General features: G+C 65.0%; 53 protein-coding genes (1 of these 53 cut by a window edge). 17 read left to right on the top strand and 36 right to left on the bottom strand.

What is annotated here, in order from left to right:
- Positions 1-29 precede the first annotated feature (29 nt).
- The 3 genes from CEJ42_RS09370 to CEJ42_RS09380 all read right to left on the bottom strand — a co-directional run bounded on the left by CEJ42_RS09370 (position 30) and on the right by CEJ42_RS09380 (position 3,010).
- Positions 30-959 (bottom strand): branched-chain amino acid ABC transporter permease, encoded by a 930-nt coding sequence (locus tag CEJ42_RS09370; RefSeq protein ID WP_079216177.1) that lies wholly within the window; start codon positions 957-959, stop codon positions 30-32.
- A 572-nt stretch (positions 960-1,531) separates the two neighbouring features.
- Positions 1,532-2,497, bottom strand: coding sequence for a 4-hydroxy-3-methylbut-2-enyl diphosphate reductase (gene ispH / locus CEJ42_RS09375; protein ID WP_079216178.1), 966 nt, complete (start codon positions 2,495-2,497; stop codon positions 1,532-1,534).
- Between the two features lie 57 nt (positions 2,498-2,554).
- On the bottom strand, positions 2,555-3,010 hold the full coding sequence (locus tag CEJ42_RS09380) for an FKBP-type peptidyl-prolyl cis-trans isomerase (protein WP_079216179.1): 456 nt from the start codon (positions 3,008-3,010) through the stop codon (positions 2,555-2,557).
- Between the two features lie 165 nt (positions 3,011-3,175).
- Here CEJ42_RS09380 and radC point away from each other — a divergent pair, with 165 nt between their 5' ends.
- The 3 genes from radC to rpmG all read left to right on the top strand — a co-directional run bounded on the left by radC (position 3,176) and on the right by rpmG (position 4,486).
- Complete coding sequence (gene radC / locus CEJ42_RS09385) at positions 3,176-3,850, top strand: RadC family protein (RefSeq protein WP_079216180.1); 675 nt, start codon at positions 3,176-3,178, stop codon at positions 3,848-3,850.
- 207 nt (positions 3,851-4,057) lie between these two features.
- Positions 4,058-4,294 (top strand): 50S ribosomal protein L28, encoded by a 237-nt coding sequence (gene rpmB, locus CEJ42_RS09390; protein WP_006463730.1) that lies wholly within the window; start codon positions 4,058-4,060, stop codon positions 4,292-4,294.
- 24 nt (positions 4,295-4,318) lie between these two features.
- Positions 4,319-4,486: a 50S ribosomal protein L33 gene (gene rpmG, locus CEJ42_RS09395; RefSeq protein ID WP_006463731.1), complete on the top strand. Its 168-nt coding sequence runs from the start codon at positions 4,319-4,321 to the stop codon at positions 4,484-4,486.
- 360 nt (positions 4,487-4,846) lie between these two features.
- Here rpmG and CEJ42_RS09400 read toward each other — a convergent pair whose 3' ends face one another.
- The 16 genes from CEJ42_RS09400 to CEJ42_RS09475 all read right to left on the bottom strand — a co-directional run bounded on the left by CEJ42_RS09400 (position 4,847) and on the right by CEJ42_RS09475 (position 19,956).
- Positions 4,847-6,043, bottom strand: a complete 1,197-nt coding sequence (locus CEJ42_RS09400) for a DesA family fatty acid desaturase (protein ID WP_079216181.1) — start codon at positions 6,041-6,043, stop codon at positions 4,847-4,849.
- Positions 6,044-6,111: 68 nt separating this feature from the next.
- A complete protein-coding gene (locus tag CEJ42_RS09405) occupies positions 6,112-7,464 on the bottom strand; it encodes a mechanosensitive ion channel family protein (RefSeq protein ID WP_079216182.1) in 1,353 nt (450 codons plus the stop codon).
- Positions 7,465-7,507: 43 nt separating this feature from the next.
- A complete protein-coding gene (locus CEJ42_RS09410) occupies positions 7,508-8,083 on the bottom strand; it encodes a phospholipase D family nuclease (RefSeq protein WP_088750773.1) in 576 nt (191 codons plus the stop codon).
- On the bottom strand, positions 8,083-9,339 hold the full coding sequence (locus CEJ42_RS09415) for an RsmB/NOP family class I SAM-dependent RNA methyltransferase (RefSeq protein WP_079216184.1): 1,257 nt from the start codon (positions 9,337-9,339) through the stop codon (positions 8,083-8,085). Before CEJ42_RS09415 ends, CEJ42_RS09410 begins: the two co-directional genes overlap by 1 nt.
- A gap of 42 nt (positions 9,340-9,381) precedes the next feature.
- On the bottom strand, positions 9,382-10,041 hold the full coding sequence (purN, locus tag CEJ42_RS09420) for a phosphoribosylglycinamide formyltransferase (RefSeq protein WP_175354838.1): 660 nt from the start codon (positions 10,039-10,041) through the stop codon (positions 9,382-9,384).
- A gap of 88 nt (positions 10,042-10,129) precedes the next feature.
- Positions 10,130-10,609 carry a barstar family protein gene (locus CEJ42_RS09425; RefSeq protein ID WP_420840753.1) on the bottom strand — a complete coding sequence of 160 codons (480 nt, stop codon included), beginning with the start codon at positions 10,607-10,609 and terminating at the stop codon, positions 10,130-10,132.
- A 17-nt stretch (positions 10,610-10,626) separates the two neighbouring features.
- Positions 10,627-11,022, bottom strand: a complete 396-nt coding sequence (locus CEJ42_RS09430) for a guanyl-specific ribonuclease (RefSeq protein WP_079216190.1) — start codon at positions 11,020-11,022, stop codon at positions 10,627-10,629.
- Positions 11,023-11,174: 152 nt separating this feature from the next.
- A complete protein-coding gene (locus CEJ42_RS09435) occupies positions 11,175-12,374 on the bottom strand; it encodes a patatin-like phospholipase family protein (protein ID WP_088750777.1) in 1,200 nt (399 codons plus the stop codon).
- Positions 12,375-12,474: 100 nt separating this feature from the next.
- Positions 12,475-13,233 (bottom strand): SDR family NAD(P)-dependent oxidoreductase, encoded by a 759-nt coding sequence (locus CEJ42_RS09440; protein WP_088750778.1) that lies wholly within the window; start codon positions 13,231-13,233, stop codon positions 12,475-12,477.
- Between the two features lie 227 nt (positions 13,234-13,460).
- Positions 13,461-15,503, bottom strand: coding sequence for a sodium-translocating pyrophosphatase (locus CEJ42_RS09445; RefSeq protein WP_079216197.1), 2,043 nt, complete (start codon positions 15,501-15,503; stop codon positions 13,461-13,463).
- A 278-nt stretch (positions 15,504-15,781) separates the two neighbouring features.
- Positions 15,782-16,438 (bottom strand): adenylate kinase, encoded by a 657-nt coding sequence (gene adk / locus CEJ42_RS09450; protein WP_079216199.1) that lies wholly within the window; start codon positions 16,436-16,438, stop codon positions 15,782-15,784.
- A gap of 290 nt (positions 16,439-16,728) precedes the next feature.
- Positions 16,729-17,544 (bottom strand): 3-deoxy-manno-octulosonate cytidylyltransferase, encoded by an 816-nt coding sequence (gene kdsB / locus CEJ42_RS09455; RefSeq protein WP_079216201.1) that lies wholly within the window; start codon positions 17,542-17,544, stop codon positions 16,729-16,731.
- Between the two features lie 68 nt (positions 17,545-17,612).
- Positions 17,613-17,819: a Trm112 family protein gene (locus CEJ42_RS09460; RefSeq protein ID WP_088750780.1), complete on the bottom strand. Its 207-nt coding sequence runs from the start codon at positions 17,817-17,819 to the stop codon at positions 17,613-17,615.
- Positions 17,800-18,825, bottom strand: coding sequence for a tetraacyldisaccharide 4'-kinase (lpxK, locus tag CEJ42_RS09465; protein WP_088750782.1), 1,026 nt, complete (start codon positions 18,823-18,825; stop codon positions 17,800-17,802). The genes CEJ42_RS09460 and lpxK overlap by 20 nt, the downstream gene beginning before the upstream one ends.
- Before the next feature lie 81 nt (positions 18,826-18,906).
- A complete protein-coding gene (locus tag CEJ42_RS09470; RefSeq protein WP_079216206.1) occupies positions 18,907-19,338 on the bottom strand; it encodes an ExbD/TolR family protein in 432 nt (143 codons plus the stop codon).
- A gap of 12 nt (positions 19,339-19,350) precedes the next feature.
- A complete protein-coding gene (locus CEJ42_RS09475) occupies positions 19,351-19,956 on the bottom strand; it encodes a MotA/TolQ/ExbB proton channel family protein (RefSeq protein ID WP_088750784.1) in 606 nt (201 codons plus the stop codon).
- 167 nt (positions 19,957-20,123) lie between these two features.
- Between CEJ42_RS09475 and xseA the strand changes: the two genes are divergently transcribed.
- Both xseA and sodB read left to right on the top strand, forming a co-directional pair.
- Complete coding sequence (xseA, locus tag CEJ42_RS09480) at positions 20,124-21,518, top strand: exodeoxyribonuclease VII large subunit (protein WP_088750786.1); 1,395 nt, start codon at positions 20,124-20,126, stop codon at positions 21,516-21,518.
- A gap of 313 nt (positions 21,519-21,831) precedes the next feature.
- Positions 21,832-22,410 (top strand): superoxide dismutase [Fe], encoded by a 579-nt coding sequence (gene sodB / locus CEJ42_RS09485; RefSeq protein ID WP_079216213.1) that lies wholly within the window; start codon positions 21,832-21,834, stop codon positions 22,408-22,410.
- A 70-nt stretch (positions 22,411-22,480) separates the two neighbouring features.
- Here sodB and CEJ42_RS09490 read toward each other — a convergent pair whose 3' ends face one another.
- The 3 genes from CEJ42_RS09490 to CEJ42_RS09500 all read right to left on the bottom strand — a co-directional run bounded on the left by CEJ42_RS09490 (position 22,481) and on the right by CEJ42_RS09500 (position 25,419).
- On the bottom strand, positions 22,481-23,293 hold the full coding sequence (locus CEJ42_RS09490) for an SDR family NAD(P)-dependent oxidoreductase (protein ID WP_088750788.1): 813 nt from the start codon (positions 23,291-23,293) through the stop codon (positions 22,481-22,483).
- A 29-nt stretch (positions 23,294-23,322) separates the two neighbouring features.
- A complete protein-coding gene (locus CEJ42_RS09495; protein WP_088750790.1) occupies positions 23,323-24,936 on the bottom strand; it encodes an L-lactate permease in 1,614 nt (537 codons plus the stop codon).
- A gap of 156 nt (positions 24,937-25,092) precedes the next feature.
- A complete protein-coding gene (locus CEJ42_RS09500; RefSeq protein ID WP_088750792.1) occupies positions 25,093-25,419 on the bottom strand; it encodes an NIPSNAP family protein in 327 nt (108 codons plus the stop codon).
- Between the two features lie 398 nt (positions 25,420-25,817).
- Here CEJ42_RS09500 and CEJ42_RS09505 point away from each other — a divergent pair, with 398 nt between their 5' ends.
- The 3 genes from CEJ42_RS09505 to CEJ42_RS09515 all read left to right on the top strand — a co-directional run bounded on the left by CEJ42_RS09505 (position 25,818) and on the right by CEJ42_RS09515 (position 29,646).
- Positions 25,818-26,711: a helix-turn-helix domain-containing protein gene (locus CEJ42_RS09505; RefSeq protein WP_079219174.1), complete on the top strand. Its 894-nt coding sequence runs from the start codon at positions 25,818-25,820 to the stop codon at positions 26,709-26,711.
- A gap of 161 nt (positions 26,712-26,872) precedes the next feature.
- Positions 26,873-28,570: a thiamine pyrophosphate-binding protein gene (locus CEJ42_RS09510; protein WP_079219175.1), complete on the top strand. Its 1,698-nt coding sequence runs from the start codon at positions 26,873-26,875 to the stop codon at positions 28,568-28,570.
- 164 nt (positions 28,571-28,734) lie between these two features.
- Positions 28,735-29,646, top strand: coding sequence for a LysR family transcriptional regulator (locus CEJ42_RS09515; protein WP_079216221.1), 912 nt, complete (start codon positions 28,735-28,737; stop codon positions 29,644-29,646).
- Positions 29,647-29,734: 88 nt separating this feature from the next.
- Here CEJ42_RS09515 and CEJ42_RS09520 read toward each other — a convergent pair whose 3' ends face one another.
- The 6 genes from CEJ42_RS09520 to CEJ42_RS09545 form a co-directional block, all read right to left on the bottom strand.
- Positions 29,735-31,036 (bottom strand): MFS transporter, encoded by a 1,302-nt coding sequence (locus CEJ42_RS09520; RefSeq protein WP_088750794.1) that lies wholly within the window; start codon positions 31,034-31,036, stop codon positions 29,735-29,737.
- Positions 31,037-31,196: 160 nt separating this feature from the next.
- Entirely contained in the window at positions 31,197-32,039 is an 843-nt protein-coding gene (locus CEJ42_RS09525) for a class II aldolase/adducin family protein (protein WP_088750796.1), read from the bottom strand.
- Positions 32,040-32,290: 251 nt separating this feature from the next.
- Positions 32,291-33,580, bottom strand: a complete 1,290-nt coding sequence (locus CEJ42_RS09530) for an NAD(P)/FAD-dependent oxidoreductase (protein ID WP_088750798.1) — start codon at positions 33,578-33,580, stop codon at positions 32,291-32,293.
- Positions 33,581-33,589: 9 nt separating this feature from the next.
- Positions 33,590-34,318 carry an amino acid ABC transporter ATP-binding protein gene (locus tag CEJ42_RS09535; protein ID WP_079216229.1) on the bottom strand — a complete coding sequence of 243 codons (729 nt, stop codon included), beginning with the start codon at positions 34,316-34,318 and terminating at the stop codon, positions 33,590-33,592.
- A complete protein-coding gene (locus tag CEJ42_RS09540) occupies positions 34,315-34,971 on the bottom strand; it encodes an amino acid ABC transporter permease (RefSeq protein ID WP_088751147.1) in 657 nt (218 codons plus the stop codon). The genes CEJ42_RS09535 and CEJ42_RS09540 overlap by 4 nt, the downstream gene beginning before the upstream one ends.
- Positions 34,972-35,125: 154 nt before the next feature.
- The gene (locus CEJ42_RS09545) at positions 35,126-35,896 is read right to left on the bottom strand and encodes an ABC transporter substrate-binding protein (RefSeq protein WP_079216231.1); all 771 of its coding nucleotides are present in this window, start codon (positions 35,894-35,896) and stop codon (positions 35,126-35,128) included.
- Between the two features lie 375 nt (positions 35,897-36,271).
- Here CEJ42_RS09545 and CEJ42_RS09550 point away from each other — a divergent pair, with 375 nt between their 5' ends.
- Positions 36,272-37,066 (top strand): IclR family transcriptional regulator, encoded by a 795-nt coding sequence (locus CEJ42_RS09550; RefSeq protein ID WP_079216233.1) that lies wholly within the window; start codon positions 36,272-36,274, stop codon positions 37,064-37,066.
- Positions 37,067-37,242: 176 nt separating this feature from the next.
- Positions 37,243-37,641 carry an OsmC family protein gene (locus CEJ42_RS09555; RefSeq protein WP_088750799.1) on the top strand — a complete coding sequence of 133 codons (399 nt, stop codon included), beginning with the start codon at positions 37,243-37,245 and terminating at the stop codon, positions 37,639-37,641.
- On the opposite strand, the gene CEJ42_RS09560 is transcribed toward CEJ42_RS09555, so the two are convergent.
- The 5 genes from CEJ42_RS09560 to CEJ42_RS09580 form a co-directional block, all read right to left on the bottom strand.
- The gene (locus CEJ42_RS09560; protein ID WP_088751148.1) at positions 37,623-38,546 is read right to left on the bottom strand and encodes a DedA family protein/thiosulfate sulfurtransferase GlpE; all 924 of its coding nucleotides are present in this window, start codon (positions 38,544-38,546) and stop codon (positions 37,623-37,625) included. The two genes, CEJ42_RS09555 and CEJ42_RS09560, sit on opposite strands and share 19 nt — an antisense overlap.
- A 238-nt stretch (positions 38,547-38,784) precedes the next feature.
- Complete coding sequence (locus tag CEJ42_RS09565) at positions 38,785-40,125, bottom strand: MFS transporter (protein ID WP_088750801.1); 1,341 nt, start codon at positions 40,123-40,125, stop codon at positions 38,785-38,787.
- A 279-nt stretch (positions 40,126-40,404) separates the two neighbouring features.
- Complete coding sequence (gene gudD / locus CEJ42_RS09570; RefSeq protein ID WP_088750803.1) at positions 40,405-41,769, bottom strand: glucarate dehydratase; 1,365 nt, start codon at positions 41,767-41,769, stop codon at positions 40,405-40,407.
- Positions 41,770-41,997: 228 nt separating this feature from the next.
- Complete coding sequence (locus CEJ42_RS09575; protein ID WP_088750805.1) at positions 41,998-43,116, bottom strand: sterol desaturase family protein; 1,119 nt, start codon at positions 43,114-43,116, stop codon at positions 41,998-42,000.
- Between the two features lie 130 nt (positions 43,117-43,246).
- Entirely contained in the window at positions 43,247-44,338 is a 1,092-nt protein-coding gene (locus CEJ42_RS09580; RefSeq protein WP_088750807.1) for a LacI family DNA-binding transcriptional regulator, read from the bottom strand.
- A 250-nt stretch (positions 44,339-44,588) separates the two neighbouring features.
- Between CEJ42_RS09580 and dkgB the strand changes: the two genes are divergently transcribed.
- Positions 44,589-45,398, top strand: a complete 810-nt coding sequence (gene dkgB, locus CEJ42_RS09585; protein WP_079216247.1) for a 2,5-didehydrogluconate reductase DkgB — start codon at positions 44,589-44,591, stop codon at positions 45,396-45,398.
- A 226-nt stretch (positions 45,399-45,624) separates the two neighbouring features.
- Here the strand turns inward: dkgB and CEJ42_RS09590 are convergent, their stop codons facing one another.
- The 3 genes from CEJ42_RS09590 to CEJ42_RS09600 all read right to left on the bottom strand — a co-directional run bounded on the left by CEJ42_RS09590 (position 45,625) and on the right by CEJ42_RS09600 (position 48,835).
- Positions 45,625-46,812 (bottom strand): glycerophosphodiester phosphodiesterase family protein, encoded by a 1,188-nt coding sequence (locus CEJ42_RS09590; RefSeq protein WP_088750809.1) that lies wholly within the window; start codon positions 46,810-46,812, stop codon positions 45,625-45,627.
- A gap of 213 nt (positions 46,813-47,025) precedes the next feature.
- On the bottom strand, positions 47,026-48,318 hold the full coding sequence (locus CEJ42_RS09595) for an MFS transporter (protein WP_088750811.1): 1,293 nt from the start codon (positions 48,316-48,318) through the stop codon (positions 47,026-47,028).
- A gap of 79 nt (positions 48,319-48,397) precedes the next feature.
- Positions 48,398-48,835: a MarR family winged helix-turn-helix transcriptional regulator gene (locus tag CEJ42_RS09600; RefSeq protein ID WP_088750812.1), complete on the bottom strand. Its 438-nt coding sequence runs from the start codon at positions 48,833-48,835 to the stop codon at positions 48,398-48,400.
- A gap of 350 nt (positions 48,836-49,185) precedes the next feature.
- On the opposite strand from CEJ42_RS09600, the gene CEJ42_RS09605 reads away from it, so the two are divergent.
- From CEJ42_RS09605 to CEJ42_RS09630, 6 genes are all read left to right on the top strand, one after another.
- On the top strand, positions 49,186-49,695 hold the full coding sequence (locus CEJ42_RS09605; protein ID WP_088750814.1) for a sigma-70 family RNA polymerase sigma factor: 510 nt from the start codon (positions 49,186-49,188) through the stop codon (positions 49,693-49,695).
- Complete coding sequence (locus CEJ42_RS09610) at positions 49,695-50,678, top strand: FecR domain-containing protein (RefSeq protein WP_243397835.1); 984 nt, start codon at positions 49,695-49,697, stop codon at positions 50,676-50,678. The genes CEJ42_RS09605 and CEJ42_RS09610 overlap by 1 nt, the downstream gene beginning before the upstream one ends.
- Before the next feature lie 177 nt (positions 50,679-50,855).
- Positions 50,856-53,282 (top strand): TonB-dependent receptor, encoded by a 2,427-nt coding sequence (locus CEJ42_RS09615; RefSeq protein WP_420840754.1) that lies wholly within the window; start codon positions 50,856-50,858, stop codon positions 53,280-53,282.
- A gap of 219 nt (positions 53,283-53,501) precedes the next feature.
- Positions 53,502-54,518, top strand: coding sequence for a 2,3-diaminopropionate biosynthesis protein SbnA (sbnA, locus tag CEJ42_RS09620; protein WP_088750818.1), 1,017 nt, complete (start codon positions 53,502-53,504; stop codon positions 54,516-54,518).
- Between the two features lie 4 nt (positions 54,519-54,522).
- Complete coding sequence (gene sbnB, locus CEJ42_RS09625) at positions 54,523-55,542, top strand: 2,3-diaminopropionate biosynthesis protein SbnB (protein WP_088750820.1); 1,020 nt, start codon at positions 54,523-54,525, stop codon at positions 55,540-55,542.
- A gap of 11 nt (positions 55,543-55,553) precedes the next feature.
- Positions 55,554-56,458, top strand: partial view of an IucA/IucC family protein gene (locus CEJ42_RS09630; RefSeq protein WP_088751150.1) — the start only. Its footprint extends 940 nt past the window's final position; 905 of the gene's 1,845 nt are visible here — the first part of the coding sequence; its start codon is at positions 55,554-55,556; its stop codon lies beyond the right edge, outside the window.

Consider the following 56,458-nt stretch of genomic DNA (forward strand, 5'->3'; position numbering starts at 1 on the left):
CTTCTCTTCTGTGTAATGTTGATTGAGGCTTAAGCGCGGTCGGCTACTCGTTCACCCATGATGCCGGACGGGCGCAACGTGAGGACGATGATCAGCACGATGAAGGCGAAGATGTCCTGATAGTTGCTGCCCAGGAAATCGCCCGTCAGGTCGCCGATGTAACCGGCGCCCAGGCTCTCGATCAGGCCCAGCAGGATACCGCCCAGCATGGCCCCGTAGATGTTGCCGATGCCGCCCAGCACCGCCGCCGAGAAGGCCTTCAGGCCCGGCACGAAGCCCATCGCGAACTGCGCGGTCGAGTAGTTCGCCGCCCACATCACGCCGGCAATGGCCGCCAGGCCCGCGCCGATGGCGAACGTCACCACGATCACCTTGTTCGAATCCACCCCCATCAAACCCGCAATGCGCGGGTTCTCGGCGGTGGCGCGCATGGCGCGGCCCATCTTGGTCTTCTCCACGATCAGCACCAGGCCCAGCATGGCCAGCACCGCCAGCACCAGCAGCATGATCTGCGTGGGCGAGATCAAAGCGCCGGCGATATGCACCGGGTTGGACGGCATCACCTGCGGGAACGGCAGCGGGCTGCGGCCCCAGATCATCATGGCGATGGTCTGCAACAGGATCGACACGCCGATGGCCGTGATCAGCGGCGCCAGGCGCGGCGCGTTGCGCAGCGGCCGGTACGCCACCCGCTCGATCACCAGGCTGACCACGATGCACACCGGGATCGCGCCCACGATGGCGATGATCAGCTGCACGATGCCGGGCAACTGCGGCGCCACGTTCTGCACCAGTTTGAGCAGCGACAAACCCACCATCGCACCCACCATCAAAATGTCCCCGTGCGCGAAGTTGATCAGGTTCAGCACCCCGTACACCATCGTGTAACCCAACGCGATCAGCGCATACATGCTGCCTAGCACCAATCCGTTGATGATCTGCTGGATGAAAATGTCCATGAATAACTCTTCAATCTGAAATGACGAAAAACGCGATCGCCGGCCGGTTTGCCGGCGCTTCGCAAAAGCATGCGGATGAGCAAAATTCGTTCCCGCCGGCCGGGATGGCTGTCCCGGCCTTCATAAAAAGACGGCGCCGGCCATTGCCCGCGGTCCGGGATCGTTGATGCATGAGGGGGAAGCGGTTCAACCGCTGTCGCCGCGGATGCGGCAGAGGCGTTTCAGGCTGGCATGCCGGATGTGCCGGCGCATGCCGGCGGGCATATGGATATGCATGGTGGGGTCTCCCTGTCTCCTGTTACGCCGTGTCTGCGGCGCCGCGCCCCGCTTGAAGAGGGCTTGTGCGCGCCTGCCTTTTGGGTGGCGCGTCAATATTGGTGCGGAATTATACGCAGAACGCGAACACAATCCACCCAAAAATCGGTGCTGTTACATAAGAAATTGCGGTAAGACCAGTCAATTACATCGATTTTATGCAGGAAACTTTGCCAAAATGAAAAAGGCTTGCATCAGCAAGCCTTTTTCCGTGCCTCCCGACCAGCGGCGGGTCGGTCGATGATGCCCTTGCGCGCTCAGGCGCCTTCCACGGCGGGCGCGATACGCGCGCCCAGGCCCTTGGGCAGCGGGAAGGTGACGTTTTCCTCGATGCCGTCGAGCACGCGCACGCTGCGCGAACCGATTTCCTTCAGGCGGTCGATCACGGCCTGCACCAGCACCTCGGGCGCCGATGCGCCGGCGGTGACGCCGATGCGCTGCCGGCCGGCCACCCACTCCGGCTGGATCAGCGCGGCGTTGTCGACCATGAAGGCGGGCACGCCCTTCTTCTCGGCCAGCTCGCGCAGGCGATTGGAGTTGGAGCTGTTGGGGCTGCCGACCACGATCACGACGTCGACCTGCGGCGCCATGAACTTGACCGCTTCCTGGCGGTTGGTGGTGGCGTAGCAGATGTCGCCCTTCTTGGGCTCGGAGATCGCCGGGAAGCGCTCGCGCAGCGCGGCGATGATCTCTGCGGTGTCGTCCACCGACAGCGTGGTCTGCGAGACGTAGGCCAGCAGTTCGGGATCGGCGACCTGCAGCTTCTGCACGTCGTCCACCGTTTCCACCAGGTGCATGCCCGCTTCGGTCTGGCCCATGGTGCCTTCCACCTCGGGGTGGCCGGCGTGGCCGATCATGATGATCTCGCGACCCTCGCGGCGCATCTTGGCCACTTCCATGTGGACCTTGGTGACCAGCGGGCAGGTGGCGTCGAACACGGTCAGGCCGCGCTCGGCGGCTTCCGCCTGGATCGCCTTGGAGACGCCGTGGGCGGAGAAGATCACGGTGTTGCCGGCCGGGACGTCGGCCAGCTCTTCGATGAAGATGGCGCCCTTGGCGCGCAGGTCGCTGACCACGTAGGCGTTGTGCACGATCTCATGGCGCACATAGATGGGCGCGCCGAACTGCTGCAGCGCGCGCTCGACGATTTCGATGGCGCGGTCGACGCCGGCGCAAAAACCGCGCGGCTGGGCGAGCAGGATTTCGGATTCTGCTTTATCCATGGTGGCTATTCCTTAGCTCAAAACTGTCTAGCGACTCTTAGCCGATGTTTGGTCGGCTCACAGAATTCCAATGATTTTCACTTCAAACTTCAGCGTCTGGCCGGCCAAAGGATGATTGAAATCGAAGATGGCCCCATCATCGTCGATCGCACGCAGGATACCGGCAAAACGGCCGCCGCCCGGCGCGGCGAAATCGACCAGGTCGCCCACGCGGTAATCCTCGTCCATGGACGAGTTTTCTTCCAGCGTGGCGCGCGAGATGCGCTGGACCAGCTCATCGCTGCGCTCGCCGAAGGCTTTTTCCGGCGACAGCTCGAAGGTCTGGTGGGCGCCCTCCGGCAGGCCCAGCAGGCAGGCTTCCAGGAACGGCGCCAGCTGGCCCTGGCCAAACTGCAGCGTGGCCGGGTTCTCGTTGAAGGTGCTGACGATGTCTTCCCCGTCCAGCGAGGCCAGGCGGTAATGCAGGGTGAGGTAGGCGTTGTCGGTGACGACGGGGACGGATGGGCTGGACATGAAAGGAAATCAGAGATGCACAAGAACCCGCTATTGTAAGGCATAAGCCACGTTTGGCCGCCGCGCCGCCCCGCCGGATTGGCGCGGGGCTTTCGCCCGGCGGCTCCGGCGGGATTTTCCGGTCCGGCCCAAGCTCCCCTCTTCTTTTTCCATCCCGATGACGACATGGCAATAACAGATTGGCCGGAAGACCAGCGCCCGCGCGAGCGCCTGATACGCCAGGGGGCGGCGGCGCTGTCCGACGCCGAGTTGCTGGCGGTATTCCTGCGCGTGGGCGTGGCGGGCAAAAGCGCGGTGGACCTGGCGCGCGAGATGCTGCTGCGTTTCGGCTCGCTGGGCGCGCTGTTTGCCGCCGGGCTGCGCGAATTCTCGCTGATCAACGGCCTGGGGCCGGCCAAGTACGCCCAGCTGCAGGCCGTGCTGGAGCTGGCTAAGCGCGCGCTGGGCGAGGAACTGGAAGACGGCGCCCTGCTGAACTCGACGCAGGCGGTCGGCCAGTACCTGAAGCTGCTGTTCAAGAACAAGGCGCATGAATGCTTCGTGGTGCTGTTCCTGGACGTGCGCAACCACCTGATAGCCACCGAGGAGCTGTCGCGCGGCACGCTGTCCCAGGCCAGCGTCTACCCGCGCGAGGTGGTGAAGGCGGCGCTGGGCCACAACGCGGCGGCGGTGATCCTGGCCCATAATCACCCGTCCGGCGATCCCCGTCCCAGCCAGGCTGACGTGGAACTCACCAGGATACTGATACAGGCGCTGGGACTGGTCGAAGTGCGGGTGCTGGACCATTTCGTGGTGGCCGGGACACGCACGCACTCCTTCGCCGAACACGGTCAGATGTGAATTGCGCCAACCATTCATGCCCGCAAACCCGCATGGCTGCGGGATCCGGGGCTGGTTCGGAGATATCGGATGCGGGGACGGAATCAAATTGTTAAATAAAGAAACAATTAAACGACACGATTGTTTTTCGCAAGTCATTGAAAAATCAATGTTTTTTCCCTATACTCTCGTTTTTCCCAAATTCGGAAATTTTTAAGGAGTACTAACATGGCACGTGTCTGCCAAGTCACCGGGAAGGGGCCGATGGTCGGCAACAACGTTTCCCATGCAAACAACAAGACCAAGCGTCGCTTCCTGCCCAACCTGCAGAACCGCCGCATTTTCGTCGAGTCCGAGAACCGCTGGGTTTCGCTGCGTTTGTCCAACGCCGGCCTGCGCGTGATCGACAAGATCGGCATCGATGCCGTTCTGGCCGATCTGCGTGCTCGTGGCGAAAAAGTCTAATTAGCAGAGTAAAGGAAATCTATCATGGCGAAATCCGGCCGCGACAAAATCAAACTGGAGTCGACTGCAGGTACCGGTCACTTCTACACCACCACCAAGAACAAGCGTACTACGCCCGAAAAGATCAGCATCATGAAGTTCGATCCCAAGGCACGTAAGCACGTCGAATACAAAGAGACCAAGATCAAGTAATTGATCCTCTCTTGGTGGTGATGAAGAACCCCGCTCAAGCGGGGTTTTTTATTGCCTGAAAAAAGGCAAACCAATAAAGAGAGGCCTATTGCGCGGGGCAGCGGGCTGCGGCCTGCGCCGAAGCGATGGGCAACGCAATGCATGGACTGGACCAGCTCAGGGGCTGAGACACCCGCTTCGCGTGGTTCTGGCGCGAACTGCGGGGCGCGCCGACGCGAACCGGCGCCATCGAGACGGGACGAAAAAGCTCGCCCCGTCCCCACCTCCAAAGCCGGCGAGCGCATCAGGAACCCAGAAACACAAAACCCCCGCAGATTTCCATCTGCGGGGGTTTTGCATTTAGGACTGACGCGGCCGGTATCAGGCGTAGCTGCGCAGGCGCTGTGCGAACTCACGCAGGGCCTTGATGCCCGACGCCTCGGCGCGCGCGCACCAGTCTTGCAGCTGGTGCAGCAGCTGTTCGCGGGTCGAGTGCGAACGCTCCCAGATGGCGCCCAGTTCGACGCGCATCTCGTGCATGGTCTGCAGCGCCTTGCTGTGGGCGAACAGCTCGGAGAGTTGCTGCTTCTGGCCGTCTTCCAGCTTGGCCGGCTCACGTTGCAGCAGCTTCTTGGAAGACTTCAGGAAGCGCGACTCCAGCTTGGCCTTTTCGATCAGATGATCCAGTTCGTCCTTCCAGGCGGCCTTGACCGAGCGCGCATACTTGGCGGTCACGTCGTAGCGGTTGGAAATCACGGACTGCAGGGTGTCCAGGTCGATGACGGCCTTCTTGCTGTCGAACTTGGGCACCGGGGCAACCTTCTTCACCTTGGCCAGGCCGACGGTTTCCAGGATGCGGATATACATCCAGCCGATGTCGAACTCGTACCACTTGGACGAGAACTTGGCCGACGTGCCGAAGGTGTGGTGGTTGTTGTGCATCTCTTCGCCGCCGATGATGATGCCGATCGGGAACAGGTTGGTCGCGGCGTCGTTGCAGTCGTAGTTGCGATAGCCCCAGAAGTGGCCCAGGCCATTGACCACGCCGGCGGCCCAGAACGGGATCCATGCCATCTGCACCGCCCACACGGCCAGGCCGATGGCGCCGAACAGCAGCACGTCGATGATCAGCATGATGCCCACGCCCTGCCAGCCGTACTTGCTGTAGATGTTGTGCTCCAGCCAGTCGTCGGGCGTGCCGTGACCGAATTTCTCCATGGTCTCGGCATTCTTGGACTCTTCACGGTAGAGCTCGGCGCCCTGCCACATCACCTTGCTGATGCCGCGGGTCTGCGGGCTGTGCGGATCTTCTTCGGTCTCGCACTTGGCGTGGTGCTTGCGGTGGATGGCGGCCCATTCCTTGGTCACCATGCCGGTGGTCATCCACAGCCACAGGCGGAAGAAGTGGCTGGGGATCGCGTGCAGTTCGAGCGCGCGGTGCGCCTGGCAACGATGCAGGTAGAGTGTCACGCCCACGATGGTGATGTGGGTCATCACCAATGTGTAAATGACAATCTGCCAACCGCTCGCGTGCAGCAAGCCGTTGGCAACAAAGTCGAGGATCGCATCTAAGGTCATCACTACTCCAAATAGAAAACAGCTATCGGAAAAACTATCTTGTTCCGTGAAAATGTTTTTATTTTCTTTTAAGTACCGCGCATTGTACGCGAATTATTCTCGTTTGGGCGATCAGGATTTTCCTGAGGGACTGATTGCCGGAAACTGCGCTCATCCATGATGCGAATGTCCCGCTTGGCATGGGCCAGCTGTATGCCGTGCTGCTTGAACGCCTTCCAGATTGCCCGGTTGACATCGGAAATCACGTTGAGGCGCCCGTTTTCCGGGTCGGTGATCCAGAACCCCAGCTCCAGATCCAGGCCGTCGGCGCCGATCTTGATCAGCAGGGCCTGCGGCGCGGTCTGCTGCGACACCCGCTGCACCCCAAGTGCGGCCTGCTCCATGATAGACAAGACGGTTTCAACATCGTCCTGATACAGAATTGTAAGCTGTGTGGACAAACGTACAATGCGGTGCGTCAAGGAATAATTCTGCACCGGGTTGGAAACGAACAATTCGTTGGGCAACACCGACTCGATGCCGTCCAGTCCCTCCAGGATCGTGTAGCGGGTATTGATCTGGGTGACCTTGCCGAAATATTTCTCCACCGCAACCATGTCACCGATCACCATGCTGCGCTCGAGCAGGATCACGAAGCCTGAGACATAGCTGCTGGCGATCTTCTGCAGGCCCAGGCCGATACCCACGCCCAGCGCGCCGCCGAACACCGACAGGACGGTCAGGTCGATGCCCACCAGCGACAGGCTGACCAGGAAGGCGACCAGGATCAGCACCGCGCGGGTCATGCGCGCCACCACGGTACGCAGCGAGGAATGCATGCTGCTGAACTTCATCAGCCGGTTTTCCAGCACCGCGCCTATCCACAGGGCGATGATCAGCGTCACCAGCACCGAGGCCACCGCCTGCAGCACGGTCAGCAGCGATACCTTGTGGCGGCCCAGCGGCAACGTGGTGCCGTCGAGGTAGTCGACGAAATCCGGCCACAGGCCGACGATCCACAGCAGCACGCAGATCCAGACCAGCACCGCGATCACCTTCTCCGACAGGTGCAGCAAGGCGCCCACGGTGGCGTCCTTGACGAAGATGCCGCGCAGCACGTAGAACACGAAGCGCATCGACACCTGGGCCACCGCCAGCGGGAAGATGATCTCCCACAGCGACACCGGATGGCCGAGGCGCTTCATGCCGTAGTAGGCGCCTGTCAGCAGGAGCAGAGCCAGCAGCGGCGAGAGCACGCGCGCGAAGCTCTTGACGCCGATCTGCATGAACGACTGATGCTCGTCGCCGGTAATGACGAACATGCCGCGCAGCCAGCGCGACAGGCCGATGCCGCCCAGCACGCAGGCGGCGATCGCCATCAGCTGGCGCAGGATGGCCAGCGGCGGATAGTCGGTGAACAGGGAAAAGAAATGGTCGGTCATGAGCGGCCGGCAGGGTCACTAAATGGCGGCAATCATATCCCGCTCAGGGCGCCGCCTCGGCGTCTTCGCGATGGCGTTGCCAATTGGCCGCATAGCGCGCGGCCAGCGGCGGGTTCTTGTCCAGCACGAGGATGTTCTCGGCGTTCTTGTGCTGCGCCGACCAGGTGAAATTGAAGCTGCCGGTGATCACCGCGGCCGAAGGCAGGCCGGCGTCGATCACGATCACCTTGTTGTGGGCGTTGCGATATTTGGTCTCCAGCCAGACCGGCACGCCGGCGCCGCGCAGCTGCTGCAGCCGCTCGGTGGAATTCTTGTCCAGCTGGCCGCCGTCCATCAGCACGCGCACGTCGATGCCGCGCTTGCGCGCGGCCACCAGCGCATCGGTGATCGGCCGGCTGGTCAGCAGGTAGGCCTGCACCAGCACTTGCTTGCGCGCCTCGCCCAGGCGTCCGATGATCAGGCCTTCGACATCGTCCCAGGGCGCGAAAGCGGCCTGCACCGTGCCCTGCGCGGCCAGCGCCGGCGGCGCCGATTCCTTGGCCTGCGCGGCAAAGGCCGCCAGCAGGCAAGCCAGCGGCAGCCAACGGTACGACCGGTGCGGCCGGTTCTTCAACCGCATCAAGCGCGGCGCTCCAGCACGGCGGCGAAGAAGCCATCGGTCTGGTGCTGGTGCGGCAGCAGCTTCAGGTAGTCGCCGGTATCCAGCTCGATCTTCTGCTCGGCCAGCACGTCGCGCATCGGGCGCAGCGTGAAGTCGGGATGCGACTGCAGGAAGTCGGCGATGACTTCGTCGTTTTCTTCTTCGAGGATGCTGCAGGTGCCGTACACCAGGCGGCCGCCCGGGCGCACCAGGCGCGCGGCGCTGGCCAGGATGCTGGTCTGCTTGGCGCGCATCTCGGCCAGGGTATCGACGGTCTGGCGCCACTTCATGTCGGGGTTGCGGCGCAGGGTGCCCAGGCCGCTGCAGGGCGCGTCCACCAGCACGCGGTCGATCTTGCCGGCCAGGCGCTTGACCTTGGCGTCGTTCTCATGGGCGATCACCACCGGATGCACGTTGGACAGGCCACTGCGCGCCAGGCGCGGCTTGAGCTTGGCCAGGCGCTTTTCGGAAACGTCGAAGGCATACAGGCGGCCGGTGTTGCGCATCAGCGCGCCCAGCGCCAGGGTCTTGCCGCCGGCGCCGGCGCAGAAGTCCACCACCATCTCGCCGCGCTTGGCGCCCACCACCTGGGCCAGCAGCTGGCTGCCTTCGTCCTGCACTTCGATGGCGCCGTCCTTGAACAGCGGCAGGTTCTGCAGCGCCGGCTTCTTCAGTACGCGCAGGCCCAGCGGCGAATACGGCGTGGGCTCGCAGGCCACCGGCGCCTTGGCCAGCTCGGCGATCACGGTGTCGCGGTCGGACTTGAGGGCATTCACGCGCAGGTCCAGCGGCGCCGGGCGGTTCATGGCGTCGGCCAGTTCCAGCGTGCCGGCTTCGCCCACGCGCGCCACCAGCTTTTCATACAGCCAGGGCGGCAGGTTGCTGCGCAGCTGCGGCGGCAGCTGGGTGCGGTCGATCTGCGCCACGCGCGCCAGCCAGTCGGCCTCGCCTTCCTGCAGGCCGGCGATGGCGTCCGGTCCGACGGCGTCGGCCAAGCCCAGCAGGGCCAGGCGGCGCATCATCGGGCCGTTGCCGGATTCGGCGAAATTGGTCAGCACCGACTTGTTGCGCAGCAGGCCGTACACGGCTTCGGCGATGACGCCGCGCTCGCGGCTACCCAGTCGCGGGTTCTCGCGGAAGTAGCGCGACAGCGTCACGTCGGCCGGGCCGGTGAAGCGCAGCACTTCGCGCAGCAGTTCTTCGGTATGGGGAATGATCGCGGGTGGCAATCTCATGCTCGGTCCTTCAGATTCAAAAATGGATAAGCCGCTCGCGGCTCAAATTGCGATGACGGATGCTTCGTCGGGCACAGCTGCCACGGCCTCGGCCGCAGCGGGCGCCAGGCGCACGCGTGCGCCGTCCAGCGCCAGGCGTCCCTCGACGAACCAGCGCACGGCGCGGGGATAGATCACATGCTCCTGCTCCAGCACGCGTTCGGCCAGGACTTCCTCGCTGTCATCCTCCTGCACCGGCACGCAGGCCTGCGCCACGATCGGGCCGTGGTCGAGGTCGGGCGTGACGAAATGCACGGTCGCGCCGTGCAGCTTCACGCCGGCGGCCAGCGCCTGGCGATGCGTGGCCAGGCCCGGGAAGCTGGGCAGCAGCGACGGATGGATGTTCAGCATGCGCCCCTTGTAATGCTCCACGAAGGGCGCCGTCAGGATACGCATGAAACCGGCCAGCACCACCAGGTCGGGGGCGTAGGCGTCGATCTTCTCGCGCAGCGCGGCGTCGAACCGGTCGCGCGTGGCGTATTCGCGATTGGGAATGACCTCGGTCGGAATGCCGTGCGCGGCGGCGAACTCCAGCCCGCTGGCGTCGGCGCGGTTACTGATGACGGCGGAAATCTTGGCGGGCCATTGCTCGCCCTGTGCGGCGCGGACGATGGCTTCCATATTGCTGCCGCGTCCGGAAATCAGGATGACAATGCTTCTCATGGTTTGCGCATTGTACCTGCTGGCGGCCCTGTCGCCGCCATTTTTCACAATGTGGAACGTAGTGGCCGGCCGAATTTTTTACGGAAATTTACTGGAAGGAATAGAACACCCGGAATGGAATCTTCTTCTCGGCCCAGTAATCAGCGGCGTCGCGGAAGACGTCGAGCAAGGTCTCGCGCGCTTCCTTGTCGAATTTTTGCGTATTGGGCAGTTGTTCCAGCACCACGACGAAGCCCGGCTGCTTGCCGGACTTGTGCGTCAGGTCGGTCAGACAATCGGCCAGGGCGTCGAAATTCTTGCCGAAATGCCGGGGAAAATGAAAGGCGGTGGCGATGGTCGCCAGCACCTGCTGTTTCGTGACCGCCTCGGCGCAATAGGCATAGAGAAAGTGCTGCTCCAGACGAGCGGCCTCTTCCTGCAACTCGGTCACGCGGAAGGCGCGGATCGACTGCACAATATTTGGCGGCACCGTTTTAAACAAACTCATTCTCCCTTCAGTATCCATTGACGAGGTAGTGGTTGCATCCCTGGCTGGAGGCAAGGCTCGCCCGCCTTGCCCGTATTGCATGGAATCGGTCGGCGCGGTCAATCGCGAATCCGGCGAAACGTCTTGTAATGGTCGCTCGTGTAATAGTATTCGCCGGAAGACCTGGGATCTCCTCCGCTGATGATCCTGCGGGCCCCGCGGTTGCGCGCACGCGGGGTTTTTACCGTGAATTCGTGATAATACCCGCGCTTTTGCCTGGGTAAAACCCCTTCATAGTTGCCGAAAACCGAGCCGTCCTTGTCGTAGGGAAAAGGCCCGCCCTGGCGGATCAGCGCCATGGTCTGCTGGGCTTCGCGCGGCAACTGGTCGATCGTGACCTCAGGGATGAGGCCGGGCTCGGGGCCGCGCGCATGCGCCGGCGCGGCCAGCATCAGGGCGGTCAGCAGGACCAGCCAATATTTCATGAAGATCGAGGAAATGAATCGGGCTCGCATTTTTACGGTTGCAAATTTATTAATTTTCAGCAATACGACATCGTAGATTAACGTTTTGCTTTCAGCTAGGCAACCGTTGAACCACCTCGCGCATTGACCGGGAACAAGGCCGCGTCGCGATGGCGCGGCCGATGTCCCGGCGGGCGAAAAGCTCAGGCTTGGAGCAGTTGGGCGGTTTCCGGTTCAAAAAACGCCAGCACTTCATTGCGCTTGGCGTAGGTATCGGCCTCGCCCAGGGCGATCAGCTCGCGTGTGAAGCTCTGCTCGAACAGCAGATAGGACGCCAGCGCCGAACCGCGCGCCTCGGTCGCGCCGATGCCGCCCAGCATGGTGCGGATCGGACGCGGCAGGCTGTCCACATGGCGGCTGGCGATGCTGTCGATACGCTCCGAGGGCGAAATCACCAGCGTGCGGACCGGCTTTAACGGGGTGCGCTTGCGCTGCTCGTCGTTGAGCACCGAGAGCGTCTGGTTGACGCGGTTGGTGCGCTCGATGTCGGCGGCCAGGCCGTCGAGGAAGATGCCCGACATGGCATGGCCGGCCACCTGCGCCAGGCTCGGGTACTGCGGCGTGTTGGTGGGCGCGTCTTCGCCCTTCTCGCCCATGCGACCGGCGCCGATCACCAGCACCTTGGTGGCGCCCAGGTGGATCGCCGGCGAGATCGGTGCAATCTGGCGCATCGAGCCGTCGCCGCAGTATTCGCAGCGGCCGTCGATGTACAGCGGAATGGCCGGAAAGATGAACGGAATGGCCGACGAGGCCAGCAGGTGGTCGATGCCGATCTGGTCGCGGATCGCCAGGCGCTGGGTGCGGCGCCAGGGTTCGATCTCGTCCATGCACTGGTAGAAGGTCATGTGCTGCCCGCTGGAGTACGACGAGGCCGTCACCGCCAGCGCGTGCAGGTTGCCGTCGGCCAGCGCGGCGTCCAGCCGCGGCAGGTCCAGCAGGCGGTGCAGCATGGACACCAGCGGGGTATTGTCCAGCAGCGAATTGGGCGGGTTGGCGCGCCACTTGCGCAGCAGCCAGCCGAAGGAAAACAGCGACAGCCAGCGCGCCCCGGAACGCAGCACGCCCAGCGAGTCGGCGCGGTAGACCTGCTCGACCTTGAAGTTGGCCCAGACCGACATCAGCTCGCGCACCGCCTCGCCGAAATCGTCGGCGCGGCAGGCCAACGCGGTGCCGTTGATGGCGCCGGCCGAGGTGCCGCAGATGATGGGAAACGGATTGCGGTGAACCGGCCAGCCCGATTCAAGCAAAATGAAGGACAAGGCGTTGAGCACGCCCACTTGATAGGCGGCCCGGGCGCCCCCTCCCGTCAGGATCAATCCTGTTTTTTGCTCTGTTGACTCCATGTCAAGAGCTTATCAGCAGCATTCGCAGAATGGCGAAAAATGTTGAGATGCAGCGCACAACCGCCGCCCGGCAGTTGCGCGCACGCCGCTTCGCTCCGGCTTATTTCGGCGCCATCCGGATCGCGCCGTCCAGGCGGATGGTCTCGCCGTTGAGCATGACGTTCTCGATGATGGTCCGGGCCAGCTGGGCATACTCGGTCGCGCGGCCCAGGCGCGGCGGGAACGGCACGGCCTGGCCCAGCGAGTCGAGCACTTCCTGCGGCATGGCCAGCATCATCGGCGTCTCGAAGATGCCGGGGGCGATGGTCATCACGCGGATGCCGGTGCGCGACAGGTCGCGCGCCATCGGCAGGGTCATGGCGACGATGGCGCCCTTGGAGGCCGAATAGGCGGTCTGCCCGATCTGGCCGTCATAGGCCGCCACCGATGCGGTGTTGATGATCACGCCGCGTTCGCCCTCTTCGGCGGGGTCGGTGCGGGCCATCGCCTCGGCGGCGAAACGCGCCATGTTGAAACTGCCGACCAGGTTGATGTTGAGCGTCTTCATGAACAGCGCCATGGTGTGCGGGCCGCTCTTGCCGATCAATTTCTCGGCCGGGGCGATGCCGGCGCAATTGACCAGGCCGCGCAGCGTTCCCAGCGCCTGCGCGGCGCGCGCGACAGCCTGCGCGTCTTCCTCCGAACTGACGTCGCAGCGCACGAATACGCCGCCCAGCTCCTGCGCCAGCTTGCCGCCGGCCTCCTCGTTCAGGTCGGCCAGTACCGGCTTGCCGCCGGCGGCGGCGATCATGCGCGCGGTGGCCGCGCCCAGTCCCGATGCCGCGCCCGTGACGATGAAAACATTTCCTTCGATGCGCATCCTGTCTCCTTGCTTTGTTGTTCCGGCGACGCCCTCGCGCGCCGGGCGGGATCGCCGCCATGGCGCACGGCGATGCAGCTGCCCGCCGGCTGTTGGATAGGCGCCTATTATTTGCCGGATTGCCGTGTCTGGCAATGCGGCCGCATGAAAGCGGCAGGGAGATTATGCGCATGCCGCCGCGCGCAACACTATCCGCGCGGCGACAATCGTCACAAGGAAGGCGTGGCTCAGGACGGCAGCGCCGGCAGCAGCGGCACCAGCAGCAAGGCCACGATGTTGATGATCTTGATCAGCGGGTTGACGGCGGGACCGGCGGTGTCCTTGTACGGGTCGCCCACGGTGTCGCCGGTGACGGCGGCCTTGTGCGCGTCCGAACCCTTGCCGCCGTGATGGCCGTCCTCGATGTACTTCTTGGCGTTGTCCCAGGCGCCGCCGCCGGTGGTCATCGAGATCGCCACGAACAGGCCGGTGACGATGGTGCCCATCAGGAGCCCGCCCAGCGCCGAGGCGCCCAGCAGCATCCCGACCAGGATCGGCACGATCACCGGCAGCAGCGAAGGCAGGATCATCTCGCGGATCGCCGACGAGGTCAGCATGTCGACGGCGCGGTCGTATTCGGGCTTGCCGCTGCCGTCCATGATGCCCTTGATCTCGCTGAACTGGCGCCGCACCTCGACCACCACCGCCCCGGCCGCGCGCCCCACCGCTTCCATCGCCATCGCGCCGAACAGGTAGGGGATCAGGCCGCCGATGAACAGGCCGACGATCACCGCCGGACTGGACAAGTCGAAGCTGGCGGTCTTGCCCACCGTTTCAAGCGCGTGCGTGTAGTCGGCGAACAGCACCAGCGAGGCCAGACCGGCCGAACCGATCGCATAGCCCTTGGTCACCGCCTTGGTGGTGTTGCCCACCGCGTCCAGCGGATCGGTGATGGCGCGCACCGACTCCGGCAGGCCGGACATCTCGGCGATGCCGCCGGCGTTGTCGGTGATCGGTCCGTAGGCGTCCAGCGCCACCACGATGCCGGCCATGGAGAGCATCGACGTCGCCGCGATCGCGATGCCGTACAGCCCGGCCAGCCAGTAGGAGGCGATGATGGCCGCGCACACCGCCAGCACCGGATAGGCGGTCGACTTCATCGACACGCCCAGGCCGGCGATGATGTTGGTGCCGTGGCCGGTGGTGGACGCCTGCGCGATATGGCGCACCGGCTTGAAGTCGGTGCCGGTGTAGTACTCGGTGATGTAGACCATCAGGCCGGTCAGCACGATGCCGACCACCGCCGAGCCCACCAGCGGCACGCGCAACTCGGGCGGCAGCATCAGCCAGCTGACGACCACGAAGCCGATCAGCGAAAGCCCGGCCGACCACCACAGCCCGGTATAGAGGGCCGACATGATCTTCTTGCCGGGCTTGGCCCTGACCATCGAGCAGCCGACGATGGAGGCCAGGATCGAGACGCCGCCCAGCGCCAGCGGATAGAGCACCGCCAGCGTCTCCAGGCCCTTGAGCATCAGGCTGCCCAGCAGCATGGTGGCCACCAGCGTGACCACGTAGGTCTCGAACAGGTCGGCCGCCATGCCGGCGCAGTCGCCCACGTTGTCGCCCACGTTGTCGGCGATCACCGCCGGGTTGCGCGGATCATCCTCGGGGATGCCGGCCTCGACCTTGCCCACCAGGTCCGCGCCCACATCCGCGCCCTTGGTGAAGATGCCGCCGCCCAGCCGGGCGAAGATGGAAATCAGCGACGCGCCGAAGGCCAGCCCGATCAGCGGCTGGATCGCATCATGCAGGCTGGCGGCGCGCCCCTGGCCATAACCGAAGAGGAACCAGAAGAACAGCGTCACGCCCAATAGCCCCAGGCCCACCACCAGCATGCCGGTGATCGCCCCGCCGCGAAAAGCCACGCCCAGCGCCTCGTTCATGCCGCGCGTGGCGGCCTGGGCGGTGCGCACGTTGGCGCGCACCGAGACGTTCATGCCGATGAAGCCGCAGGCGCCCGACAGCACCGCGCCCAGCAGGAAGCCGGCCGCGGTCAGCCAGCCCAGCCCGGGAATCAATGCGATCACGATCAGGAGCACCACCCCGACCATGGCGATGGTGCGGTACTGGCGCGCGAGGTAGGCGGCGGCCCCCTGCTGGATCGCGCCCGCGATCTCCTGCATGCGGGCGTTGCCGGGGTCCTGCTTCAGAATCCAGCTGCGGGATACGAGGCCATAGAGCACTGCGACGATGCCGCAGGCAATGGCGAACCATAAGGCTAGTGCCATCTTTGTCTCCTTGTTATCACGACTCATCAACAATCACGAACATCCGCCGCGCCGTCCGGTGAACCCTTCCACCGTCGCCGCGGCCGATACTGCGCCTGCAAATTGCGTCGCCCTTTTTCTTGGATTTCTGTTGCTGCCCGGGCTGCCGCCGTCCGGTTCGCGATGAACCGGGCGGCCGTGTATAGCGTCACCCTCCTGCCTGTATCCTGCTATCCGGTCCCTGTCGATATCGGCCCGCCGCGCGGGCATAAAAAAAGCGGACCGCAGTCCGCTTTACTTTACTCCGCCAGGGCGGCAAATGCACGATCCCTGATTTCTTCCACCGGTCCGACGCCGGCGATCTTGCGATACTTCGGCGCGCCGGGCTGGCCCGACTTGGCCCAGTCGCCGTAGTAGCTGAGCAGCACTTCGGTCTGGTCGTGATAGACCGACAGGCGCTTCTTGACGGTTTCTTCCTTGTCGTCGTCGCGCTGGATCAGCGCTTCGCCGGTGGCGTCGTCGCGGCCTTCGACCTTGGGCGGGTTGAACTTGACATGGTAGGTGCGACCCGAACCCGGGTGCACGCGGCGGCCGCTCATGCGCTCGACGATGGCGCTGTCGGGCACGTCGATTTCCAGCACGTAGTCGATGGCCACGCCGGCTTCCTTCATGGCGTCAGCCTGGCGGGTGGTGCGCGGGAAACCGTCGAACAGGTAGCCGTTGGCGCAATCGTCCTGCTTCAGGCGATCCTTGACCAGGCCGATGATGATGTCGTCAGAAACCAGTCCGCCTGCATCCATCACCTTCTTGGCGGCGATGCCCAGTTCGGTGCCCGCAGCCACTGCCGCACGCAGCATGTCGCCGGTGGAGATTTGCGGGATGTTGAATTTTTCCTTGATAAAAGTGGCTTGCGTGCCTTTACCGGCACCAGGCGCTCCTAGAAGGATGAGGCGCATGTCGTTTCCTAAATTGAGGTTTCTGAAATATGAATGCTTGAATTCTTTTGCGATGGGGCGGCGGTCGGAACCGGCCACCAGGGCGCTTGTATAGCTTTTTTGGGTCGCCGTCTGCATCAGCTCTGGACGAAACTTACCACAAAATCTTACTGAACCATGACAAACGCCTGATTTTTAAGCAGTCTCCGGCCTTCGATTGTGTCGCGCAAGGTTGACAGCAAACTTACAGAAAGCCGCTCCAGCGCGCCTTGCGCCGGATCAGACGAATCGGTCTTTACATCAGGGCCGCGTCACAGCGAAGCAATGGTCTTCACCAGCGGGCTGTCAGGCGGCGCCTCGAAATGCTTGCGCACGCGCAACAGGTCTTCCGGGGTATCCACGCCCGCTTCCGGCACCATCGACGTGACGTGCACGGCGATCGAGTGGCCGTGCCACAGCACGCGGAGCTGCTCCAGCGCCTCGATGCGCTCCACCGGCGAGGCCGTCAGCGTCGGGTACAACTGCAGGAAATGATTGCTGTAGGCGTACAGGCCGATGTGGCGCAGCGGCGCGTAGTCGTTGGCGTGGTCCGGACCGTGCGCCTCGGGCAACGCGTCGCGGCTTTTGGCGAAGGCGTCGCGGTGCCAGGGGATGGTGGCGCGCGAGAAGTACATGGCGCAGCCGTCCTTGTTGAGCACCACCTTCACCACGTTCGGATTGAAGGCGTCGGCGGCGCTTTCGATGGCGTGGGCGGCCGTGGCCATCGGCACGCCGGGCTTGATGTGCGAGGCCGTCGCAGCGATCAGGCCGGGATCGATCAGGGGTTCGTCGCCCTGCACGTTGACCACCACCGCGTCGTCGGCCAGGTCCAGCGAGGCGGCCACTTCGGCGATGCGGTCGGTGCCCGACGGATGGTCGGCGCGCGTCATCGCCACCTCGACGCCGTGCTGGCGGCAGGCCTCATGGATGTCGTGATGATCGGTGGCGACGATGATGCGCGCGGCGCCCGAGAGCGCGGCGCGCTCGGCGACGCGCACGATCATCGGCTTGCCGCCCAGGTCGGCCAGCGGCTTGTTGGGCAGGCGCGTCGACGCCAGGCGCGCCGGAATGATGACGGTGAAGGACATGGGATCAGCTGCAGGTAAGGATCAGGCGCAGGAAGCGGCGCGGTCGCGCCGCCGCGGGATTGCCGGGCTCAGGCTGCCGGGGCGGCCGGAGTTGCCGGGCTTGCCGGAGTTGCATTGATGTCACGCGCCTCGTCGGCCCACATGATGGGAATGCCGTCGCGGATCGGATAGGCCAGCTTGTCGCCTTTGCAGATCAGTTCCTGCGCTTTCTTGTCGTAGTCCAACGGGCCCTTGCAGATGGGGCAGACCAGGATATCAAGCAGTCGGGCGTTCACGGAGTTTCTCCACTATTTGTTCAGCCAGCGCGCCTTCGATGCGCGCCGATACAGGCACGACCCAGATGCGCGGGTCGTTTCGGATGGCCTCGATAGCCCTGCATTTTACTGCATCCTTCTCCGTGATCAGGATGACATCGGCAGCCAGGCCTGCGAAAGGATTTCCGGCGAAGTCGTAATGATCGGGCAGCGGGTGCTCCGAGAACGCCAATCCGGCGCCGCGCAGGGTCGCGAAGAAGCGTCCCGGATTGCCGATGCCGGCGAGCGCGGCGATGCGCAGGCCGCCCTCGCCCATCGCCGCCAGCGGCCGCTGCGCGCCCGGCGGCGCCAGCTGGACCGCCTCGCCGGCCTCCAGCCGCATGGCGAAGGCGTGGCCGGGAGCCGGGCTGCCGGCGGCCAGGTTGACCACCGAAAAATCGCGACGGCGCGAGGCCGGCTCGCGCAGCGGACCGGCCGGCAAGAGCCAGCCGTTGCCGTTGCCGCGCGCGTCCGACAGCACGATCTCGATATCGCGCGCCAGCGCGTAATGCTGCAGGCCGTCGTCGGAAATCACCACGTCGACCTCGGGATGCGCGGCCAGCAAGGCATGGCCCGCCTGCACGCGGCGGCGGCCGACCACCAGCGGCACGCCGGTGCGCTGCACGATCAAGAGCGGCTCGTCGCCCACGCGCGCGGCCACCGAGCCGGGCTTGACCTCGGCCACATCCTGCTCGCCGCCATAGCCGCGCGACACCACGCCGGGCGTGAACCCGGCCGCGCGCAGCGCCTCGATCAGCCAGATCGAAAACGGCGTCTTGCCGGTGCCGCCGACGAACACGTTGCCCACCACGATCACCGGCCTGGGCAGGCGCTCGGCGCGTTTGAAGCCCAGCGCGAACAGGGCGCGACGCAGCGCGGCCAGCGCGCCGAACAGCAGCGACAGCGGCCACAGCAGGCAGGCCAACGGCCCGCGGCTTTGCCAGGCACGGGTCAGGACGGCTTCTGCGTTGTGCTTGGAATCGCTCATCTGGATTTCATGGACTCTTCATGCGAACGGCCCGCCTGCATAAGCGGCGGGCCGTTCATTCATTCACTCACTGCTGCCGGATTACTTGCCGCCGCTGGACTGCGCGGCGAAAGTCACCTTCGGATAACCCGCCATGCGCGCCGCCTCGAGCACGTTGACCACGGTCTGGTGCGTGGCCAGCGCGTCGGCGTTGATGATGATCACCGGGTCGCCCTTGGCGCCGGCGTTCTTCACCGCCGCCTGCATCTCGTCGGACAGGCCCTGGGCGTCGCGCGCGGCGATGCGGGCATTGTTGATGGCGTAGCGGCCGTTGGCGTCGACCGCGATATTGATCTCGAACGGCTGCTCCAGCGCCTTCTGGGCGTCGGCGGTGGGCAACGTGATCTGCAGCGCGGTGAACTTGCTGTAGGTGGTGGTCACCATCAGGAAGATCACGATCACCAGCAGCACGTCGATGAAGGGGATCAGGTTGATCTCCAGATCCTCGCGCGGGCGGCCTTTGCGGAAATTCATCTCACCCTCCGCTCAGCGGCGCACGTCGTGCACGATGTCCACGAACTTGACCGCCTGCTGCTCCATGTCGACCACGAAGCTGTCGACCAGCGCCCGGAAGTGACGGTAGAACACCAGCGCCGGCATGGCGATGGCGAGGCCGAAACCGGTGTTGTACAGCGCCACCGAAATGCCGTGCGCCAGCTGGGCCGGATTGGTGCCGGCGGCGTTTTGCGAGGCGAAGATCTCGATCATGCCGACCACGGTGCCGAACAGGCCCATCAGCGGCGCCAGCGAGGCGATGGTGCCCAGCGTGGTCAGGAAGCGCTCCAGCCGGTGCGCGGCGGCCTGGCCCGCTTCCTCGATGGCTTCCTTCATCACGTCGCGCGGAGCGTCGACGTTGCGCAGGCCGGCGGCCAGCACGTGGCCCAGCGGCGAATTCTGTTCCAGCTTGTCGATCACGTCGTCGTTGACGCGGCCGCTCTGGTACACCCGCACCACTTCGCCCAGCAGCTCCGGCGGCAGCACGCGCGCGCGGCGCAAGTAGACCAGCCGTTCGATGATCAGCGCCAGGCCGATGATGGATGCGATCAGCAAGGGCCAGATCGGCCAGCCGGCGGCGAGGATGATGGCGAGCAAAACGAACTCCTATATATGAAGGTGCATGGCGGACCGGCCTGGGACAGCCCACCGGAATCTGGGTGCAGAATGTAGCCTGTTGCGCGCCCCTCGGCAAGCGCAACCGGCTTGGCGCGCATTGGCTTTACAATGCCGCATTGTATCGCCCCTGGACCTCTACCGCCGCCATGCCTGCCGACAAGTTTCCCCCGTTCCCGTCCGCCCGCCCCGCCCAGCCCGCGCCTTCCGGCGACGGCGGGCCGCCGGTGCTGACCGTGTCGGCACTGAACCAGTCGGTGGCGCGCATGCTGGAGCGCACCTTCCCGCTGATCTGGGTCAAGGGCGAGATCTCGAATTTCACCCGCGCCGCCTCCGGCCACTGGTACTTCAACCTCAAGGACGACGGCGCCCAGGTGCGCGCCGTGATGTTCAAGGGCCGCGCCCAATACGCCGGCTTCATGCCGCGCGAGGGCGACAAGGTCGAAGTACGCACGCTGGTCACGCTGTACGCGCCGCGCGGCGACTACCAGCTCAACGTCGAGGCGATCCGCAAGTCCGGCGTGGGCGACCTTTACGCGGCCTTCCTGCAGCTGAAGGAAAAGCTGGAGCGCGAAGGCCTGTTCGACCGCGACGCCAAGCGCGCGCTGCCGCTCTTCCCGCGCCGCATCGGCATCGTCACCAGCCCCCAGGCGGCAGCGCTGCGCGACGTGCTGACCACGCTGCGCCGCCGCGCCCCGCATGTGGAAGTCGTCCTCTACCCGACGCCGGTGCAGGGCGAAGGCTCGGCCCAGCGCATCGCCGCCGCCATCGACACCGCCAGCGCGCGCGCCGAATGCGACGTGCTGCTGGTCTGCCGCGGCGGGGGCAGCATCGAGGATCTGTGGTCGTTCAATGAAGAGGTGGTCGCACGCGCCATCGCCGGCTGCGCCATGCCGGTGATCTCGGGCGTCGGCCATGAAACCGATTTCACCATCGCCGACTTCGCCGCCGACCTGCGCGCGCCCACCCCCACCGCAGCCGCCGAGCTCGCCGCCACCGCGCGCGAAGACTGGATGGCCGGACTGCGCGCCCACGCGCAGGATCTGACGCGCGCATTGCGCCGTTCGCTGACGGAAAAGGCGCAGACGGTGGACTGGCTGTCGCGCCGCCTGGTCAACCCCGGCGCCTATATCCAGCACGAGCGCGTCAAGCTCCTGGCGCTGCAGACGCGGCTCTCGCACGCCACGCGGGTGCCGCTGACCCGCATGCAGCATCGCCTGCAGCAACTTTCCACGCGCCTGGCGCACCAGCTGCCCGACACCACCCATGCCCGGCGCGATGTGGCCGACCTGGCGCGCCGCCTGCATGGCGCCTTCGCCGCGCGCCAGTTGCGCGAGCGGCAGGCGCTGGCCGGGCTCAACGCCCAGCTGGAGCTGCTGAGCCCCCAACGCACCCTGGAGCGCGGCTATGCCATCGTGGCCGACCGCAACGGCCGCGTGATGCACTCCCCCGCCGAGCTGGCCGCGCGCAGCGAAGTCACCATCCGGCTTGCCCAGGGCAGCGCCGAAGTCGGCATCTCCAGCGTCCAGCCGCGGCTGGACTGAGCCTCTCCCCGGCAGCCCTCCCAGACATTTTTTTCATAAGCTTTTGCCGCGCCGCCGCCCTTGCGACGGCGCGAAAAAATCCTGGGCGCGAGGCCTGCGGCCTGGAACGTCCGGCTGCCGCAGGCATCTGACGGATTCCCCGGACAAGCCCACCGAGTTAAGTGAATGAGAACGATTCTAATTTACACAAAACCCAGCACCGGCGCGGCTTGGCGGACATTTGAGCGGGTGCAAAGAATCGTCATCCGCTTTAGAATCTCAGGTTCCGAATAGAAGCTTCGTAGCAAAACCAACAAGACTGAAAGGATTCAACATGGCACATACCCTTCCGGCACTGCCTTACGATCTGGACGCGCTGGCGCCCACCATCTCCAAAGAGACTCTGGAATATCACTACGGCAAGCACCACCAGACCTATGTGACCAACCTGAACAACCTGATCCCGGGCACCGAATTCGAAAACCTGTCCCTGGAAGAGATCATCAAGAAGTCTTCCGGCGGCATCTTCAACAACGCAGCCCAGATCTGGAACCACACCTTCTACTGGAACGGCCTGACCCCGAAGGGCCAAGGCGCTCCGAGCGGCGCGCTGGCTGACGCCATCAACGCCAAGTGGGGTTCCTTCGACGCCTTCAAGGCCGAGTTCACCAAGCAAGGCCTGGCCAACTTCGGCTCCGGCTGGACCTGGCTGGTCAAGAAGGCCGACGGCACCGTCGACATCGTCAACACCACCGGCGCCGGCACCCCGCTGACCACCGACAGCAAGGCACTGCTGACCGTGGACGTGTGGGAACACGCTTACTACATCGACTACCGCAACGCACGCGCCAAGTACGTCGAAGCCTTCTGGGGCATCATCAACTGGGACTTCGTCGCCAAGAACTTCGCTTGATCGACGGCCTTCCAGCCATGAAAAAAGCCACGCAAACGCGTGGCTTTTTTTACGTCCGCGACAAGCTGCCTCAGGCCGACGGGCGGGTCGAAGTCAGCCCCGTCGGCGGGCCGTCGATCGCGGTCCAGCCGCCGTCCACCGACAGCGAACTGCCGGAGATGTAGCTGGCGGCGTCCGAAGCCAGGAAGGCTACCGCCGAACCGACTTCCGAGGGCTGGCCCCAGCGGTTGAGCACGGTATGGCCGGCGTAGGTCTTGAAGATGTCGGCGCGCTCCTTCAGCGGCGCCGTCAGGCGCGTCTCGATGATGCTGGGCATGACCGCGTTCACGCGCACGCCATACGGCCCCATCTCGGCGGCGAAGGCCTTCACCAGCTGCGCAATGCCGGCCTTGGAGGCGGCATACACGCCCAGCCCCGGCTCGATGGTCACCGCGCGCATCGACGAGCAGGCGACGATGCTGCCGAAACCCTGCTTCATCATCGGCCGGCCGAAGCTGCGGAAGAAGTTGAACGCGCCCTTCATGTTCAGGTTCATGACGCGGTCGTACTCTTCCTCGGTGTAGTCGACGATCAGCTTGCGGATGTTCAGCGCCGGCGTGCTCACCGCGATGTCGACCTTGCCCAGCGACTTCAGCGCATGCTGTGCCAGCACCTCGATCTCGGCGCCTTCGGCCGCATTGATCCGGTAGGCCTCGGCGCGACCGCCGGCGGCGACGATCCCGGCCGCGGCCGCCTCGGCGCCGTCCAGGTCGGCGTCGGCGCAGATCACCTGCGCGCCCAGGCTGCCGATGGCTTCGGCTGAGGCGCGGCCGATGCCCGAACCGGCGCCGATCACCACGGCCGCCTTGCCGCTCAGGTCAAACAGTTTTTTGTAGTCCAGCATAATCACTCCAGGGTTGAATCAGACATTCTTTACAGCATCCACGACAGCACCGGCGTCGACTGCAGGTAGACCAGCACCGCCATCGCCAGCAGCAGGATCAGGCTCCAGCCCACTACTTTACGGAAGATCAGGCCTTCCTGCCCGATGATGCCCACCGCCGCCGCGCCCACGGCCAGGCTCTGCGGCGAGATCATCTTGCCCAGCACGCCGCCGGAGGCATTGGCCGCGGCCAGCAGCGCCGGCGACAGGCCGGTCTCATGCGCCGCCGCCACCTGCAGTGCGCCGAACAGCGCGTTGGCCGAGTTGTCCGAGCCGGTCACCGCCACGCCGATCCAGCCGATCACCGGCGACAGGAAGGCAAACGCGGATCCGGTGCCGGCCAGCCAGCGGCCCAGGGTGCCGGTCTGGCCGGAGTAATTCATCACGAAGGCCAGCGCCATCACGCACAGCACGGTCGGCACCGCCCAGCGCATCTGCACCAGCGTCTTGCCATAGGTTTCAGCAGCCTGGGCAGCCGAGACGCGCAACATCATCGCCGTGATCACGCCCGCCACCAGCAACAGCGAACCGGCCGCCGACAGGGTATTGAGGGTGAACATGGTACCCACCGCCTTGCCGTCCTGCGCGCTGATCGCCAGGCCCGGCCAGGCGAACTTGAAGGTGCCCAGGTTCAGCCACTTCTGCACGAAGCCGAACTGCACGATCGTGAAGATGGCGATGATCAGCGCATACGGCGCATAGGCCAGCATCAGCTGCTTGCGCGAGTGGCTGATGGCCACCTGCCCGGCCGTCTTGGTCACCTCGTTCTGGAAAGCGTCGGCCGGCAGTTTCTCCGGCTGCCAGAACTTCAGCAGCACCACCATCGCCGCAGCCGACGCCAGCGCGCCCACCACGTCGGCCAGCACCACCGAGAAGAAGCTCGCGCTGGCCCACTGCGCGATGCCGAAGGCGAGGCCCGCCGTCACCGCCGCCACCCAGGTCTGGCGCAGGCCGCGCTTGCCGTCCATGATCCACACCAGCACCAGCGGCACGAAGGCGGCGATCACCGGCGTCTGGTGCCCCACGTGATGCCCCAGTTCCTCGAACGGAATGCCGGTCACCTGCGCCAGCGTGGTGATCGGCACCGACAAGGCGCCGAAGGCCACCGGCGCGGTATCGGCCACCAGCGCGATCACCGCCGCCTTCAGCGGATGCAGGCCGATCGCCACCAGCATCGCGCCGGCAATGGCCACCGGCGTACCGGCGCCGGCCAGCGCCTCGATCAGCGCGCCGAAGCTGAACGCGATCAGGATGGCCTGGATGCGCGGGTCGTCGCTAATCAGCGCAAAGCTGTCGCGCAAGACTGCGAAGTGGCCCGACTTCACCGTCAGGTTGTACAGCCAGATCGCGTTGACGATGATCCACAGCACGGTCAGCACCGAGAACACCGCGCCGTAGGCGCCCACGTTGAGCGCCACGCCCATCGGCATGTGATAGACGAAAGCCGCCACCAGGATGCAGATGAGCAGCGACACCGCCGCCGACACATGCGGCGAGATTTTCAGCCAGCCCAGCATGACGAACATCGACAGCAGCGGCAGCATCGCGAACAAGGCGGATGCGAACAGCGATCCGTTGACCGGATCGTAGATTTGTTGAAACATGGTCTCCTCCAATGGATATGATTTTTTAAGCGTCAAGGCGCTGGCTTCTGGTGGCCGTTGTTGCGTTCGGTGTTGGCTGCGCTTCCTGTTGCGACGTTAAAAAAAGACTTGCCGACATGTCGGCGTTGGCGTGTGGATCGGGATGGCGGCGCTATCTCACGGCAGGCGCAGCGGCGCGAACTTGGCCGGCGTCATCAGCTGGTTTTCCTGCGACACCAGGTAACCGGCGTCGCCCGACAGCTTCAGGTAGGCGCTCCACTCCGGATCGGCCTGCAGCGCCGCGCGGCGCGCCTCGCGGTCGGCCGCGTCGCGGTACACCCAGATGTGGGTGTAGCAGTTCAGGCGACCGGACTCCGCCACCAGGTAGGCCAGCGGTTCGCCGAGATGGCGACGCTGGATGTCGAAGCCGTTCTTCTCGTACAGCTCCAGGTGTTTTTTCAGGGTGCCCGGTCGGGCGGTGTAGGTGCGTACGTCGAGCAGCATGTTCCACTTCCTTTTTTCAGGACGAGCGAGGCCGGCGAACGCAGCGCCTGCATTCGCGAATGGCTTCACCGATTGATTCATAGGCGCCCCGGAAACGCCGCATGCGGATGCGGCGGCGAACGGCGCCTGCTTCTTTTTCTGACGATGGGGTCAGCGTGGAACAGATGCTAACCAGCCGCAACTGCGGCACGGTAGGACTTAATTCCGCTTCTATTGGATTTTTCCGCCGAAACGCCGATGCGCCGCAACACGACGCGCGGCGCGGCTTCCCTTTTGCGCGCGCGGTGGCTATGCTTGGAAAAACAATCAGAACGAGATGACCGCAAACGCTGCGCGCGGCATGTAAAGAGACAGACCACAAGACCAGGACGGCCGCCGCGATGCGGCCGCGCGAGACGATGAAGGCAATCAATTTTCCGGACGACACGCCCAACTTCGAGGTATCCGACTTCGGCGGCGGCGCCGACGCGTTCGTGTTCGACCTGGTCAAGCTGGAAGGCCGCAACGAGATCCCGCGCCCCTTCCTGCATCGCCACAGCTACTATCACATCCTGTGGATGTCGCAGGCGCGCGGCAACCACGTGCTGGACTTCGACAACTACGAGATCCGCCCGAACTCGGTGTTCTTCATCTCGCCCGGCCAGATCCACGGCTGGACCTCGGAGATCGACGCCTCCGGCTACGCGATCAATTTCAGCCCGGAGTTCTTCCTGCAGATTTTTCCGCGCATCGAGGAGCTGGCCGACTTCCCCTTCTTCCACATCGCCAATACCGACCCGGTGCTCTACCTCACGCCGCAGCAGCATGAGGAACTGTTCCCGCTGCTCATGGAGATCGAGAAGGAATACGCCGGCGACCAGCGCTGGCGCTACGACGTGGTGCGTTCCTTCCTGCAGATCCTGCTGACCCGCATGCGCCGCCTGCACCGGCCGCACGGCGCCGAATCGGGATTGCCGCGCAGCTACAGCCTGACCAAGCGCTTCAAGCTGCTGATCGAAGAGCACTACCTCGAATTCGGTTCGGTGCAGGATTACGCGCAGCGCCTGTTCGTCACCGACCGCAAGCTCAACGAGGCGGTCAAGAGCACCACCGGCAAGACCGCCACCCAGCTCATCCACGAGCGCATCCTGATGGAAGCCAAGCGCCTGCTGGCGCAGTCCGAGCTGTCCATCGCCGAGATCTCCTATCGCCTCAATTTCGACGACTTCGCCTACTTCTGCCGCTTCTTCAAGAAGAACGTGCAGATGACCCCGGGCGAGTTCAAGAAGAAGTTCTCGGCGCCGCTGGCCTGAGAAGCGCCGGCCGTCCCCATGTCCCCATCGCGCACTTTCACCGAGAAGTGCAGCAAATCCGCAGATAAGTCCTAACGATGGGCCGTGGCCGCGGCCTATGCTTGTTCACCATCAACAACATCCGGCCCGGCCGCCTTCGCGCCGCGCCGCAAGAGACAAGCATGTCAAAACTGAAAACCGGCGGCCAGCTCCTGGTCGATGCGCTGCTGGCCCAGGACGTCGATACCGCGTTCTGCGTGCCGGGCGAAAGCTACCTCGACGTCCTCAACGCGCTCTACGACCAGCAGCAGTCGGTGCGCGTGATCTCCTGCCGCCACGAAGGCGCGGCGGCCTTCATGGCCGAGGCCTACGGCAAGCTCACCGGCCGTCCCGGCATCTGCTTCGTCACGCGCGGGCCGGGCGCCACCAACGCCAGCATCGGCGTGCACACGGCGTTCCAGGATTCAACGCCGATGGTGCTCTTCGTCGGCCAGGTCGGGCGCGACATGATGGAGCGCGAAGCCTTCCAGGAGATCGACTACCGCCGCATGTTCGGCCAGTTCACCAAGTGGGTGGCCCAGATCGACGACGTCTCGCGCGTGGGCGAATACGTCTCGCGCGCCTTCTCGGTGGCGATGTCGGGCCGCCCCGGCCCGGTGGTGCTGGCGCTGCCGGAAGACATGCTGACCGAGTCCACCTTCCCGCGCGAGATCGGCCGCGCCGAGGTGCCGCAGTCGCTGCCCGATCCGGATGCGCTGGAACGCATGCAGCAGCTGCTGCGCGAGGCGAAAAAGCCGCTGATGGTGCTGGGCGGCTCGGGCTGGGACCAGGAAGGCCTGCGCAATATCGCGCGCTTCGCGGTGCAGCAGAACCTGCCGGTGGCGGCCTCGTTCCGTCGCCAGGACCTGTTCGACAACCGTCACCCCAACTACGTCGGCGAAATCGGCATCGGCGTCAACCCGGCGCTGGCGAAGATGGTGGGCGAATCCGACCTGGTCATCTCGGTCGGCTCGCGCCTGGGCGAGATGGTGACCAGCGGCTACACGCTGCTGGACATCCCGCGCCCGCGCCAGAAGCTGGTGCATGTGATGCCCGCGCCGGAAGAGCTGGGCCGCGTCTACCAGACCGACGTGAAGATCGCCGCCACCCTCAACGCCTTCGCGCGCAGCGCGGCGCAACTGGCGCCGGCCGGCGGCGACGCCTGGCGCGAGTGGCACAAGGACGCGCGCGACAACTACCTGGCTTATATCGAGCCGGTCGCGCGCAGCACCGAGTTCGACGCCGGGCTGGCCTTCAAGCAGATGCGCGGCATGCTTAGCCAGGATGCCATCATCACCAACGGCGCCGGCAACTACACCGCCTGGGCGCATCGCTACCACCAGTTCTCGCAACCCAGGAGCCAGCTCGCGCCCACCAGCGGCGCCATGGGTTACGGCGTGCCGGCGGCGATCGCGGCCAAGCTGGTGTTCCCGCAGCGCCAGGTGATCTGCCTGGGCGGCGACGGCTGCTTCCTGATGACCTCGCAGGAGCTGGCCACTGCCGTGCGCCATCGCCTGGGCATCGTGTTCCTGGTGTTCAACAACGGCATGTACGCCACCATCCGCATGCATCAGGAAAAGAACTACCCCGGCCGCGTGATGGCCACCGACCTCAACAATCCGGACTTCGTGGCCTACGCCAAGGCCTTCGGCGCCGACGCCGTGGCCATCAGCCGGACCGAGGACTTCGCGCCGGCGCTGGAGAAGGCGCTGGCCACCGCCGGCTCGACCTCCCTGCCCTACCTGATCGAACTGGTGCTGGACCAGGAAATGCTGACCCCGCGCGCCACGCTGTCGGGCTTGCGCAAGACCGCCCTGGCCGAGCGCGCGGAAAAGGCCTGATGCCTCGGCGCTAGCCGCTGTATGGCAAGCTTGCAAGCGTTACGCCGTCGCCGCCCGTTCCGGCGGCGACGGCCGTTTATCCTTGCCGCTCCTGTATGATCTCTGCACCAAGCGCTCCGCAAAAAACAAAAGCGCCTCCTTTACCAGAGACAGAGACAAACCCCATGAAAGACGAACGCTTGCTCGAGATGCAAGTCTTCAAGGCGGTCGCCGAGCACGGCGGCTTCACGGCGGCCGCGCATGCGCTGGACGCCAGCCAGCCCTTCGTCAGCCGCACCATGAACAGCCTGGAGAAGCGGCTGGGCGTGGCGCTGCTGCGCCGCTCGACGCGCCAGGTCAGCCTGACCGAGGAAGGCAAGATCTTCCTCGCCTCCTGCAGCAAGATCATCGGCGACATCGAACAGGCCGAAGGCCAGATCTCCTCCACCAGCGCCACCGCCTCGGGCGACCTGCGCATCACCGCGGCCACCTCCTTCGGCATGGACCAGGTGGTGCCGCTGCTGCCCGAGTTCCTCGAGCTGTATCCCAACGTGAAGCTGCGGCTCTCGCTCTCCGACAACCTGGTCGACATCATCGGCAGCGGCGTCGACGTCGCCATCCGCATGGGCCACCTGCAGGATTCGATGCTGCTGGCGCGCAAGCTGTGCCACTTGCAGCGCATCATCGTGGCTGCGCCCGCCTACATCGAAAAGCACGGCCTGCCGCAAGTGCCCGAGGACCTGCTGCGCCACAACTGCCTGCAGTGGGAAGCGCCGATGGACCACCTCAACAACTGGCCCTTCATCGTCGACGGCCGCCGCACCAGCCTGGAGATCCACGGCAACTTCCGCTTCAGCGGCGGCATGTCGTCGGTGGAAATGGTGCTGGCCGGGGTGGGCATCACGCGCATGGCCGAGCACTTCGCGCTGCCGGCCATCCGCCGCGGCCGCCTGGTGCCGCTGCTGGCGCAGTACCAGGCGCAGGACGAGACCGCCATCTACGCCGTCTATGCCAAGGAGCGCCATGTGCATCCGCGCGTGCGCGCCTTCGTCAATTTCCTGGTCGACAAATTCGCCGATCCGCCGTGGACGCGTTGACCCCGCCTGGCGCGCGCGTATAAAAAAGGCCGCCCGAAGGCGGCCAAACACTTGCATGGTTCCTGTGTCGCGGCTTGAAGGGCGCGGCTTACTTGTCCAGGTGCCTCGGCAGCAGCATGGTCACGCAGGCGCCGAACACCATGATGGCGCCGATGATGTACATGCCGATGTCGGTGCGCCCGGTGCTCACGTTGAGCCAGCCCACCAGGTAGGGCGAGACGAAGCCGGCGATGTTGCCGAAGGAGTTGACGAAGGCCAGCGCCGCCGCCACCGAGGCGCCGACGAACATCGAAGTCGGCAACGCCCAGAACAGGCTGATGCAGGAGTACACGCCGGCTGCCGCCAGCGACAGGCAGGCGATGGTGACCAGCGGGCCGCCGTTGATGATCATCGCCAGCGCCAGGCCGATCGCGCCGATGGTCAGCATGACCGCGAAGTACAGGCGGCGCTTGCCGCTGATGTCGGCGCCGCGGCCCGACACGTAGAGCGCGATGGCCGCCACGATGTTGGGTACCGCCGAGTACAGGCCGATATGGAAGGGATCGGCGACGCCGGCGCGCTTGATCAGCGAAGGCATCCAGAAGCCGACCGCGTACAGGCCCATGATCAGGCAGAAGTAGATCAGCACGAACACCCAGAGCTGGCGGCTGCCGAGGAACTCGCGCACGCTGCCGTGCTCGACCTTGTCGGCGTTCTCGGCGGCCAGGTCGGACTCGATCTTCTGCTTCTCGGCCGCCGACAGCCACGACACCTTGCGGAAGTCGTCGGACAGGCAGAAGAACACCACCACGCCCAGCAACACCGCCGGAATCGCCTCCACCAGGAACAGCCATTGCCAGGCGGCCAGCGGCTGCACGTCATGGAATACGTCGAGGATGCCGCCCGACAGCGGGCCGCCCACCACGAAGGCCAGCGGCGCGCCCATCACGTAGATGGCCATCGCGCGACCGCGGCGCTGGGCCGGGAACCACAGGGTCATCAGGTACATGATGCCGGGCGCGAACCCGGCCTCGGCCACGCCCAGCAGGAAGCGCGCGACGTAGAACTGCATCGGCGTCTGCACCAGCAGCATGGCCGCCGAGATGATGCCCCAGGTGACCATGATGCGGGCGATCCAGACCCGCGCGCCGACCCGGCGCAGGATCATGTTGCTGGGCACTTCGAAGATCAGGTAGCCGATGAAGAAGATGCCCGAACCCAGGCCGTAGATGGCGTCGTCGAACCTGAGCGCGTCCAGCATCTGCAGCTTGGCGAAACCGACGTTGACGCGGTCGAGGTAGGCCACGAGGTAGCAGGCCAGTATCAGCGGCAGCAGCCGCCAGTAAGCTTTCTTGTAGACGTCGGCGCCGTCGGCATGCGCCAACGAGCCGCTGTTGTATGCGGTGGTCATTTGTGTTGTCTCCTGGATGGCGGTTGGCTTTGTATTTTTTATTGGGGCGAGGTAAGGAAGGTATCCCGGCCTTCCTTCCTGCCCGGCAAGGGCGCTTCGCCGAAACGAAAGCGCCCTGCCAACGCGGTTTGTTCTGATTGTAGTGCCGAACGGCCGGCGCTCAGTCGAACAGGTCCGGCTGCTGGTGCGAAATCTCGGCGAACAGCGTCTGGAAGTGCAGCCAGCCGATGAACTCGTTGCCCAGGTGCTCGCGCGAGTAGGCGGCGAACTTGGGATCGATCTCGGTCGGGCGGATGTCCCGGGCGGCCTCGATCATCAGCTGCATGCGGCAGCAGTGGTCCAGCGCGATGAAGTGCCAGCAGGCGTCGTCGATGCTGTGGCGGCTGGCCACCAGCAGGCCGTGGTTCTGGTGGATGATGGCCTTGTTGGTCTCGAAGGCGCGCGCCACCGGATGGCCGGACTCCTGCGCCACCGGCACCTTGCCGGCGCCGTCGCCCAGCACCGCGTGGTCGCCGTAGAACATGCAGGCATCCTGCGTGACCGGCGGCAGCGGACGGCCGAACGCAGCCCAGGCGCCGCCGTGCACGGTGTGCGCGTGGCAAGAGGCGATGATCTCGGGGTTGTGTTCATGGATGGCCGAGTGCAGCACGTAGCCGGCCTGGTTGATGGCGTACTTGCCTTCGACCACCTTGCCATTGTGGTCCACCAGCACCAGCATCGAGGTCTTCACCATCGACCAGGGCACGGCCATGGGGTTGGTCCAGAACAGCTCCGGATGTTCCGGATCGCGCACCGTCAGGTGGCCGCCGAAACCGAACGAGAAGCCGTGTTTGGCGAACAACCGGCAGGCGGCGGTCAGGCGCTCCTTGCGGTGGCGGCGTTCTTCGGCGACCGAGGCGAACACCGGCTCCTGCGGGAAGATCAGGCCTTCCTGGGTGGGTTGATAAACGGATTTGTTTTGCGCGCCCGCTTGGGTCAGGGCTTGCTTGGCTTCCATCAGCATGGCTGTCTCCTGGGTAATCGAGCAGTCATTATAGGAAGCGCAATTTGGCGGATTAAGCACCCAGCCGGCATAGGACTTATGCAGCGCAAAGCGGGAATCGGCGAGGCTTTGCGGCGGACCGTGCATGCTGCGGCGCAGCGATTGCTGTCGCGCAGCGGCCCGGCGGGAAATGATTTACGCCTTTCCTCGCCGGGCGGGACGCGCGGCCGGCCTGTATGCCCCTTGCCCGCCCGGCCCCGCCTTGCCCCGCCTTATGACAGCCGGTCCAGCACGCTGTACCAGGCCACCCCGGCGGCGATGTAGAAGCGCTGCAGTCCGTGGAAGGGAATCGGGTGAATGGTGCTGACCGGGAACGGGAAATGCGTACCGGCCTGGCCGCACAGGCGTTGCGCCAGGCAGCGCCCTATGGTGCTGGACATGGCGATGCCGCGCCCGTTGTAGCCCAGCGCGATGGTCAGGCCCGGCGCCGGCTCGTGCACATGCGGCAGGAAGTCGCGCGTGATGGCCACGCGACCGGCCCAGCGGTATTCATACTCCACGCCCTTGAGCTGCGGGAACAGCAACTCCACCGACCGTTCGAGATGGGAAAAATCCTGTGCGCCGCCCGGGTCGGCGAAGGGCCCGCGCCCGCCCATCAGCAGCCGCCCCTGCGCATCGCGCCGGTAGTAGAGCAGCAGCCGCCGCGAGTCGGACGCCACTTCGCGGCCCGGCAAAATACTCGCCCCCAGCGCCTCCGGCAGCGGCCTGGTCGCCACGATGAAGCTGTTGGCGGCGATCACCGATTGCCGCAGCCGCGGCCAGAGGTCGTCGGTATAGCCGTTGGTGGCGATCACCACGCGCCCGGCGTCGATGTGCGCGCCGCCGGCCGTATGCAGGCGCCAGCCGCCCTCGCGGCGCTCCAGCCTGGCCACGCGCGTGCCGCCGTGGATGGCCACGCCCAGCCCTTGCGCCGCGCGCGCCAGGCCACGGCAGTATTTCAACGGATGGATGCTGCCGGCGCGATGATCCTTCCAGCCGCCCACGTAGGCCTGGGTGCCGATGTGGCGCGCCACTTCGGCGCCGTCCATCAGTTGCGCGTGAGCGCCCTCGGCCTGCCACTGGCGGGCGCGCTTCTCCAGCGCGCGCATGGTCTTGTCCGAGTGGGTGGGCTGTATCCAGCCGTTGCGCAGCGCATCGCACTCGATGCCGTGGCGCCGGATCAGCTCGAACACGGTATCGGCGGCCGAGCCGATGGCCGCGATCAGCGGATCGGCCACGGTGGTGCCGAACATCACGCGCAGCTGGTCGGGGTCGTACTTGAGGCCGGGGATGACCTGTCCGCCGTTGCGCCCGGAGGCGCCCCAGCCGGGTTCGGCGGCGTCCACCACGCATACCGACACGCCGGACTCGGCCAGATGCAGCGCGGTGGACAGCCCGGTATAGCCGGCACCGACGATGGCCACGTCGCAGCGCGTGGATTGCATCAGCGGCGGCGCATCGACCGCGGCGCCGCCGGTGGCGGCCCACAGCGAGGGCGGCCATGCCTGCAGTTGTTTATCCATGGCGGCCCCTCACTTGCCGATCACGCGGCGCAGGAAATCCTGCGTGCGCGCATGCTGCGGCTCGGACAGCACCTGCCGGGCCGGCCCTTCCTCGACGATGCTGCCGCTGTGCAGGAAGCACACGCGGTCGGCCACCTCCTTCGCAAAACCCATCTCATGCGTGACCACGATCATGGTCATGCCGTCGGCGGCCAGCGTGCGCATCACCGCCAGCACTTCGCCGACCAGCTCGGGGTCGAGCGCCGACGTGGGCTCGTCGAACAGGATCGCCTCGGGCTTCATCGCCAGCGAACGCGCGATCGCCACCCGCTGCTGCTGGCCGCCGGAAAGCTGGCTGGGATAGGCGTCGCAGCGCTGCCCCAGCCCGACCTTTTCCAGCAGCGCGACGGCCTGGGCGCGCGCCTCTTCGCGCGGCACCTTGTTGACGAACATCGGGCCCTCGGTCACGTTCTCCAGCACGGTGCGGTGCGGGAACAGGTTGAAGCGCTGGAACACCATGCCCACCCGGGTGCGCAGCTTGTGGATGTCGCCCCGCTCGCGGTCGACGCGCTGGCCGTCGATCAGGATGTCGCCGCTCTCGTAGGACTCCAGTCCGTTGATGCAGCGCAGGACGGTCGACTTGCCCGAGCCCGAGGGGCCGATCAGGCACACCACCTCGCCGTCGGCCACCGACAGCGAGACGTCCCTGAGCACTTCGTTCTGGCCGAAGCGCTTGGATATGCGTTTGACTTCTATCATTTGGCCCGGCCCTTTCCGGTGCGGATTTCAAGACGGCGGATGACGAACACCAGCGGCAGCGACAGCAGCAGGTACAGCACCGCGACCATGGTGTAGACGGTCATGTTCTGGAAGGTGGAGGACGCGATCATCTGCCCCGCGCGCGTCATCTCCAGCACGGTGATGGTGGACACCAACGAGGAGTCCTTGAGCATCATCACCAGCGTGTTGCCGTAGGGCGGCAGCGCGATGCGGAAAGCCTGCGGCAGCACCACGCGGCGCATGATCATCGGGCCGCGCATGCCGATCGACTGCGCGGCCTCGATCTGGCCCACGTCCACCGCCTCGATGCCGGCGCGGAAGTTTTCCGCCTGGTAGGCCGAGTAGGCGATGCCCAGCCCGATCACGCCGGCCTGGAAGGCCGAGAGCTGGATGCCCATGTCCGGCAGCACGAAGTAGATGTAGAACAGCTGCACGATGATGGGCAGGCCGCGGATGATGTTGACGATGGTGGCGCCGGCCAGCGCTACCGGCTTCAAGCGCGACACCTTCATCAGCGCCAGCACCAGGCCGATGACGGAACTGAGCAGGAAGGAGTAAATCGTGACTTCGACGGTGACCAGCGCTCCCTTGAGGAGGATGGGCAGGAAGTCCAGCACGGTCTGTGAAAACATGGCGGTGCGCTCGAACGGGTGGGTGACTGGGAAGGGCGAAGGATGCAAGCGTCCCGCCGCGCGCGCTTGCGCGCCGCAGGAATGGCATCGGTCATGGACGGAAAATCAGGCGGCACGGGCCGCGCCGGCGCTGGCCGGCGGTGCCCGCGTCAGCTCAGTTGAGCTTCCACTGCTCGACGATACGCGCCAGCGTGCCGTCGGCCTTGAGTTCGGCGATGGCCTTGTTGAGGCGCTCCATCAACTTGGCGTCGCCCTTGCGCACCACCAGGCAGACGTCGCCCATGAGCGTGGATTGGTATTCCTTGACCAGGCGCACCTGTGGATTGGCGCCCTGCGAGAGCTGGTAGGCGACGATGGGACGGTCGCCGAAGCCGGCCTTGATGCGGCCCAGGCCGACGTCGCGCATCATGTCGGACACCGAGTCGTAGGTCTTCACTTCCTTGAAGCCGCCCTTCTTGTTGAGCGCGTCGACGAACACCGTGCCGACCTGGGCGCCGACGATCTCGCCCTTCAGGTCGTCCAGGGTCTTGTAGCTCTTCTGGTCCTGGGCGTTGACGAACAGGCCCTCGCCATAGGAATACACCGGGTCGCTGAAGTCGACGATCTGGGCGCGCGCCTCGGTCTTCAACATGGCGGCGGCGATGATGTCGATCTTGCTGCCGGTCAGCGACGGGATCAGCGCGGCGAACGGCGTCTGCTGGATATTGACCGAGAAGCCGGCCTTGCTGCCCACGGCGGTGACGGTGTCGACCATCATGCCCTGCAGCTTGTTGGTCTTGATATCGAGGAAGGTGAACGGCACGCCGGTGGAAGTGGCGCCGACGGTGTAGCTGCTCTGGGCCGAAGCCGGCGCGCTGAAGGCGGCGGCGCAGGCCAGCGCGCCCAGCAGGTGCCTGAACAGGCCGAAGCGATGGAACGGTTTCATACAACTCCCCTTTTTTGCGTGAGATCCCGGCGGATCGGTACGGTTGGAAGTCCCTGCGCCAGGCGGCGCGATGCGCGCCGTGGTGAGGGGATGCGGACTGCTGGAGCCGGTCAGGACGACCGGCCGGTGCTGCGACGAACTGGACGCTCCCCCGACCGGCGTGCCCGGTATGGCCGGGGCCGGGAGTATTGCTGGAACTGAAGCTGCAACAACTGGGAACAGCAGACTACGGATGCATGAATATCAATATTTCGCTTACGAATAAGTATATTTGAATTGATCGTATCGTCAATAGATATTTATGTATCGATATTCGATACGAAAATCAGAATTTTGCTACAATCAGCGCATTCGACAAACGAGGAGGCAAGGCCCATGAACCAGCCCGGCGAAACCAACGCGGCCGATCCGCTGTTCAACCAGTCGCTGGAAAAAGGCCTGGCCGTGCTGCGCGCCTTCAACGCCCAGCGCCGCACCATGACCCTGGGCGATGTGGCCGAGGCCACCGCGATGTCCAAGAGCTCGGCGCAGCGCATGGTCTACACGCTGGAGGCGCTGGGCTATGTCTGCAAGCATCCGAAGACGCGGCGCTACCAGCTCACGCCCAAGGTGATGGAAGTCGGCTACAGCTACCTGTCGGCCGACATCCTGGTGGACGTGGCCAACCCCTTCCTCTCGGAGCTGGCCAACATCACCGGCGAGACCGTCAACCTGACCGAGCCCTACGACCGCGAGATGGTCTACGTGGCGCGTTTCGTGGCCAGCAAGTTCATTCCCATCCACATGCCCATCGGCAGCCGCATCCCGATGTACTGCACGGCGTCCGGGCGGGCCTACCTGTCGGCGCTGGAGCGCGGCCGGGCGCAGGAGATCCTCGCCGCCAGCGAGCGCACCGTGCGCACGCCGCACACGCGCACCGGCATCGACGAGATCATGCAGGTGCTGGAGGCGGCGCGCGAACGCGGCTTCGCCAGCAACAAGGAGGAACTGTTCCTGGGCGACATGACGGTGGCCTCGCCCATCTTCAACAGCGAGCGCACGCCGGTGGCCTCGGTGCACGTGGTGGCGCCGACCAGCCGCTGGACGCTGGAAGAGGCGGAGAAGAAACTGGGACCGCTGGTGCTGGAGTGCGCGCGCTCGATCTCGAACTCGGTGCGGGCGCTGGTGTAGGCGACATAAGCGGCATAGGCGGCATAAGCGGCAACACAAGTGCCGACATCAGCGCCCGCATGCGCAGCGACGAAAAGCCGCCCGGGGTATCCGGACGGATAGTGACGCGGCGGCGCGCGATCTGCCACAATCGGGGCTGATTCATCCATCCCACGCACAGACCACGGAGAACCGACATGGCCCACGTCACCCTGCACAACGCCGCCGGCTACGCCCAGGACATCAAGGCGCGCATCCACCAGCTGAAGTCCGACGAACCCGAGAGCAACGGCGGCCAGGACACCGGCCCCGCGCCCTACGAACTGCTGCTGGCCGCGCTGGCCTCATGCACCTCGCTGACGCTGCGCATGTACGCCGACCGCAAGGGATGGGAGTTGGGGAGCATTGCGGTGGATGCGCATTTCGGCCGCGACGACAGCGGGCTGGAAACCATCACCCGCAAGATCAGCTTCGGCAATGCGCTGAGCCAGGAGCAACTGACCCGCCTGGCGGAAATCTGCGAAAAGACCCCGGTCACCAAGACCATCCGCCAGGGTACCGCCATCCAGACCTCGATTCAGACGTCGATCGCGTAACCCGCGGCGCGCCAGGCGTCGATGCCACCGGTGAGCGGGCGCACCTTCTGGTAGCCGCGCCGCATCAGCTGGCGCGCGACCATGGCGGCCGAGGCCTCGTTGGGACAGGCGCAGTAGACCACCACCTCGCCCTCGACCGGGCCCTCGAAGACGAAGGTCTGGATCTCCTGGTTGGAGATCGTCACCGCGCCGGGGATGCGGCCATCCTTTTGCGACAGCGGCGAGCGCACGTCGATGATGGTGGGCGCGATGCCCTGTTCCAGCATGTTGTTCAACTCATCCACCGAGATGCGCGCCATCTCCAGCGACTTGCGGAAACGCCGGCGCTGCCACCACTTGTTAGCGACGAACGCCGCCAGCGCCACCGCGATCAGCAGCATGCCGTAATGGCCGAGCTGCGCCAGCACGTTCAGCAGGTCGTCCACTGCCGAGCTGAACAGCGAACCGAGGAAAATCCCCAGACCGGCCCACAACGCGCTGCCGGCCGCGTCCCACAGCAGGAAGCTGGTGCGGCGCGTGCCCATGGTGCCCGACAGCGCGCTGGCAATCGACGCAAACCCGGGAATGAACTTGGCCACCAGCAGCGAGCGCGCGCCCCAGCGCAGGTAGATCGATTCGGTCTGGCGCACGCAGGAGTCGGGAGACAGGGAAATGCGGCACAGCCGCGACATGATCTGGCGGCCGTAACGACGCCCGGCGAGATACCAGGTGTAGTCGGCCATCAGCGCCGCCACCACCGCCAGCAACAGCAGCACGGCCGGCGAATAGAGCCCGGTCTGCGCCAGCGCGCCTGTGATGATCAGCGTCGGATAGGCCGGCACGGGCGCGCCGAGCTGCTCGACCAGCACGTTGACGAAGACCAGCAGCAGGCCGTATTGCTCGATCAGGTGGTACAGGGTTTCCATTGCATATCCGCCATCGTTCTTGCCGCGCGACAATCCGACTCATGCCGGGGTCGGCCGCAGGACGCCATTATAGGGTTGGCGCCGCGCTCCCGCTTGTACAAAACGGTGCGCGGGCATGCAATGAAGATGGGGACGGCGCGCCAGAATAAAATGCGCCCCGGCGCCCGTCCGGAGACGAAACGCGCGGGGCGCGAACGCGGAGGAGACCGCGGAGAAAAAACTGCGTGGGCGCCGGACCTCAGGCCGGCTGGTTCAGCCTGGCCTTGGCGTCGCCGGGCGCGGCCGGCTTGCCGCCCACCGAGCCGCTGCCGTCCTGCGCCGCCGGACGGGTGCGCGCCAGGAACACCAGCACCGCCGCCAGGATCGAGGCCGCCGACAGCGCGTACAGCCCGCCCTGGATGGAGCCAGTCTTCTGCTCCAGGTAGCCGAAGGTGGCCGGCGCGAAGAAACCACCCAGGTTGCCCAGCGAATTGATCAGCGCCAGCACGGCCGCGGCGATGCGCGCATCGAGGTAGCCCTGCGGGATCGGCCAGAACAGCGACGAGGCCGCCTTGAAACCGATGCCGGCGAAGCACACCGCGACGAAGCCGACCACCGGCCCGCTCTGCGCCGAGACTGCCATGCCGATGGCCGAGATCACCAGCGTCAACGCCACCCAGAACTGCTGCTTCTTGAAGCGCGCGGCCAGCACGGCGAACACATACATCGCCGCAATCGACACGATCCACGGAATGGAGTTGAACAGGCCGACCTGGAAGTCGTTGAAATGCCCCATCTTCTTGATGATGGTGGGCAGCCAGAACGTGGCGCCGTAGATGGTCAGCTGGATGGCGAAGTAGATGAAGCAGAACAGCACGATCTGCGGATCCTTCAGCAGCGTGAACGCCGACACGTGCGCCGGGCGGCTGGCCGCGCGCTGCTCCTGCTCGGCGGCGATCACGGCGGCGACGGCGGCGCGCTCCTCGTTGGAAAGCCACTTGGCGTCGCGCGGGGTGGAGTCCAGCAGGAACCAGACCACGAAGCACAGCGCCATCGAGAAGCCGCCCTCGATCAGAAACATCCATTGCCAGCCGTGCATCCCGCCGCCTTCCACCAGCAGCAAGGCGCCGGTGATCGGCCCGGACAGGATGGAGGCGATCGCCGAGCCCGACAGGAACACCGCCATCGCGCGGCCGCGCTCATGGTTGGGCAGCCATTGGGTGAAGTAGTACACCACGCCGGGGAAGAAACCGGCCTCGGCCACGCCCAGCAACAGGCGCATGAAATAGAAGCTGGCCTCGTTCTGCACGAAGGCCATGCAGGCAGCGACCAGGCCCCAGGTGAACATGATGCGGGTCAGCCAGGCCTTGGCGCCGTAGCGCTGCAGCAGCATGTTGGACGGCACCTCGAACACGGCGTAGCCGACGAAGAACAAACCGGCGCCCAGCCCGAAGGCCGCCGCGCCGATGCCAAGGTCGGCGGCCAGGTGGGTGCGCACGAAGCCGATGTTGACGCGGTCGATGTAGTTGACGATGAACATCACCACGAACAGCGGCAGGATGCGCCACTTGATCTTGCTCACGGCGGAGGTGAGCGTCATGTCTGCCGGTCCGCTGGATGCGGACGGCGTTGCGGAAGAATTCACGAGTTTGTCTCCTCTTCAGGACTCGGTGCTGCGGTTTGATGGAAAGACCGTCGATGCCTGCGGCGCGTGGGTGCGCGACGGCCACCGGATGCCCTGCCTCCGGAACCGGCGCGCCTTGCCTTGCGCTCTTGCTTCTTTTATTGCCGCCGCTTTGTTGCGGCGTCTTGATTGCTGCTTTTTTCTGCTGCCTGCGTTTTCTGCCCGCGTTTGCCGCCTTCCGCGCTCTTGCGGCGCTCAGCGCACCAGGCAGGGTTTCTTGTTGTCGAACTTCCAGCCCGGGATCAGGTACTGCATGGCCACCGCGTCGTCGCGCGCGCCCAGGCCCATGTTGCGGTAGGTCTGGTGCGCCGCCTCGATCTGCGCCATGTCGACGTCGATGCCCAGGCCCGGCTTGGCCGGTACCTTGACGCGGCCAGCCACGATCTGCAGCGGATCCCTGGTCAGGCGCTGGCCGTCCTGCCAGATCCAGTGGGTGTCGATGGCGGTGATCTTTCCCGGCGCGGCCGCGGCCACGTGGGTGAACATCGCCAGCGAGATGTCGAAGTGGTTGTTGGAGTGCGAACCCCAGGTCAGGCCCCAGTCGTTGCACATCTGCGCCACCCGCACCGAGCCTTGCATGGTCCAGAAGTGCGGGTCGGCCAGCGGGATGTCGACCGATTGCAGCGAGATCGCATGGCCCATCTGGCGCCAGTCGGTGGCGATCATGTTGGTGGCGGTCTGCAGCCCGGTGGCGCGGCGGAACTCCGCCATCACTTCGCGCCCGGAGTAGCCCTCCTCCGCGCCGCAGGGGTCTTCGGCATAGGCCAGCACGTCGTGCTGGTCGCGGCACAGGCGTATCGCGTCCTTGAGCAGCCAGCCGCCGTTGGGGTCCAGCGTGATGCGCGCCTTGGGGAAGCGCTCGGCCAGCGCGGTGACGGCGGCGATTTCCTCCTCGCCGCGCATGACGCCGCCTTTCAGCTTGAAGTCGTTGAAGCCATAGCGCTGGTAGGCCGCCTCGGCCAATTTGACGATCGCCTCCGGCGTCAGCGCCGCCTCATGGCGCAGGCGCAGCCAGTCGTCGGCCTCGCCTTCGGCGCCGCTGTACGGCAGGTCGGTCTGCTTGCGGTCGGCGACGTAGAACAGGTAGCCCAGCATCTCTACTTCGTCGCGCTGTTGCCCTTCGCCGAGCAAGGCCGCCACCGGCACTTCCAGGAACTTGCCCAGCAGATCCAGCAGCGCCGCCTCCAGCGCGGTCACCGCGTGCACGGCGATGCGCAGGTCGAAGGTCTGCAGGCCGCGACCGCCGGCGTCGCGCCCGGCGAAGGCCACGCGCGCCCGGTTCAGGACCGCCTGCCAGTTGCCCACCGACTGGCCCAGCACCAGGCTGCGCGCGTCTTCCAGCGTCTGGCGAATGCCCTCGCCGCCCGGCACTTCGCCCACGCCGGTGTTGCCGGCGCTGTCGGTGAGGATGACGATGTTGCGGGTGAAGTAAGGCCCGTGCGCGCCGGAGAGGTTGAGCAGCATGCTGTCATGTCCGGCCACCGGGATCACGCGCATGTCGGTGATCCTGGGGGCGCCTCTGGCGATCTGGGCCTGGGTTGCGGTCTGGGTGCTGCTCATCGCTGTGCTCCTGTGCTTGCGTTATGTGCTGTCTGCGGCCGCCCCGATGGACGCAGGCCGCCGGTCTCTGTCGTTCGGCGTGAATCTTTTCGCCGGTAATTTGGTAGCGGTACCAAATCGATTTTTGATGATGGTAGCGGTACCAATTTTAAGTGTCAATAGTTGATTTTCAGCATCGAGATCAGGAGAAGGAAACCCGGCAAGGCTGCGGCAGACCGCCGCGCCGGGTCAGATCAGCGCGTAAGCCGCCACTGTCGCGGCCGCCAGGTCGATGGCCAGCACCAGCGCCCCGCCCAGCCGGCGCTGCATGAAGGCGCCCAGCGCCCAGAAACCGGCCAGCAACGCGGCGCTGGCGACCAGCAGGCGCAGGTAGGACTGTTCGTCGGCGATCCACAGCAAGGCCGAGGCCGCCATCAGCAGCAGCAGGAACTGCAGCGCCGCCAGCACATTGGCCGTGCGCGGCAGCTGCACGTCGTAGCGGCGTCGCGCGGCATCCAGGTCGAACGGGGGATAGGGCGCCATGCCCGCCGGACGCCAGCCCGGCGGCTTGAACCAGATCTTCAGGCGGTCCTGCCAACGCGGCATCTGCGCGGCCGCATGCGCCAGCTGCCAGTAGCCGGAAAAAATCGCCCACAGCGGATCCCAGCTGTTCAACGGGGTGCGGGTGCCGTAGACCACGGCTTCCTTTTCTTCGGCAAAGGTGCCGAACATGCGATCCCAGATGACCAGCATGCCGCCGTAGTTCTTGTCGAGATACTGGTCGTTCACCGCATGGTGCACGCGGTGGTTGGAGGGCGAGGAAAACACGCGGTCGAACCAGCCCAGCTTGCCGATGTGCTCGGTGTGGATCCAGAACTGGTAGACCAGCACCACCAGCCCGGCGATGCCGAACTGTTCGGGCTCCACGCCGAGAATGGCCATCGGCAGGTAGAAGATCCAGCCCAGCAAAGCCACGGTGCTCTCCTGGCGCAGCGCTGTGGACAAGTTGAAATCCTGGCTCTGGTGATGCACCGCATGCGCGGCCCAGCCCAGCGCGTTCTCATGGCCGAAGCGATGCAGCCAGTAGTCGAAGAAGTCGAACATCACGATGGCCGCGATCCAGCCCAGCGCCCCCTGCCAGAAACGCGCCGCCGGAAAGACGGCGAAGGCGCGATAGGCGATCGAATACAACCCTACCTGGAACAACTGCGTCACCAGCGCCACCAGCTGGCTGATCACGCCCTGCGACAGGCTGCTCACGGCGTCGGCGAAGCGATAGGTGTTGCGCCGGCGCAGGTAGCCATAGGCGAACTCCGCGGCAATGAGCAGCAGGAAGACCGGGATGACGCAGACGATGATCTTTTCCATGGCACGGCGGGAGGGATGAAGCGTAATCCGCCATTATGCCGCGATGCAGCAAATGCCGCCTGACAGCGGCCTGACTTGTGCCAGCAAAACGACGCCGCTGTGGAAAAGTGGAAAAAGAAAGTAAAGAAGCTCAGGCGCTCTCGCGCCGGATGATGGAAAAGCCGACGTCGACGATGCGCTCGGCGACCTCGATGCCGGCGGCGCGGTCGATGATGAAGCGCGCCGCGCGCTGGCCGATGCCGGTGCCGTCGATGCGCACCGTGGTCAGCTGCGGCTGCAGGTCGCGCGAAAATTCCAGGTCGCCGAAACCGACCACGGCGAGCTGCTCGGGAATGCGGATGCCGCGGCTCTGCGCTTCGATCATCACGCCCAGCGCCAGCAGGTCGGAGCTGCAGAAGATGGCGTCGGTCCCGGGCTGCCGCTCCAGCAGGTCGGCCAGGCCCTTGCGGCCCTGTCCCAGCGTGGTCGGCGCGGTGACGTGATGCATCGCCACGTCGGCGCCGGCGGCCATGCCCAATGCGGCGGACTCCTGCGCGAAGGAATCCATGCGGCGACGGCTGCGCTCGTCGCGCCCGCCCACCACGGCAACCACCTTGCGGCCGGCGGCATGCAGGTAGCGCGCCACCTCGCGGCCGATGTTCTCGTGCGAGAAGCCGACCAGCATGTCGATCGGCGTGGGCGTCAGGTCCCAGGTCTCGACCACCGGTATGCCGCTGGCCAGCAGCCGCTTGCGCGCCTCGGCCGAGCGCATGATCCCGGTCAGCACCACGCCGTCGGGACGGCGGCCGATGATGGCTTCCAGCAGCGCATCCTCGCGCGAATTCTCATAGCCGCTCTGGCCCAGCATGACCTGGTAGCCGGCCGCGGCCAGCGTTTCGGTCAGGGTGTGGACGATCTCCTGGAACACCGGGCCGATCACGGTCGGCACCACCACCGCCACCAGCCGGCTCTTGTTGGACGCCAGGCCGCCGGCCAGCAGGTTGGGCACGTAACCGGTGCGCTCCACCGCATCCCTCACCTTCTGCAGCACCTTGGGCGACACCGCCGAGGGCGTATTGAGCGCGCGCGAAGCGGTGATCGGCGCCACCCCGGCCAGTTGCGCGACGTCGCGCAGCGTGATGCCGCCGGCGCTCTTGCGACTGCCCCGGCGGCGCGGCTCGGCGCCGTCCTCGGGGTTGTCGGCGCGGGATTCTTGAGGGGTGGGAGGGATGTGCGGTGGCATGCGCGCATTCTAGCATCGCCGTTGGTAGCGTTACCAAAAGGACAAGCATCCGGGCTGCCCCTGTGCGGCTCGCTTGTTCGTCATTCTTGATCCGGGATCAAGAATGTTTTGCACTACCCCGGGTTTTTGCAAAGACGGGATTGCGCAATACTGCAAGCCTGTCTCCGCGATGCGGATGCACGCGGATCGCACCGATCCTCCGCGGCCGGGTCTATCGACTCCAAGCCGCGCCAACCCGAAAAGGACATCCATGAATACCCACACCCTCCCCGCCTTCGGCCTGGGCACCTTCCGCCTGAAGGACCAGCAGGTCATCGACTCCGTCACTACCGGCCTGGAGCTGGGCTACCGCCACATTGACACCGCCCAGATCTACGGCAACGAGGCCGAGGTCGGCCAGGCCATCGCCGACAGCGGCGTCGCGCGCGATGAGCTGTTCGTCACCACCAAAGTCTGGACCGAGAACCTGGGCCGGGACAAGCTCATCCCCAGCCTGAAGGAGAGCCTGCAAAAACTGCGCATGGAGCAGGTCGACTTGGCGCTGATCCACTGGCCCTCGCCCAACGACGAACTGCCGGTGGCCGACTACCTGCAGGCGCTGGCCGAGGCAAAGCAGCAAGGCCTGGCGCGCGCAATCGGCATCTCCAACTTCACCGTCGCCCACATGCAGCAGGCGATCGCCGCCATCGGCGCCGCCGAGATCGCCACCAACCAGGTCGAGATCCATCCCTTCCTGCAGAACCGTAAAGTGGTCGAGTTCGCCCGCGCCAACGGCATCCACCTGACCGCCTACATGCCGCTGGCCTACGGCAAGGTGATGCAGGATGCGACGCTGCTGGAGATCGCCGCCAAGCACGGCGTATCGGCCGCGCAGGTGGCGCTGGCCTGGTCGCTGCAACAGGGCTTCACGGTGATTCCGTCGTCCACCAGGCGCGAGAACCTCGCGGCCAACCTGGAAGCGGTCAAGATCAGGCTGTCGGACGCGGAGATGAGCGCCATTGCCACGCTGGAGCGCGGCGAGCGACTGGCCAATCCGGGATTCGCGCCCAAGTGGGATTGAGGCGCGTGCGCAGGTCCATGGAACACGGCCGGACATCAAGCGCGATTCGATCCGGCCTCGACGCCATCGCCCCTCTTCCCGGCACAGACCGGGGCGCGGGGGCTGGCGTCGTGCCTCGCGACACGATGAACGACGCCGGCCCCTGACCTTGCTCAGGACGACGGCGCAGCCCGGGACTGCAGCGGACGATGTTGGGTCCGCTGCCGGGCTCGCTGCGCCGGGCGGCTTACTTCGCCTTACCCTCTTTCATCCACTCCTCCAGCGCCGCCCTGCCGGTGCCGCTGAAGTCGGTAAACACCCCATCCACACCCGCATCGAAGAAGGCCTTGTACTCGGCCTTGGGATCGCCCTTGTAGGTGGCCGTCAGGCGCGCCGGCTCGTCGCGGAAGGTGAACGGATGCACGAACAGACCGAGGCGGTGCGCGTCGGCCACCAGCGAGGTCGGCGCCATGTTGGACGCCTGGCTCAGCGACTTCACCGGGTTGCCCGCCGCATCGGTGCCCTGGGCCGGGATGATGTAGACCTTCCACGGCCCGATGCCGTCGGCGTAGGTCTTGATCTCGGCCAGCCCCTGTGGCGTGGCCATGGCGGCGAAGGTGCGCGGGTCGCCGTGTTGCAGCCACGAATACGGCTTGGCGGTGTCGGGCGAACCGAAGGTCAGCGTACCGGTCCTGAAGTCGATGCCGTCGCCGTCCATCAGTTGTACGGCCCGGGTCTTCAGTCCCAGGCGGCGCATCATCTTCAGGCTCTCCGGTTCGAACGACTGCACGATGATCGGTGCGTCGTTGCTGTTCCAGCCCTCCTTGTCGATGATGGCCAGCAGTTTTTCTTCCAGCGGCACGCCCAGCAGGCGCTGGAAGATCGGATTCTTGGTCTCGGGGTAGACCAGCAGCTTGCGGCCCGGGTTGGCGGCACGCGTGGCCTTGGCCAGGTCGACCACTTCCTGGAAGGTGGCCAGCGGATACTTGCCGTCGTACTGGTGACTGCGGGTGGCGACGGGCTGCTTCACGCGCAGGGTCTTGAGCTCGGCGGCGGTGAAGTCGCTGATGTACCAGTCCGCCGGCACCTTCACGCCGTCCACCGTACGCTCCTTCTTGCGGGAGGCGAATTCGGGATGGCTGGCCACATCGGTGGTGTCGCTCAGGAAGGGGTTGTGGCAGACGAACAGCACGCCGTCGCTGGAGGACATCAGGTCCATCTCCAGGGCGTCGGTGCCGGCGGCGATGGCCGCCTCATAGCCAGCGATGACTTCCTCCGGATACAGGCCCGGCAGGCCGCGGTGGCCGATGATCATGGGCGGCTTGCCATCCAGCGTACGGGCGCCGGCGGAGCCGCCCTGCGGCGCGGCGCATCCGGCCAGCAGCGCGGCGGCGGCAATCAGTGAAAGCGACAAGGCGGTCGGTTTGATGTTCATGCTTCCTTTTCCTTCGCAATGGGGGGATGACAGTCCCCGGACCGATGGGGCGGAATGCCCGGGGCTTGATGGCGCGGTTTTTCTGCGTCAAAAGTAGAGCGCACTTGTATGACCCCGCTATGACCGCAATCTGACCGCGACGATCCCGCGCGCGGGCAAAGAAAAAGCCCGGCACGTGCCGGGCTTTTTGCCAGGTGAGGCAGATCGGAAGGTTCAGGCCGCCGCCGGCAGCGGCGCGCCCTTGTTGCCCTTGATGCGCAGCACCAGCACCGCGCCCACCAGGCAGGCCACGCCCATCATGATCGACGACAGCGTGTAGTTGCCCAGCGTGGCGCGCATGTAGCCGGCGACCGTGGTGGCGGTGGCGGCGCCCAGCTGGTGGCCGGCGACGATCCAGCCGAACACGATGGGCGCGGCCAGGCGGCCGAAGACGTCGTTGGCCAGGCGCACGGTGGGCGGCACGGTGGCGATCCAGTCCAGCCCGTAGAAGATGGCGAAGATGGCCAGGCCGTAGTACTGCAGGCCGAAGGCATACGGCAGGAAGATCAGCGCGATGCCGCGCAGGCCGTAGTACCAGAACAGCAGCACGCGCGGGTTGTAGCGGTCCGACAGCCAGCCCGACAGCGTGGTGCCGACCAGGTCGAGCATGCCCATGGCGGCCAGGATGGAGGCGCCGCCGACTTCGTTGATGCCGTAGTCGTTGCACATGGCGATGAACTGGGTGCCGATGTAGCCGTTGGTGGACAGGCCGCAGACGAAGAAGCTGGCGAACAGCAGCCAGAAGTCCGGCATGCGCACCGACGTGCGCAGCGCGTCGAAGGCGATGGCCAGCGGGTTCTTCTTGGTCAGGCCTTCATCCTTGATGTCGGCGGTCTGGCCGTACATCTTCTTGCCGATGGCGGCCGGGCTCTCCGGCAGCAGCAGCCACACCAGGGGAATGGCCAGCAGCGCCACGGCCGAGACCAGGAAGGCCACCGAGCGCCAGCCGTAGGCGCCGACCATGGACGCCATCAGCGGCAGGAACACCATCTGGCCGGTGGCCGCGCTGGCGGTCAGCAAACCCATGGCGAAACCGCGGCGCGCCTCGAACCAGCGGCTGACGATGGTCGCGCCCAGCGTGTTGGCGGCCACGCCCGTGCCGGCGCCGACCAGAAGCCCCCACGACAGCAGCATGTGCCAGGGCATGTGCATCAGCGTGGACAGCGCGGTGCCGCTGGCCAGCAGCGCCAGCGCCACCAGCACCACGCGGCGGATGCCGAAGCGCTGCATGGCGGCGGCCGAGAACGGGCCGATCAGGCCATAGAGCGCGATGTTGACCGAAATGACGACCGAGATCGTGGAGCGGTTCCAGCCGAATTCCTGCTCGAGCGGCAGGATCATGACCGAGGGAGTGGCGCGGATGCCTGCCGAACACAGCAGGACGAGGAAGATCACGCCGACCACGATCCACGCATAGTGGAAGCGCGGCGCGACGGTATTGGCGAGCGATTGGGTGAGCTTGTTCATTGCATGCCTGGTGGAGAGATTGGGTGGGTGTGCGTTTTTCTTCTGGGTATTGCGGCCCGTCTGCGCGGACCTGTCGGATTCAGATTTCCTGCAATTTGGCGTAGGCGTCGTTGATCATGTCGGTCAGTTCGCGCGACAGGCCCGCGCCCAGCTGGCGGTCGATCTCGTCCTGCGCGCGGCGCCAGTTGGGACGCGCCTGCTCGAGCTTCTTGCGACCGGCCTTGCTCAGCTGCAGCGCGAAGGAGCGCTTGTCCAGCTGCGAGTCCTCCGGCAGGTCGACCGTCTCGATCCAGCCGGCGCCGATGAGCGGCTTGAGCGCACGGCTCAGCGTGCTGCGGTCCATGCCCATGTCGGCGGCCAGTTCAATGTTGGCCACCGGCCCGCTGCGGCCGATGCGGCTGATCAGCGAGTACTGCGTGATGGTCAGCTCGTTGGGCTGCAGATGATGGTCATAGATGACCGTCATCCGGCGCGTCAGGCGACGCAGCGGCGAACAGGAGCAGATGTCGTTGCTCATGAAGTATCCCGGTTGGTGTTGCGATTGGTGCTCATCCAAATTAATGCATATGCATCGATGCATGTGCATAATATTTATCGCCACAGCCGATGTCAAGCCGGAAGCACCCTTCCCGTTGCTCGACGATATGAATCCGCAACAGCTGCCCGTGCAGGAACAGGAACAAGGTCCGGCAAGCCGCCCGCTGCGCCACGGCCTTGATCGCGTCGGGCACCGCGGATCAGTGGGCTTGCCTTATCGACATCACTATTCAGTCCAATGACTTTTCGTGGATATTGCACATCGCGATTATTCCAATATATAGTGAGAACCATTCGCATTTAAGGCGAGCTGCCGCTTGCTGGTCCGAAATGGAAACCACCATGTCCAACGCTGACGCGAGACAACAGATAGGCGTGCTCTATACCGAGCACCACAGCTGGCTGGCAAGCTGGCTCAGCCATAAGCTGCACTGCAAGAACCTTGGCGCCGACCTCGCACACGACACGTTCCTGCGCATCCTCGGCAGCCGCCTCCCTGCCGATCTGCGTGAACCGCGCGCCTACCTCACGACCATCGCCAAAGGCCTCCTCAACAGCCATCTGCGCCGCAAGAAGCTTGAAGAAGCCTACCTGGACGCACTGGCGGCGATACCGGAGCCGGTCCAGCCGTCGGCCGAAGAGCGCCTGGTGGTCCTGGAAACGCTAGGAGAAATCGACCGCATCCTCGACAGCCTGCCGGCCAAGGCCAGGCAGGTGTTCTTGCTGGCCCAGCTCGACGGCTTGCCCTACGCGGATATCTGCGCCCTGCTCGACATATCATTGAGCACCGTCAAGCGGCACATGGTGCTGGCCTTCCGCCATTGCCTGGCGGCGCTCTAGTGGAACGGATCGCACCGGGCGCGGCGCACGGCGACACCGCCATTCCCGACGAAATCCTGACCGAAGCCGCAACCTGGCTCATGGAGCTGCACGAAGGGCCGCTCGGCCCCGGCCAGCGGATCCGGTTCGCGCAATGGCGGCAACGCAGTCCGGCGCATGAACGCGCATGGGAGAAGGCCGCCGTGCTGCTGGAGAAATTCAACACGCTGCCGCCTCCGGGCGCCGTGGCGCTCAAGAAAATCTCCGCGCCTGAGCGGCGCAAGGCCATCAAGATGCTGGCGGCGGCATTGGCCATCGGCCCTGCGGCATGGATCGCTTATCGCGCGGCGCCCTGGAGCGATCCGGCCGGGCACTACCGCACCGCCGTGGGGGAACGCCGGGAGCTCGTTCTCGATGACGGCTCGCGCGTCAACCTCAATACCGATACCCGCATCGAAGTCGCCTTCAGCGCCTCGGAGCGCAGGATCAGGCTGCAGCGCGGCGAAGTCATGATCACCACCGCCAAGGATCGCCTGCAACAACCGCGCCCCTTCCTGGTCACGGTCGAGGAAGGCCGGATCCGCGCCCTGGGAACCCGTTTCACCGTGCAGCAGCTGGATCGCAGCAGCCGCGTCGCCGTGTTCGAAGGGGCGGTTGAAATCAGCCCCGCCGGCATGCCGTCGGCCGCAACAGTGATGCCTGCCGGCATGCAGACCACCTTCACCCGCACCCAGGTCGCCCCCCCGTCTTCCTGCGACGACGCCGCCGCCGCGTGGACCTCGGGCATGCTGATGGCCGACCGCATGCCGATGGAGCGATTCATCGCCGAGCTCGGCCGCTATCGCAGCGGCACGCTGCAAATCGACTCCCGCGTCGCCGCCTTGCCGGTCTCGGGCGTCTTTCCCGTCAACGACACCGGCCTTACGCTGGCCTTGCTGGAACAGACCATGCCGGTGCGTATGCAATATTTCACCCGCTACTGGGTAAAAGTGGTGCCTCGATAAAAAAACTGATCCGGGTGAGCCATTTTCGATTTTCGTGCGGCATCTCAGATAAGAACAACAAATCTGATCATCGAAAGGCGCTTCATGAACTCTCATCAGAACAACACCCGCACCCCGGGAAGAGGCTCTCCACGCCAGCCGGCACCTGCGGCGGCGCTCAGGCAATCGGCCTTGTCGATGGCGCTGACATGCGCCTTCGCCGCGCTCGCATGCGCATCGCTCGGCTACACTCCCGCCGCACGCGCGGCCGAGACCGCCGGGGTACTGCAATACAACATCCCCGCCGGCCCGCTCAGCCGTTCCCTGTCCGGCTTTGCGGCACGCGCCGGCGTGCCGTTGTCGTTCGACGGCGCCCTGCTGGAGGGCAAAACCAGCAAGGGACTGGACGGCAATTTTTCCGTCGCCGACGGCTTTGCCCGGCTACTGGAAGGCAGCGGCCTCCAGGCCCGGCAATTGCCCGGCGGCGGCTTCACCATCGACGCGCTCCCTGCGGCAGGCGGCGGCCAAGCCGGCACCCCTACGCCGCAATTGCAAGCCATCGAAGTCAGCGCGCAACGCACCAACAGCAAGCTGATCCGCCCGACACGCCAAAGCACCAGCGTCGAGCGCGAAGAACTCAATGAACTGCGCCAGGCCTCGGACAGCCTGGCAACCCTCCTCAGCAAGGTCGTGCCGGGCATGGCCGACTCCAGCCGTACCATCACCGACTACGGCCAGACGCTGCGCGGCCGCAATACCCTGGTATTGGTCGATGGCATACCGCTCAATACCAACCGCGATTCGGCGCGCAACATGGCGACCCTGAACATGACCAGCATCGACAAGGTCGAAGTTCTGCGCGGCAGCAGCGCCATCTACGGCGCCGGCGCCAGCGGCGGCATCATTGCCGTGACCACGCGCCCCGCAGGCGGCGCGCCGTTCGCCGAGACCACCTTTTCGCTGAGGTCGGCGCTGTCGCGACTGGGAAGCGATGGCCTGGGCGGCGAGGTCAACCATTTCATGTCCGGTTCCAGCGGCGTGGTCGACTACGCCGTCAACCTCGGCCTGCAGCATATCGGCGGATCCTTTGACGGCAAGGGCAACCGGATAGCACCGGAACCCAGCCAGGGCGACCTGTTCGACAGCAACAACTACACCTTCGGCGGCAAGCTCGGGTTTCGCATCGACCGCAACCAGCGCCTGCAATTTTCAGCGAGCCGATATGTCGCCGAACAGGACAGCAGCTACGGCTCGGATCCTTCAGTGTCCAGACTGGCGGCGGGTTCCGCCGTCGCGTTGCCGGTCGATGGCCTGCAGCTGGAAAACCAGAACCAGATCAAGAACACCCTGCTGAGCGTCGACTACCAGAACCAGGATTTTCTCGGCAGCGCACTGTCGACGCAGCTCTACTATCGCGATTACTTCACCCGGTTTACCCCCTTCGACGCACGCGCGGTCTCCACGCGCGGCAACAACGTCGACCAGGTCATGCAGAACTCCAAGGTATTCGGCGGCCGTGCCACGCTGAACACGCCACTGGCGGAGAACACCAAGCTGCTGTGGGGCGTCGACTTCAATCAGGAACGCAGCGACATGCCTGACGACATCTTCAATGCGGCGGCCTACGATGCCAGCGGCGGGACGGTTTTCCAGAGGACAGGTACGCTGATGTACATGCCGCCGCTGACCACGCGCACGATCGGCGCCTTCGGACAGTTGCAGCACAAGCTCAATGCGCAATGGGCATTCGAAGGCGGCCTGCGCTACGAACGCGCCAATGCCAGCTACGACAACTTCACGCCGTTGTCGCAGATACGCGCCGCCAGCCCGCAGCAGGTCAAGGGCGGATCGGTCGCCTACGGCGCCTGGCTGGCCAATCTCGGCGCGGTATTCAAGCCGGTCGCGGGCCATGAGATCTACACGTCGTTCAGCCAGGGCTTCCAGCTGCCTGATATCGGGCTGCAGATCCGCAACGCCACGCCCGCCTTCAACATTTCCTCGTCCTCGCTTGAACCGGTCAAGACCAACAACTACGAGCTCGGCTGGCGCGGCGCCTTCGGCAATACGCTTGGCACGCTGGCGCTGTTCTACACCACGTCGAAACTGGGCGACGTCCAGAGCTTCAACAATGGCCTGATCCTGACGCGAACGGAAGAAAAGATCGCCGGCGTCGAGGCCGGCGCGGATTACCTGCCCGATGACTCCGCATGGGGCGGCGGCGGTACGTTCACCATGATGTGGGGACGCGAGACGCCGCAAGGCAGCAGCAATGACCAGATCATGACCGGCTACCGCATCCCGCCGATGAAGATCACCGCCTACGTGCAATACAAGCCGGGCGGCAATTGGAGCAACCGCCTGCAGGCAACCTACTTCGCTTCGCGCGACTACCGGCTCAACGGGCAAACCGGATTTGGTCGCCGCGAGGTGGGCAGCTACACCACGCTCGACCTGGTCAGCCGCTACCAGCTGACACCCAAGGACACCATCACCCTGGGCATCGAGAACCTGCTCAATCGCTACTACCTGCCGGCCTACAGCCAGCTCATGCGCAACAGCAACAACACCAGCCGCCTGCCCGGCACGGGCGCCGTCCTCAACCTCAGCTACAGCCATCGCTGGTAAGCCTGGCAACACCCGCACCACGCGCAGGACGTCGCAGTTTTCGCGACGAGTAGTCGATGAAGAAAGCGGCAATGCACGGCAGGACCGGCAACGGTCCTGTCCCGCCTCCCGATGGTTCCGGCCCTTGAAGCACAACCGAGATTTAGGGAGTCATCTCGCATCAAATAGTTAATAAGAATCACTTAGATTTTTATTAACTAAACTATGAAAGGAAATCCCATGATTCTTCAAAGCCTGTTGGAGCAGGTCGGTGATACCCCGATCGTCCAACTCTCCCGCATGTTCCGGCATTCACGCCATCAGGTATTTGCCAAGCTGGAGTTGCTCAATCCCGCCGGCAGCGTCAAGGATAGGCCGGCACGCTACATCATCGAACGGGGCCTGGCCGACGGATCGATCCAGCCGGGCGCGCATATCGTCGAGAGCTCCTCCGGCAACCTGGCGATCGCACTGGCCATGGTCTGCCGTATCCACGGTCTGGCGTTCACCGCCGTAGTCGATCCGAACATCTCTGCGGCCAACCTGAAGATCATCCGCTGTTACGGCGCCGGCATCCAGATGGTCTCCGAAAAGGATAGCCAGGGTGGCTATCTGGAGACCCGTATTCAACGCGTCAAGCAACTGCTGCAGGAGGACCCGCAAGCGGTATGGATCAATCAGTATGCCAACGAGCGCAACTGGCAAAGCCATTACTACGGCGAAGGTCAGGAAATCCTGCATCAGATGGAACATGCGCCCGACTATCTCGTGCTGGGCGTAAGCACGTCCGGCACTTTGCACGGCATCACCCGACGATTGAAGGAGAAATGGCCCGCCCTGCAAGTGATCGCCGTCGACGCGGTAGGCTCGGTACTCTTCGGCACGCCGTCCGCTCCGCGTGCATTGCCGGGCATCGGCGCCAGCCGCGTTCCTGAACTGCTTAAACGCGATGAGATCGACGACTGCATCCACATCGATGATTACGAATCGGCCATCGCGTGTCGTCAGCTGGTCGCGCAAGAAGGCATTTTTGCCGGCGGCTCTTCCGGCTCCGTCATAGCCGCCATCCAACGTCTTTCTTCGACTATCCAGCATCCGGCGCGCATCCTCACGGTCCTGCCCGACCGTGGCGACCGCTATCTCGACACCGTCTACGACGACGCCTGGCTGCAGCGCATGCACCAGCGCCATCAGCAACGGTCACAGGTGGCGACATCGCCCCTTCCTCACCCCCACGATCTTTCCTTGATTGGATAACACCATGAACACTCCTTCACCTTCCCTGCTGTACCTGAGCCGCGCCGATCTCGCCTCACTGGGCGGCAGCCGCTCGCAACCTTATGTCGATGCCATCCGCGACGGCCTCGCCGCCCATGCGCGCGGTGAATACGTGCAACCGCTCAAGCCCTACCTGCGTTGGTCCGGGGCAGATCATATCGCCGATCGCATCATCGCCATGCCGTGTTACGTCGGCGGACGCCAGCCGATAGCGGGACTGAAATGGATCGGCAGTCGCCAGCACAACCCATCCAGCTTTGGCATGGAACGAGCCAGCGCAGTCATCGTGCTCAACGATGCCAAGACCAATTATCCGATCGCGCTCATGGAAGGCGGCCTGATCAGCGGCATGCGCACGGCGGCAATCACAGCCGTGGCGACCCGTCATCTGGCGCGTTCGGGGTTCACCGATATCGCCTGCATCGGTTGCGGGCCGATTGCCAATATGCAAATCCAGTCGCTGCTGGAACAGTTCCCCAACATCTCCACGGTGCACCTTTTCGATCTTTCGCGGGCATCCGTCGATGCGACGGTGCAGCGCTGGTCGGCACAATATCCGGCTGTGCAGTTCGTGACCGCGCCATCAGCCGAAGCGGCTGTCCGGCCGGCTGACGTCGTCGTCACGGCCACCGTTGCCGACGCACCTTATCTGCCCTACAGCTGGCTCAAACCCGGCTCTTTCGTCAGTAATGTATCGATCATGGACGTGCACAAGGATGTCTATGAGAAAGCCGACAAGGTCATCGTCGATGACTGGGACCAATCCAACCGAGAGAAAAAAATCATCAACCAGCTGGTGCTCGAAGGCCGCTTCAGCCGAGCGCAGCTGCATGCCCAGCTTGGCGAAATCGTTATCGGCGAACGCCCGGGGCGCGAGAAGGACGATGAGATCATCCTGCTCAATCCGATGGGGATGGCCCTCGACGACCTGGTCTGCGCTCGCCATTTCTATCAGCTCGCCCTGGCGCAAAAAGTCGGCACTTCCCTGCCGCTCTATGGGTGATGTGGATGCCGATGACGATCCCACTCAGGAACACGCCGGCACCGCTCCTCTCAGAGACGCCTTTCCCGGCATTCAATACCGCCTTGCTGCAGGACTTGATCGATGCCCTGTGGCTTGAACAGCTATACGGTTTCCGCGAGCATTGCAAGCTCTCGCCGGGCAACGGCGCGGCGAATACCCCGCACGTTCTCGCCATTCAGCTTGACGGGCGCCGCTGTCTGCAATTCTCGGGCAGGAAGCTCGATGGAATGCGCCCATTCCGAGTGGCGCAGGAAGCGCCGACGTTGCTCACGCAGGACGGACAAACGCGCAGACTTACGGCAGAAGACGCCGTCGCACATTTGCAGGATGCGGCATGGTGGCGCGACAAATCCGGCCGTTTCCGACATTTCTTCCTTCTGTCGCAACAACAGGCCGGCGCGATGGCATCGACGGAAACAGCCATCGTGGAAGCGCTCCGGCAAGATGATGGTGAACTGTTGCATTGGGAGCGCCTGAGCTGCCTCAAGGATCGTCCGTTTCATCCCCTCTCGCGCGCCAAGGATTGGGAAGGTGACGACGACGTCGGGCGCTACCTGCCCAATGCAATGCGTCCCTTCTCCCTTTCATGGATCGCCGTGCGGCGCCAGCTCGTGCGTGGTGCCTCACAGGCGGACAATGGCGACCAGCCGCTGGCCGACGCCCTGCTCGACCGCGCGTCGAGGGAACAGCTGAATCGCGCCGCCCAGGCCATGCAGCTGGACGATGACTCCTGGTTATGGATGCCGGTCCATCCCTGGCAATGGCACTGGCTGCACATCCGGCGAGCCGAGATCGCCGGCCAATGCATCTTGCTGGGCAGTTTCGGGGAAGCATCGCCTACCGCGTCGTTACGCTCGCTCGTCATCTCGGGATGCAGCGACGTACATCTGAAACT

This window comes from Herbaspirillum robiniae, from assembly GCF_002213415.1.
GTDB lineage: Bacteria > Pseudomonadota > Gammaproteobacteria > Burkholderiales > Burkholderiaceae_D > Herbaspirillum > Herbaspirillum robiniae.

Excerpts from the sequence above, each read along its gene's own strand:
- xseA (WP_088750786.1), top strand. The coding sequence starts at position 20,124 with ATGCCTGCCGACAAGTTTCCCCCGTTCCCGTCCGCCCGCCCCGCCCAG.
- CEJ42_RS09430 (WP_079216190.1), bottom strand. The coding sequence starts at position 11,022 with ATGCGAGCCCGATTCATTTCCTCGATCTTCATGAAATATTGGCTGGTC.
- CEJ42_RS09510 (WP_079219175.1), top strand. The coding sequence starts at position 26,873 with ATGTCAAAACTGAAAACCGGCGGCCAGCTCCTGGTCGATGCGCTGCTG.
- CEJ42_RS09580 (WP_088750807.1), bottom strand. The coding sequence starts at position 44,338 with ATGCCACCGCACATCCCTCCCACCCCTCAAGAATCCCGCGCCGACAAC.
- CEJ42_RS09425 (WP_420840753.1), bottom strand. The coding sequence starts at position 10,609 with ATGCAATACGGGCAAGGCGGGCGAGCCTTGCCTCCAGCCAGGGATGCA.
- CEJ42_RS09600 (WP_088750812.1), bottom strand. The coding sequence starts at position 48,835 with ATGAGCAACGACATCTGCTCCTGTTCGCCGCTGCGTCGCCTGACGCGC.
- CEJ42_RS09575 (WP_088750805.1), bottom strand. The coding sequence starts at position 43,116 with ATGGAAAAGATCATCGTCTGCGTCATCCCGGTCTTCCTGCTGCTCATT.
- CEJ42_RS09490 (WP_088750788.1), bottom strand. The coding sequence starts at position 23,293 with ATGCTGGACTACAAAAAACTGTTTGACCTGAGCGGCAAGGCGGCCGTG.
- rpmG (WP_006463731.1), top strand. The coding sequence starts at position 4,319 with ATGGCGAAATCCGGCCGCGACAAAATCAAACTGGAGTCGACTGCAGGT.
- CEJ42_RS09445 (WP_079216197.1), bottom strand. The coding sequence starts at position 15,503 with ATGGCACTAGCCTTATGGTTCGCCATTGCCTGCGGCATCGTCGCAGTG.
- dkgB (WP_079216247.1), top strand. The coding sequence starts at position 44,589 with ATGAATACCCACACCCTCCCCGCCTTCGGCCTGGGCACCTTCCGCCTG.
- CEJ42_RS09590 (WP_088750809.1), bottom strand. The coding sequence starts at position 46,812 with ATGAACATCAAACCGACCGCCTTGTCGCTTTCACTGATTGCCGCCGCC.
- purN (WP_175354838.1), bottom strand. The coding sequence starts at position 10,041 with ATGAGAAGCATTGTCATCCTGATTTCCGGACGCGGCAGCAATATGGAA.
- CEJ42_RS09595 (WP_088750811.1), bottom strand. The coding sequence starts at position 48,318 with ATGAACAAGCTCACCCAATCGCTCGCCAATACCGTCGCGCCGCGCTTC.
- CEJ42_RS09500 (WP_088750792.1), bottom strand. The coding sequence starts at position 25,419 with ATGCTGCTCGACGTACGCACCTACACCGCCCGACCGGGCACCCTGAAA.
- CEJ42_RS09370 (WP_079216177.1), bottom strand. The coding sequence starts at position 959 with ATGGACATTTTCATCCAGCAGATCATCAACGGATTGGTGCTAGGCAGC.
- gudD (WP_088750803.1), bottom strand. The coding sequence starts at position 41,769 with ATGAGCAGCACCCAGACCGCAACCCAGGCCCAGATCGCCAGAGGCGCC.
- ispH (WP_079216178.1), bottom strand. The coding sequence starts at position 2,497 with ATGGATAAAGCAGAATCCGAAATCCTGCTCGCCCAGCCGCGCGGTTTT.
- CEJ42_RS09550 (WP_079216233.1), top strand. The coding sequence starts at position 36,272 with ATGAACCAGCCCGGCGAAACCAACGCGGCCGATCCGCTGTTCAACCAG.
- CEJ42_RS09615 (WP_420840754.1), top strand. The coding sequence starts at position 50,856 with ATGGCGCTGACATGCGCCTTCGCCGCGCTCGCATGCGCATCGCTCGGC.
- CEJ42_RS09380 (WP_079216179.1), bottom strand. The coding sequence starts at position 3,010 with ATGTCCAGCCCATCCGTCCCCGTCGTCACCGACAACGCCTACCTCACC.
- CEJ42_RS09535 (WP_079216229.1), bottom strand. The coding sequence starts at position 34,318 with ATGATAGAAGTCAAACGCATATCCAAGCGCTTCGGCCAGAACGAAGTG.
- CEJ42_RS09440 (WP_088750778.1), bottom strand. The coding sequence starts at position 13,233 with ATGCGCATCGAAGGAAATGTTTTCATCGTCACGGGCGCGGCATCGGGA.
- CEJ42_RS09530 (WP_088750798.1), bottom strand. The coding sequence starts at position 33,580 with ATGGATAAACAACTGCAGGCATGGCCGCCCTCGCTGTGGGCCGCCACC.
- sodB (WP_079216213.1), top strand. The coding sequence starts at position 21,832 with ATGGCACATACCCTTCCGGCACTGCCTTACGATCTGGACGCGCTGGCG.
- CEJ42_RS09520 (WP_088750794.1), bottom strand. The coding sequence starts at position 31,036 with ATGACCACCGCATACAACAGCGGCTCGTTGGCGCATGCCGACGGCGCC.
- sbnB (WP_088750820.1), top strand. The coding sequence starts at position 54,523 with ATGAACACTCCTTCACCTTCCCTGCTGTACCTGAGCCGCGCCGATCTC.
- lpxK (WP_088750782.1), bottom strand. The coding sequence starts at position 18,825 with ATGAGCGATTCCAAGCACAACGCAGAAGCCGTCCTGACCCGTGCCTGG.
- kdsB (WP_079216201.1), bottom strand. The coding sequence starts at position 17,544 with ATGTCCTTCACCGTCATCATTCCGGCGCGCCTGGCGTCGACGCGCCTG.
- CEJ42_RS09400 (WP_079216181.1), bottom strand. The coding sequence starts at position 6,043 with ATGACCTTAGATGCGATCCTCGACTTTGTTGCCAACGGCTTGCTGCAC.
- adk (WP_079216199.1), bottom strand. The coding sequence starts at position 16,438 with ATGCGCCTCATCCTTCTAGGAGCGCCTGGTGCCGGTAAAGGCACGCAA.
- CEJ42_RS09470 (WP_079216206.1), bottom strand. The coding sequence starts at position 19,338 with ATGAATTTCCGCAAAGGCCGCCCGCGCGAGGATCTGGAGATCAACCTG.
- CEJ42_RS09525 (WP_088750796.1), bottom strand. The coding sequence starts at position 32,039 with ATGCTGATGGAAGCCAAGCAAGCCCTGACCCAAGCGGGCGCGCAAAAC.
- radC (WP_079216180.1), top strand. The coding sequence starts at position 3,176 with ATGGCAATAACAGATTGGCCGGAAGACCAGCGCCCGCGCGAGCGCCTG.
- CEJ42_RS09605 (WP_088750814.1), top strand. The coding sequence starts at position 49,186 with ATGGAAACCACCATGTCCAACGCTGACGCGAGACAACAGATAGGCGTG.
- CEJ42_RS09415 (WP_079216184.1), bottom strand. The coding sequence starts at position 9,339 with ATGAGATTGCCACCCGCGATCATTCCCCATACCGAAGAACTGCTGCGC.
- CEJ42_RS09555 (WP_088750799.1), top strand. The coding sequence starts at position 37,243 with ATGGCCCACGTCACCCTGCACAACGCCGCCGGCTACGCCCAGGACATC.
- CEJ42_RS09540 (WP_088751147.1), bottom strand. The coding sequence starts at position 34,971 with ATGTTTTCACAGACCGTGCTGGACTTCCTGCCCATCCTCCTCAAGGGA.
- sbnA (WP_088750818.1), top strand. The coding sequence starts at position 53,502 with ATGATTCTTCAAAGCCTGTTGGAGCAGGTCGGTGATACCCCGATCGTC.
- CEJ42_RS09405 (WP_079216182.1), bottom strand. The coding sequence starts at position 7,464 with ATGACCGACCATTTCTTTTCCCTGTTCACCGACTATCCGCCGCTGGCC.
- CEJ42_RS09515 (WP_079216221.1), top strand. The coding sequence starts at position 28,735 with ATGAAAGACGAACGCTTGCTCGAGATGCAAGTCTTCAAGGCGGTCGCC.
- CEJ42_RS09410 (WP_088750773.1), bottom strand. The coding sequence starts at position 8,083 with ATGCGGTTGAAGAACCGGCCGCACCGGTCGTACCGTTGGCTGCCGCTG.
- rpmB (WP_006463730.1), top strand. The coding sequence starts at position 4,058 with ATGGCACGTGTCTGCCAAGTCACCGGGAAGGGGCCGATGGTCGGCAAC.
- CEJ42_RS09495 (WP_088750790.1), bottom strand. The coding sequence starts at position 24,936 with ATGTTTCAACAAATCTACGATCCGGTCAACGGATCGCTGTTCGCATCC.
- CEJ42_RS09565 (WP_088750801.1), bottom strand. The coding sequence starts at position 40,125 with ATGACGCTCACCTCCGCCGTGAGCAAGATCAAGTGGCGCATCCTGCCG.
- CEJ42_RS09435 (WP_088750777.1), bottom strand. The coding sequence starts at position 12,374 with ATGGAGTCAACAGAGCAAAAAACAGGATTGATCCTGACGGGAGGGGGC.
- CEJ42_RS09560 (WP_088751148.1), bottom strand. The coding sequence starts at position 38,546 with ATGGAAACCCTGTACCACCTGATCGAGCAATACGGCCTGCTGCTGGTC.
- CEJ42_RS09545 (WP_079216231.1), bottom strand. The coding sequence starts at position 35,896 with ATGAAACCGTTCCATCGCTTCGGCCTGTTCAGGCACCTGCTGGGCGCG.
- CEJ42_RS09505 (WP_079219174.1), top strand. The coding sequence starts at position 25,818 with ATGAAGGCAATCAATTTTCCGGACGACACGCCCAACTTCGAGGTATCC.